Here is a 51,833-nt window from a genome sequence, read left to right on the forward strand (position 1 = left end):
CGTGGGTGATCGCCTGGCCGAGGCGCTGCGCATCGCCTCCAGGCCGCCGGCGCTGGCTAATCGTTTCGTGCTGATACGCCGACTGCGGCTGAGCGTGCCGCCGGGGGCCGGCGCGCAGACGATAGCGCTGCTGATCGAGCGCGAGTGGCAGCGTGTGCTCGGTGCGGCGGTATTCATTGATGAGGCCGGGGCTTCGGCCGAGGTGGTCTGGGCGCCAGCTCAGGGGCAGGCGCGCGTGGCGCTGCTGGCACGCTGGCTGGCCGGAGAGGACGACTCGGCCTGGTTCTGGCAACGGCTGGTGCCGGCCTCGGCGCCGGCCGGGTTGCCTGTGGCCGAACGCATCGCTGCCTTGTTGATCGAGCCGCTGGCCGAGGAGCCTGTTGCGGCGGCTCAAGCGCCTCCGCACTGGTGGCGGGAGGCCCTGCCGCTGCTGGCGCACCATGGCCGGGTGGCGGAGGCGCTGGTGCTGCTGCCGACTCAGCCGCGCGCGCGGCTGCAGCGGCTGGTCGACGAGATGGGCGTTCGCGATGTGGGGACCTGGCCGGCGGCGACCGTGGTCGAGGCACGACCCGACCCCGAGCGGCTGACGGGGCGGATGCCTGTCCAGACCGATGTCGTGAAACGGACCGTCTTGTCAGAGCCTGGCGAGAATCTCGCCGACGAGATTCCTCTCGGGAAAGTCCTGTCCGCTGCCGTGCCTGATGAAGCCGATGCCATCAAGGGCATGGATGCCGCTGGTCCGTTGCGGGCAACGCCAGTGGCTCCCGCTGCAGCTGCCGTTTTGCCAGCAGCGCTGCCGGCCGAGTCACGTTCCGCCGTGTCGCGTTCAGACGCTTCAGACGCCGTTGATCCCAGCCGTCCGTCGCCCGCGCCGCTGCTCGGCCAGTCCACGGACTGGGCCGGCCTGTGGCTGCTGGTGCCGGTGCTGCTGCGCCAGGGCTTTGCCGCCGAGCCGCTGGCGCCCGGTGATCCGCAGTCGCGGCACCAGGCCGAGGTGTTCGTCGCGCTGCTGCAGCGTTTGCAGCAGCGCTTCAGCCTCGATGCGGTGGCCGGCGACTGGATAGCTGCGCAGCCCAGTGCCGGCTCCGAAGCGGCGCGAATCGAGGCTGAGACCTGGTGGTTGAAGGCCCGACATGCCTGCGTGCGTGACGCCCGCCTGCCGCTGCTGCGCCTGCTGCGCCGGCCCGGTGAGCTGCTGCTGTCCGACCACCGGATCGACATCGTGATGCCTCTGCGAACCCTTGACATCCGCCTGCGGCGCGCCGGTTTCGACATCGATCCTGGCTATCTGCCCTGGCTCGATGTCGTGCTGCGCTTCCACTACGCCTGAGGCCGGCAGCCGTGAACCAGATGGCCATGCCCACCGCCACCGTCAGCCTGCGTTGCCGCGACATCGCGCTGGCGGCGCTGGGCAGCCTGCTGCCGCCGGGCACTGCGGCCTCCACGGACGAAGCCCGCTTTCTGCACGAGGCTTTGGCCCAGGCCGGCGGCGGGCTGTGGCCGCAGCAGCTCACTCAGGCCTTGGCGCTGCCGGCGGCGGCTGACGAAGCGCTGGCCCGCGCCACTGCGTTGCTGAATCTCTCACAGGTCGAGATCCTGGCCGTGGCCCTGACCGCCGCCGTCGAAGACGACGCGGTGACCGGCCGCATGCTGGCCTGGCTGCAGGCACCCACCGCGGGCGCCCGTCCGACCCTGGCCCTGTTGGCCCGTGCGCTGGCGCCGCTGCAGCAGCAACCGGATGATGCGCAGCAGGCAGAGGCCGACACGCTCTACGCACTGGCCTTCGGCCCGGCCGTGCGCAGCGGCCTGTTGCTGCTCGATGACGAGGGTCGGCCGCTGTGCGAGCGCAGCCTGCGTGTGGCCGCACCGATCGCCGCGGCCTTGGCTGGCGTGTCGGCCGACTGGCTCGGCAGCCGCGTCCGTGCGGTGCAGGCCGAGGCCGCTCTGGCCGAGAGCGTGCCGGCGCTGCGTGCCGCCGCCGATCGCTGGGCCGTCAGCCTGGCCGCCACGCCGCAGGCCACCCTCGCCATGCGCAGCGCCAGCGCCGCCGAGGCCCGTGGCATGGCCGCGGCCATCATTGAGCGCCTGGGTGCGCAGCCGGCCTGGTTCGACGATCAGCTGCCCGCCGGCGCCGATGTCTGGCTGATGCTGAGCGGTCGCGTGCCGGTGTTCGCGTTGCAGGCCGCGCCGGGCGAGCTGGCGGCCGTGCCTTCTCTGCCTGGATATGACGGCCCGGTGCTGGTGACGACAGGGCTCGATGGCGGCATCTGCCGCGAAGGCGCAGCGGTCGCAGATTGGCGCATTCCCGCCCCCGACCCGGCCACGCGCCGCGCGCTGTGGCGGGCGGCGCTGGGCGATACCGAGCTTGCCGCCGCGGCGGCTGCCCGCTACCGCGCCGGCGTGGCGCAGATCAGCGAACACGCCCGGCTGGCCCAGTTGCTGGCGGCAGGCCAGCCCTCGCTGCAGACGATTGCGGAGGCCGCCAGCATGACGTCGGCTGGCCGCGCGCTCGAGGCACTGGCCCAGGCCCTGCCCGAGGTCGTGCCCGATGGCGCACTGGTCGTCAACGAGACGGTGAGCGCCGAGCTGGAGCGGGCCTTGCAGCGCTGCGCCCAGCGCGAGCGCCTGCATGCGGGCCTGGGCGAGGCGGCCCGCACGCGTGCCTGCGATGGTGTGCGGATGCTGTTCACGGGTCTGTCCGGCACAGGCAAATCGCTGGCCGGGCAGTGGTTGGCGGCGCGGCTCGGGCTGCCCATCTACCGCGTCGATCTGGCGGCCATGCTCAGCAAATGGATTGGCGACACCGAGAAGAACCTGGCCGAGTTGCTGGGCCGGGCCGAGCATGCCGATGTGGTGCTCTTGTTCGACGAGGCCGACACGCTGTTCGGCAAGCGCACCGAGATCGCCACCGCCAACGACCGCTTCGCCAATGCGCAGACCAACTACCTGCTGCAGCGCATCGAGTCGCACGCCGGCATCGTCGTGCTGACCAGCAATAGCCGCAATCGCTTCGATCCGGCCTTTGTGCGCCGGCTGGACTTCATCATCGATTTCAGTGCCCCCGACGCCCAGGCCCGGCGCGCGCTGTGGCAGGCCCATCTGGGCGAGGCCAGCAGCTGCGATCAGCAGCAGCTGAACCGGCTGGCGGCGCTGGCCGATCTGGCCGGCGGCAATATCCGCAATGCGGTGCTGGCCGCCGCCGCCAGCGCCCAGGCCGGCGGGCGGCGCTTGAGCTTCGATGACATCGCGGCCGGCGTGCGCGGCGAGTACCGCAAGCTGGGACGCACGGCGCCGCCGGGGCTGTGATGCGCACGCAGGCGACGCGCTCCCGCAGCGGCAGGCCCGGCCCGCGCCGGGTCGCGCGAGCGCCGCCGCGCGCAAGCACCCAAGCGTCCAACACGGCGGCCGGCATGCCTCGCTTTCTGCAGCAGGCCCCCGCCGGCCAGCCGCTGCCAGCGGCCGTGCAGGCCGATATGGGCCGGCGCTTTGGCGAGCCGCTGTCCGGTGTGCGTGTCCATGCCGATGCCTCGGCCGCCGCGTCGGCGCGGTCTGTTGGTGCGGCGGCCTATGCCCAGGGCGAGAACCTGGTGTTCGGCGCCGGCACCTACGACCCGCATTCGCAGCAGGGCCGCGGCCTGCTGGCCCACGAGCTGACCCATGTGGTGCAGCAGCGCCGGGCCGGCACGAGCCTGCAGCGCAGCGGCGTGGCCGATGGCGGCGCGCGCGGCCGCAAGGCAGCAGACCAGGCGGCCGAGCGCGAGGCCAGCGACAACGCCCGCCGCGTCCACCAGAACCTGCCGCTGACGGCGACACAGACGCCGCAGCTGAAAGTGCAGGGCGACTGGCTGGACGATGCCGGCGATCTGGCCTCGGGCGCCGCCGATCTGGTGTCCGATGCCGGCGGTGCAGTGGCCGATGCGGGCGGGGCGCTGGTCGATGCCGCCGGCGAGGCGATAGGCGATGTAGCGATGGCCCTGGTGCGCCGCGTGGCGCCGCAGCTGGTGCCTATCATCGAGGTCGGCCCGGTGCAGTGGATACGCGACAAGGTGTCGCAGGCCTTCGATGGCGTGGCCTCGGTGCTCAATGCCTTGGACCCCAGCGGCACGCTGGCGCTGATGATGGCCGTGTTCACCGGCCTGGTGGCGCGGGCCGGTGACATCCTGGCCGCGCTGATGTCTGGCGACTGCCAGCCGCTGCTCGACGCCGTGGACCAGCTGAAAACCTTTGTCACCGAAGTGGCCGGCGAGGCCTGGGACAAGCTGACCGAGTTCCTGCGACCGATAGGCAGTTTCTTCAGCGACCTCTGGTCGGGCTACGGCGCGCCGGCCATCGAGTGGCTGCGCAACTTTGCCGGCGACGTCTGGGCCGGCATCGAGCAGTTCGGTGCCGATATCTGGGACTGGACCGAGCCGATACGCAGCGCCGTCGGCGACGCCTGGGGCTGGGTCAAGGAGCAACTGTTCGGCCCCGAGGACGCCGGCACCGGCGACAGCGCCGGCGGCATCCTCGGCTGGGTGACGGGCAAGGCCAGCGAGGCCTGGGACTGGGTCAAGGCGCAGACGCGGCCGGTCTGGGAGCCTATCTCCAGCGTCGCCACCCAGGTGGCCGAGATGCTGCCGCCGCCCTTCCTCAGCAACTTCGGGCAGCAGATGACAGAGCTCTCCGGCCAGCTGGACACCACGGCCAGCGATATCGGCGGTGGCGACGCCGTCGCCGACAACCGCGAGAGCCTGGCCGAAATCCTGCCCAGCGTCGAGCAGATCATTGCCGGCGTGCGCGGGGTGATCATCGTCGGCGGCGCCTGGATCAGCGAGAAGGTCGGTGCGCTGGGAACGATGGTTGCCGATGTGATGAGCCAGCTGCGCGCCAGCAGCATCCTGTCTGTGCTGGCCGGCGCTTTGAGCTGGCTGGAGACGGCGGCGCAGAACCTGGTCAGCTGGGCGCAGGAGCAGGTGGTCGGCCTGTTCGATCTGCTGCTGCAGGGTTTCGATGCGCTGTCGCCGTTCATTCAGGCGGCGGCTGGCGTGGTGCGGCGGCTGATCGAGGTCGTGGGTGACCTGATGCTGCTGCCGCAGCTGATCCTGAGCACCGTCTGGGAGGCGATTCCCTGCTGCCTACGCGAGCCGATCAAGAACTTCGTCCTGAACCAGATCCTCGGCCGCATCCCGGTGTTCGGCCAGTTCTTCACCGACCCCAGCCTGTGGCCGCGGGTGCAGCGCACGGCGATGCGCATCCTGCGCCAGGTCTTTGTCGATGGCGATCTGGCCGGTGCGGCCTGGAGCTTCTTCCAGGCGGTGCTGCGCGTGCTGGGCCTGCCGCCGGAGCTGGTGGTGCAGGTGCTGGCCAAGGCGGCGCAGGCGATCGGCGACATCCTGACCGACCCGGTCGGCTTCCTGATCAATCTGCTCGGCGCCGTGCGGGCCGGCTTCGGCCTGTTCTTCGAGCGCATCGGCACCCATCTGTTGAATGGCGTGACCGGCTGGCTGTTCGGCCATCTGCGCGAGGCCGGCATCACGCCGCCGGCGGACTTCTCGGTCGGCTCGGTGCTGGGCTTTGTGCTGCAGGTGCTGGGCGTGACGGTGGAGAACATCTTCGCGCGGCTGGCGCTGCGGCTCGACGCCACCGTGGTCGCAAGGCTGCGCACCATGCTCAGCGTGGCCACCGGTGTGTGGCGCTTCATCTCGATTCTGGCCACCGAGGGTGTGGCCGGCCTGTGGACCGAGATCCAGTCGCAGCTCGGCAATCTGTGGGACTCGCTGCTGCAGGGCGTGATCGGCTGGATCACCGACGCGGTGATCGGCCGCGCCACCCGCTGGCTGATGAGCCTGCTCGACGTGACCGGCATCATGCCGGTGATCAACACGCTGGTCGCCGTCTACAACGCGATCGAATCGTTCGTCCAGTACCTGCGCGAGATGCTGGAGATTGCGTCCAAGGTGCTGGACGGCGTGCTGGGCATTGCCCACGGCCAGATCGACGCGGCGGCCGGTTTCCTGGAGTCGGCACTGGGCGATGCGATGCCGGTGGCGATCGGCTTTCTGGCCAACCAGTTCGGTCTGGGGCGGATGTCCGAGCGCATACGCGAGCTGGTCGAGACGGTGCAGGGCACGGTCAATCGCGCGCTTGACTGGTTGATCGACCGCGCGATCTCCTTGGGCCAGGCGCTGATAGCCATGGCCCGGCGCGGCGCCACGGCGGTGCGCGAGACGGTGGCCAGCATCGGCGCCTGGTGGAGCAACCGCTTCGGCTTCACGGCCGCGAATGGCGAGCGGCACGAGCTGTATTTCACCGGTGAGGGCGCCACGGCACAGCTGACGATTGCTTCCGAGCCGCAATCGTTCGAATCCTTCCTCGACGATCAATCGGCGGGCGCCGATCCGGCCAAGCTGACCCGCATCGCCACCGCCCGCGCCACCCACCGCCGCCTGCTGGCCCTGCAGCGCACTGCCGCCCCGCCCAGCGCCACAGGCGCCGGCACGACGCCGGGCGAGGCCGACGCGACCGAGGTCGTGCGCCTGACCCATGAGCTGGCCGATATGGCGCGCGATCTGATGGGCGGCGACGCCGCCGGTGCCTCCACCGCACCGGCCTTCGACCCGCTGACCGGCGGCATGGGCAGCGGGGTCAGGGTGGCGCGGCTGACCGAGGTGCATCCGCCCGGTGACCAGCCCAGTGTCGCCGGCGGCCTGTGGGAGACCCTGAGCCGGCGCCGCAACGGCGGCACCACCTACTACATCAAGGGCCATCTGCTGAACCACCATCTGGGCGGCACCGGCGCCTCCTGGGCCAATCTGACACCGCTGACCGGATCGACCAACACCACCATGTCCAGCCAGTTCGAGGAGAAGGCCAAGACCCGTGTGCATGACGAGCATGTGGCGCTGTGCTTCACCGTCACAACCACCTTCGGGCGGGGAGCCCGTGCCAGCGAACAGGCCATGCTGCGCGCCACCGGCAACCCGGATGACGCGGTGATTGCCGACATCATTGCCGCCGAGCAGTTCGTTCCCCAGCAGGTCACAGCCACCGCCACCGACATTGCCCCCGGCCGGCCGGGCACGCCGGTGCCACCGTTCAACCACACCAACGCAATAGTCGAGAGCCCCGACCAGTACGACCTGTCGGGTGCGCCGCGCAGCCCGGCCTACGTCAGCGACATGAGCGATGCCGAGCTGGCCAATCTGGCCGGCCGGCCGGTGCCACCGACGCCGGGCTTCCCGAACCGCCCCTATCGCAGTGTCGAGGCGCTGGAGGCGGGCACCGGCGGCAACTGGGCGGCGATGGTCGCCGCCTCGCCGTCGCGGCTGCGCTTGTTCAGACGATAGACAAACAAGGAGAATGACTGTGAGCACCGCCATACCCACCATGCCAGCCCTGGATCCCACCACCCGCGCCATCGCCGAGCCCTACACGTTTGCCCTCGTGCAATGGCCGGCCCTGCTGGGCCTGCTGGCGCTGGACGGGGCCGAGGGCGCGCTGCTGGGTCTGCGCGTGCTCCTCGGCCTGTGGCTGGCGCTGATGGTGCTGGCCAGCTACGGGCAAGGTCGCGGTTTCGGCTTCGGCAATGCGATGACCTTGGCCGGGGCCTGCGTCGCCGGGGCCTGGTGGAGCCAGGCCACGCCCTGGGTGTTCGGCTGGCTGGCGGCGGTGCTGATGCTGCTGCTGACGGCGCAGCGGCTGCGGCTGCGCGCCTCGCGATAGGGGCCCGCCCGGGCTATCCACAGGGGAGCGGCTGAACCTACACTGCGCCCATGCTGAGCCCTGCTGCGACGGCCGACACCACCGCCCGCCACGACACCCTGGTGCGCCATCTGCGCCAGGTCTTGCTATGGCCCTTGCGGCTGATGCCGCCCGAGCGGGCCGAGGGCGACCGGCGGCCGCCCTGGCAGCTGCTGCGCGATCTGGGCGGGCGCTCGCCCTGGCGCGAGATGGTGGACGAGTACACCGGTGACAGGGAGGGCTTCCACGAGCGCCACTACAACGAGTTCGTTTCCTTTCTGCCGGTGGTGCAGCGCTTTCTGTATGGCGACGGCCGTGCGCGCCGCGGCGAGCAGGAGGGCAGCTCGGGTTCGCCGATGCGGGTGTTCCGCCGGCATGACATCAGCGGCCTGCGCGTCGTGCCCCGGCCCGGTGACGCGCCTGTGAGCTTGAGCGTCGTCCATCTGGACCTGTACTTCTTCTACGATGTCGATGTCGTGTTGCTGAATGTCGAGGTGGCCGCTGACAACCTGCCGCTGACCCAGGTGCAGGAACTGCTGTACCGCTTCGGTCGCGCCTATCCGGCCGGTTGGGACGCCCAGGGCCGGGCGCTGCACTGTCTTGAGAGCCTGGAGTGGCTGGGTGCCGACGGCCAGGTACTGGCCCGCTCGGACACCCAGCAGCGCGAGGCCTTTCTGGCCCATGTCTGCGAGCACCGCGCGCCTCGCGTGGCCACCCACTGGGCCTATGTGCTGGAGCCTCTGGTCAGCCACCATTCCGACGAGGAGGGCCTGCTGCGCTACCGGCAGATCGAGTACTACCGGATGCCGATGATGGCCTATCTGTCGCTGGACGATCCGCGCGCGCTCAAGCGCAGCGACTTCGTCCGCCTGGGTCTGGTCACCGCCGCCGCCGAGGACACCCAGCTTCCCTATGGGGATCAGCACCTGGCCGACTTCGAGCAGCGGTATTGCTATGACCGCTTCTGGTCCGGCGCTGGCGCCGCACCCAACACCCGCTATCTGTGCAACGGCCATGCCTTGGTGGTGGTGGGCGATGCCCGCTCCGAGTTCTTTGGCTGCCGCGACCGCGGCGTGCTGGCCCAGTTCCGCCATCAGCACTTCCTGCTGTTCCTGATCGCGCACTTCCAGAAGGCCGCGCTCTTGATGTTCTCGGACCGCCTGGTCGAGGCGCTGAAGGGCCTGGACATCAGCCGCCCGGCCAGCGTCAAGCGCTTCAAACGGACGATTCGCGACAGCTTCGAGGTCTTCTTGCGCTTCACCCACCGCTACTGGTTCCACGAAATCTCGGACCAGGCCCAGGTGCGGGCCCTGTTCCAGATGTGCGTCAAGCACCTGCATGTGGACGGGCTCTATGCCGAGGTCAAGGAGCGCATCGCCGACATGAACAGCTATCTTGATGCCGACAGCCTGCGCCGCCAGGCCAACACCGTGGTGCGGCTGACCGTGGTGACCATCTTCGGTCTGATCGGCACCGTCACCACCGGATTTCTGGGCATGAATTTGCTGGCCGAGGCCGATGCGCCGCTGTCGCGCCGGCTGGCCATCTTCGCCCTGGTGTTCGTCGTCACCACCGTGCTGACGGTCTACACGATGGCCAAGTCCAAGCGCCTGTCCGACTTCCTGGACGCGCTGTCGGAGGAGCGGCTCTCGGTCTGGTCCAAGTTCAAGGCGCTGGTGGCGGTGTGGCTGCCGGGGCGGGATGGCGGGGCTTGAAAATCTGTTTGTGAACTAATTTCTGTATTTGGTACGACTTTGTACCTATACTGGGCTTCATCGCCGGTCGTCGTCCGGCCGTGGAGCCGCCATGATCCACCCCTCCGAGTCCCAGCCCGATATCTATTCGGCCCCCGCCGCCCAGGCCGCGCTGCGCACCTTCTTCAGTATCGCCAAGGCCTGGGGCCTGAGCAATGAGGAGCAGCAGCGCCTGCTGGGCTGCGGCCGCACCACCTACTACGACTGGAAAGCCGGGCGCATCAGGACCGGGCTGGACGCGGCGACGCTGGAGCGCCTGTCCCATCTGTTCGGCATCTATTCGGGTCTGCAGATCCTGCTGCCCATCCCCGAGCGCGCCAATGCCTGGGTGCGCAAGCCCAATACCGCGCCGCTGTTCGGTGGCCGCCCGGCGCTGGAGCGCATGCTGGCGGGCCAGGTGTCGGACCTGTTCGTGGTGCGCCAGTACCTGGATGCACAGCGGGGCGGCTGGGCTTGAGCGCGGCAACGGCGCTGCCGCAGGTCGAGCTGGACTGGGCGGACTCCTGCCGCCTGGTGCCCAGCCGCTTTCCACCGATCTCGCTGTTCGAGGCGGTGGCCGACCCGGCCGATCTGGCCGCCGTGTTCGCCATCGAGTCGCTGGGCAATCCGCGCCTGCGCGACGAGATCGGCGAGCTCAGCCTGGTGCCGGCCGATCAGCGCGTCAGCGGCCCGGGTTGCAGCCCCATCATGGCCGCCTTCACCCACCTGAACCCGGAAGGCTCGCGCTTCAGCAATGGCAGCTACGGTGTGTACTACGCCGCCGCCGCGCTGGAGACGGCGGTGGCCGAGCTGAGTCACCACCGGGCGCGCTTTCTGGCCCGCACGGCCGAGCCGGCGATCGAGGTTGATTTGCGCTGCTACCGGGTTCGCGTCAAGGCCTTGCTGCACGATCTGCGCGGCCAACACGGTATCCAGCACCAGGCGTTCTACGACCCCGACAGCTATGCAGCCTCGCAGCGCTTCGGCCTGGGCCTGCGCGAGGCGGGTGCGGCCGGCATTGCCTATGACAGCGTGCGCCATGCTGCCGGCCAGTGCGTGGCCCTGTTCACGCCGCGGGCCACCATGCCGCCGGCGCGCCAGGCCGAGCAGGTGACGCTGCGCTGGAACGGCCAGCGCATCAGCGGCTGGTACCTGAAGTCGGACAGCCGGCTGCTGTGACGTCGGGCTGGGAGCACCGTTCAGTCCCGTGATTTGACGTTTCATCGCGCCGCTCTTGGCGGGCATCGGGGGGCCTCCCTAGCATCCGCCACCGATTTCCGAAAAGGCGAGCATGAAACACCAATTGCAAGTGAATGGCCGCGCGCACCGCGTCGAGGCCGAGGCCGGCAAACCGCTGCTCTGGGTGCTGCGCGAAGACCTGGGCCTGACCGGCACCAAGTTCGGCTGCGGTGCGGCCCAGTGCGGCGCCTGCACCGTGCATGTCGAGGGTGCGGCCACGCGCAGCTGCGTGATGCCGGTGCAGGCGGTGGCTGGCAAGCGCATCACCACCATCGAGGGCCTGTCCAACGATCGCAGCCATGCGCTGCAGCAGGCCTGGATCAAGGACCAGGTGCCGCAATGCGGCTACTGCCAGTCCGGCATGTTGATGGCGGCGGCCGCCTTGCTGGCCGAGCACCCCAAACCCACCGACGCGCAGATCGATGCAGCGATCACCAATCTGTGCCGTTGCGGCACCTATCCGCGCGTGCGTGCGGCCATCCATGCCGCCGCGGCGATCGGGGTCAGGTCATGATGCGCCGCCGTGAATGGCTGAAGTCCAGCTTCGCGCTGGGTGCCTGGACCTTGGGTGGTGTGTTGCCCGTTGCGGCGCTGGCCCAAGGCGCCGCGCCGCCCGCCCCAGCCGCCGCGCCAGGATTTGCCGTCTGGTTGCGCTTTGCCCCGGACGGCCGCCTGACCGTGCTCAGCAACGTCGTCGAGATGGGGCAAGGCACCCACACCAGCGTGGCGCAGATCGCGGCCGAAGAGCTCGACCTGCCGCTGGCCGCCATCAGCGTGGCCCAGGCCCCGGTGGAGCCCGCCTTCGCCGGGGCCACGCTGGGCAACTACGCCAGCTTCGGCAGCCTGGGCCTGCCGCTGAGCTACCGCGAGCTGGCGCCGGTCTGCGCCGCAGCGCGCCACCTGCTGATGCAAGCGGCGGCGCAGCGCTGGGGCGTCGCGCCCGAGGCCTGCCGCACGGCCGAGGCACAGGTGGTCCACCCCGATGGGCTGCAACGCTTGCCCTATGCCCAGCTGCTGGCCGAGGCCGCCGGGCTGACGCCGCCCGCCGGCATCAAGCCCAAGCCCAGAGCCGAGTGGAAGGTGATGGGCCGGAGCACACCGCGCCGCGACCTGGCGGCCAAGGTCGATGGCTCGGCGGTTTTCGGCATCGACGTCAAACGCCCCGGCATGCTGATTGCGACCCTGCTGCATGCCCCCCGCTTCGGCGCCGAGCTGCTCAGCCTGGACGAGCGCCCGGCCAGGGCGATCAAGGGGGTGCGCCAGGTGGTCAGGCTGCCCGGCGTGATCAAGGGCGCGGCCAAGGGCACGGCGGCGATTGCCGTCGTCGCCGACAGCTACTGGACGGCGCGCAAGGGCCTGCTGGCGCTCAAGCCCAGCTGGTCCGACGGGCCGCACGCCGGCACCGACTCCGAGGTGCTGCGCACCGAGCTGCTGGCCGCCGCCGCCCGCGGTCAGGGCCTGGACTTCGACAAGCGCGATGACCCGCTGATGGATCCACCAGCGGTGACTGCTGCGCTGGCCAGTGCCAGGCAGACCCTAGACATCAGCTACGACGTGCCCTATCTGGCCCATGCCACGATGGAGCCGATGAATGCGGTGGCCGAGGTGGGCAGGGACGGCGCCGCGCTGTGGCTGTCCACCCAGAGCGCGCAGGATACCCAGGCCGGCGTGGCCAAGGCACTGGGTTTGAAGCCGGCCCAGGTGACCGTGCATCCGCAGCTGATCGGCGGCGGCTTCGGACGGCGGCTGGAGCATGGCTTCGCCATCGAGGCGGCGCTGGTTGCCAAGGCCGTTGGCAAGCCGGTGCAGCTGATCTGGTCGCGCGAGACCGATATGCGGGCCGGCGGCTACCGACCGGCCGCGGCGGTGCGCGTGCGCCTGGCCCTCGGTGCCGATGGCCTGCCCACGGGCCTGCGCGTCGATGGTGCCAATCCCTCGCTGCTGGCCTATAGCGGCCTGACGAACGGCCCGCCGAATCCGGAGCTCGACTGGACCATGGGCATGGGCTGGACGCGACACGACTATGCCGTGCCGGCCCTGCACCTGAACTGGACCAACGTCGATCCCGGCGTGCCCTGCGGCTACTGGCGCTCGGTGGGTGCCTCGCAGAATGTGTTCTTCTATGAGTGCAGCCTCGACCGCGCTGCGGCCTTGGCGGGCATCGACCCGCTGGACTACCGCCTGCGCCTGCTGGCCAAGAAGCCGCAGACGCAGCAACTGCTTCGGGCGCTGGCCGAGCGGGCCGGCTGGGGTCAGCCCTTGCCGGCCGGCAGCTACCGCGGGCTGGCGATGAGCGCCGGCAATGCCGCGCGCAGCGCGCACGTGGTGCAGCTCACCGTGCTGGGCGAGGGGCGCTTCAGGATCGACAAGATCTTCGCGGCTATCGATGTCGGCGTCGTCGTCAATCCGGACGCCGTGCAGGCGCAGATGATGGGCGGCACGCTGTTCGGCCTGTCGGCCGCGCTGAACGGTGAAGTCACCCTCAAGCAGGGCGCGGTGCAGCAGGGCAATTTCGACGGTTATCCGATTGTGACGCTGGCGCAGACCCCGCCACTGGACGTGCTGGTACTGGGTAATGGCAAGGGGATGCGCGGTGCCGGCGAGGAGGGGCCGGCGTCCATAGGCCCGGCCATCGCGAATGCGCTGTTCGCCGCCACCGGCAGGCCAGTCACGCGGCTGCCGTTGAGCCGGGCGGGCTGGCAGCTGGTGAGCTAAATGACCTGCAAGGGGCTTGCACCGGCTTCGGCGCTGATCACCCGGCCGATGCAGGTGGCAGCCGCGAAGCCGTGGGCACGGAAGATCGCCAGCACTGAGTCGACGGCCGCCGGCTCGCAGCTGACCAGCAGGCCGCCGCTGGTCTGCGGATCGGTCAGCAGCGCCTGGGCGGTGGCGGCAAAGCCGGCAGGCAGGGCGATGTCGGCGCCATAGCCGGCCCAGTTGCGGCCCGAGGCGCCGGTGATGAAGCCCTGCTCGGCCAGCGTCTGCACGCCATCCAGCAGCGGCACGGCGGCCCAGTCCAGTTGCACCCGGCAGCCGGCGCCACGGGCCAGCTCCAGCGCATGGCCGGCCAGGCCGAAGCCGGTCACATCGGTCAGCGCATGGACCCCTGGCAGCTCGGCCAGTGCCGGGCCGGGGGTGTTCAGCTGGGTGGTGACGGCCAGCATCTGCGCGTAGCCGGCGGCGTCCAGCGTCTCCTTCTTCAGCGCCGCCGACAGCACGCCCACGCCCAGCGGTTTGCCCAGTATCAGCACATCGCCGGGCCGGGCATCGGCATTGCGCTTGACCCGCTTCGGGTGCACCAGGCCCAGCGCGACCAGACCGTAGATCGCCTCGACCGAATCGATCGTGTGACCGCCGGCGATCGGGATACCGGCCGCGCGGCAGACCGAGGCCCCGCCCTCCAGCACCCGGCCGATGGTGCGTGTCGAAAGCACATTGATCGGCATGCCGACCAGCGCCAGCGCGAAGATCGGCCTACCACCCATCGCGTAGACATCGCTGATCGCATTGGTTGCGGCGATACGGCCGAAGTCGAACGGGTCATCGACGATGGGCATGAAGAAGTCGGTGGTGGCGATCAGCGCCTGCTCGTCATTGAGCTGATAGACGGCGGCATCGTCGGCCGTCTCGATGCCGACCAGCAGCTCCTTCGGTATCGGCATGGCCGGCATGCTTCGCAGGATGTCGGTCAGCACACCGGGGGCGATCTTGCAGCCGCAACCGCCGCCATGGGACAGCGAGGTCAGGCGCGGCTCACCGGCGGGTTGTTGGTAGGGTTCGGTCGCAGTCATATTGGGTCTCCTAAGTGGGCACTGCATCCGGCCAGCAGGGCAAGCAGCGTCTGGCGTTCGTGATCGGGGTGGAACAGCGGCGCGCGCTGCGCACACTGAGCCATCAGCCGCGGCAGCATAGCCGCATCGTCGCGGCATTGCGCCAGCAGGGCCGCCAGGTCACGGGCATCGTCGTGGTCGAACAGCCCGGCATAGTCCTGACCCAGCAGGCCCAGATTGCCGGCGATGCGCGAGGCCAGCACCGGCGTGCCGCTGGTGATGGCCTCGATCACCACATGGGCGCCGCCCTCGATGCGGCTGGGATGGACCAGCAGATGGGCGGCCGCGATGCGGGCCCGCGTGGCCTGATGCGGCAGGCCGCCCAGCCAGCGGTAGTGCGGGCAGGCCTGCTGCAGCGCTACCGCCGCCTCGCCGAGCGCCGGGTCCAGCGCGGCACCGATGTGGTCGAACACGATGTCGCTGCGGCCGCTGAGCTGTCGCACCGCGTCGAAATAGGTCTGCGGCGATTTTTCGTCGCGCAGGTGTCCGACCATCAGCGCGCGCAGGTGGTGCCGGGTCTTGACCCGGGCGCGGCGCATCGGCACCGACTGCAGCAGCACACGGCCCTTGGGGCGCAGTGCGGCGGGCAGGCCGTCGAGGCCCAGTTCGTTGAGCACCACCAGCCGGTCGGCCAGCGCCAGCGAGGCCTGCGCGCTGGCATCGCTGGCAATGTCGCGGTAGAGATCGGTGCCGGTGAGCACCAGCACCACTGGGCGCGCCGGATGGCGGGCCTTCCAGGCGGCCACGCTGGCGGCCGAGCGGCGCGCATGCAGGGCGATCATGATGGCGTCGTCATGCTGGCCGGCGTCGGGCCAGCAGGGCGCCAGCCGCACCCGATAATCGCCGGACAGAAAGCGGGCCCAGCGCTTGGCCGTCTGCCAATTGCCGTTGTTGGCCGCAGCCAGGGCCGGCGTGACAATGACCAGTGAGGGCGCCTGCATGTCCGAGGACTATAGCGAATGAGCGTTCACCGCCCCACCGGCCAGCCCCTGCGCTGTGCCGCGCCCGAGCTGCTGGCCGAGGCGCTGCGGCAAAGCCGTGCCGACACACTGGCGCTTGCGGCGCTGTACGAGCAAGGCCCCGAGGTGCCGCGGCATCCCGGCCTGAACCCGCCGCGCTGGGAGCTGGGCCATATCGGCTGGTTCCAGGAGTTCTGGATTGCGCGCAACCCTCAGCGCCACCTTGGCCTGCAGGCCGCCCCGCAGGCGCCGCGCCTGCCCGCGCTGCGCGGCAATGCCGATGTGCTGTATGACTCCAGCCTGGTGCCCCATGCCAGCCGGTGGTCGCTGCCGCTGCCCGATGCAGCCGCCACCCGCGACGACCTGAGTCTCCAGCTGGAGGGCACGCTGGCCCTGCTGTCGCAAACGGGGCCGGCCGACGACGCGCTCTACTTCTACCGTCTGGCCCTGTTCCACGAAGACATGCACCATGAGGCGGGCCTGTACATGGCGCAGGCCCTGGGGATGGCCGTGACCGATCCGCGCTGGCAGCCGGCGCCCCTGTCCCAGCCCAGGCAGCCGCTGTGCCGGGAGGCATCGATACACCGCCTCGGCAGGCCGGGGCCGGGGTTTGCGTTCGACAACGAGCTGGCCGCCCACGACCAGCCGCTCGCGGCCTTCGAGATCGACAGCCGCGTCGTCAGCTGGGCTGAGTTCCTGCCCTTTGTCGAGGCGGGCGGCTATGGGCAGCCGCGCTGGTGGAGCGGGCCGGGCCAGCGCTGGCTGAACGAGCAGGCGGTCGCCGCACCGCGCTACCTGCGCCGTGCGGACAAGGGCTGGGAGCATCAGCTGTGGGGGCGCTGGCAATCGCTTGACCCGGACCTGCCGGCCTGCCATCTGAATGCCTACGAGGCCCAGGCCTGGTGCGCCTGGGCCGGCCGGCGCCTGCCGACCGAGGCCGAGTGGGAGCGGGCGGCACTGGCTACCTTGGGCTCGGGCGAGACCTTTGCCTGGGGTGCGGTCTGGGAGTGGACGGCCAGCGCCTTTGCACCCTTTCCCGGCTTCTGCGCCCATCCCTACCGCGACTATTCGGCGCCCTGGTTCGACGGCCGGCCGGTGCTGCGCGGCGCCTCGTTCGGCACCCAGCCGTCCATGCACCACCCGCACTACCGCAACTTCTTCACCGCCGAGCGCAACGACATCTTTGCCGGCTTTCGCAGCTGCGCGCGCTGACCGGGGCTGCTTTGCTGTCCAATGCGGGCTGAACCTTTTGATTTATCCGAGAAGCCGCCATGCCCAAATACACGCCCATCCTCAAGACCTTGATCGCCTGCACCCTGTTCACCGTGGGTGCCTTGTCGCAGGCCCAGCAGGTGCTGCGCGTCACCGCCATCCCCGACGAGTCGCCCACCGAGCTGGCGCGCAAGGCCGGGCCGCTGATCAAGTACCTCGAGGGCAAGCTGAACATGAAGGTCGAGTACACGCCGGTGACCGACTACGCCGCCGCCGTCGAGACCCTGGTCAACAAGAAGGTGGACCTGGCCTGGTTCGGTGGCTTTACCTTTGTTCAGGCGAATGTCCGCTCGGGCGGCAAGGTGATGCCGCTGGTGCAGCGCGAGGAGGACGAGCGGTTCCGCTCGGTCTTCATCACCAGCGAGCCGGCGATCCAGTCGCTGGCCGACTTGAAGGGCAAGGATGTCAGCTTCGGTTCGCAGAGCTCGACCTCGGGCCATCTGATGCCGCGCAGCTTCCTGCTGCAGGCCAAGATCGACCCGGAGAAGGACTTCAAGCGCGTGGCCTACAGCGGCGCGCATGACGCCACCATCGCCGCCGTGGCCGCCGGCAAGGTGCAGGGCGGCGCGCTGAACATCTCGGTCTGGGAGAAGTTCGTCGCCGACAAGAAGGTCGATCTGAGCAAGGTGCGCGTGATCTACACCACCCCGGCCTACTACGACTACAACTGGAGCGTGCACGCCGACATGCCGCAGGCGCTGCGCGACAAGCTGACCCAGGCCTTCCTGGCCCTGAGCCGCGACACGGCCGAGGGCAAAGAGATTCTGGAACTGCAGCGCGCCACCCGCTTCGTGCCGACCAAGGCCGACAACTACAAGGGCATAGAGGCCGCCGCGCGCAGCGCCGGCCTGCTCTGAGCGCCGGCCGTTGAAGATCGCGCTTGTTGCGGCGGCGGCGCGCCATCCGGCGGCCCGGCCCGGTGCCGCCCCCGCCTTGCAGCCGATCACGCTGCGCATCGCGCAGGGCGAGCCCGTGGCCGTGATCGGCCCTTCGGGTGCCGGCAAGACCACGCTGTTGCAGCTGCTGGCCTGCGCCTTGCCGCCGGCCGAAGGCGAGCTGCAGCTGGACGGCATCAACCCCTGGAGCCTTCCGCGCCGCGAGTTGCAGCGCCTGCGCGGGCGCCTGTTCCTGGCGCCGCAGGTGCCGCCGCTGCCGCCGCGCCAGCGCGTCGTCACGGCGGTGCTGGCCGGGCGCCTGCCGGCGATGAGCCTGTGGGCCAGTCTGCGCTCGCTGCTCCACCCGATCGACATGGCCGCCGCACAGGCCGCGCTGGCCCGCTTCGACCTGGCCGACAAACTGTTCGAACGCGTCGATCGCCTGTCTGGCGGCGAGCGCCAGCGCGTCGGCCTGGCGCGGGCGCTGCTGGCGCCGGCCGGGCTGTGGCTGATCGACGAGCCCCTGTCGGCGCTGGACCCGACCCGCGCCGCCCAGGCCTGCGCGACCCTGGTCGATGACGCGCGGGCGCGCGGCGTCACGCTCGTCGCCTCGCTGCACCAGGTCGAGATGGCGCTGGCGCAGTTTCCGCGCATCGTCGGCCTGCGGGACGGCGTGCTGGCCTTTGATCTGCCGGCCAGCGAGGTCACGCCGGCCCGGCTGGCCGCGCTGTACGCCCAGCACGAGGACGAGCTGCACGGCGCGGCACCCCCACCGCCGGTGGTCAGCGCCGACGCCGGGCGTCTGGTCAGCGCCACCTGCCGATGAGCGCTGCGGGCAGCGCGGCCCTGCGTGACCCAGCCTGGCTGGGCCGCCTGTTCTGGCTCTGCGCGGGCCTGGCACTGCTGTGGCCGCTGGGCCTGGCGACCGAGTTCCGGCCCTGGGTTTTGCTGGAGCCGGACAGCCTGCGCGTCAGCGCGCGCTTCCTGGGCGACTTCTTCCCGCCATCGCTGCAGCCGGACTTCCTGCTGCTGGTAGCGCGCGAGACCTGGCGCACCGTGGCCATGGCCACCGCCGGCATCACGCTGGCCCTGCTGCTGGCCATTCCCTTGACCCTGCTGTCCACCCGCGTGCTGTCGGTCTCGGCCTTGAGCGGGCGCATGGCGGCAGGCCCGTTCTGGCTCAGGCAACTGCTGCGCTGGCTGATGATCGGCCTGCGCAGCGTACCCGAGCTGGTGTGGGCGCTGGTGTTCGTGCGCGTTGTCGGCCTCGGCCCCACCGCCGGCGTGCTCGCGATTGCGCTGACCTATGGCGGCATGCTGGGCAAGGTCTATGGCGAGATTCTGGAAAGCAGTGACGGTCAGGTCGGCGAGGCGCTGCTGCGCAACGGCGGCTCGCGGCTGCAGACCTTCTTCTACGCCTTGCTGCCGCAGAACGCGGCCGAGCTGTGTTCCTACACCGTCTATCGTTGGGAATGCGCGATCCGCTCCTCGGTGGTGCTGGGCTTTGTCGGCGCCGGCGGGCTGGGTCAGCAGCTGGATGGCTCCATGAAGATGTTCAACGGCGCCGAGGTCTCGACGATGCTGCTGGTCTTCATGGCCCTGGTGGCCCTGGCCGACCGCACCAGTGCCTGGTTGCGCAGGGTGCTGGCATGAGCAGAAGCGGGGTCTTCCTTGCCGGCCTCGCCGTTCTGGTCTTTGCCAGCTTCTGGTCGCTGGACCTGCAATGGGCGCAGTTCTTCTCTGTTGATGCCGCGCGCAGCATGGGCCGCTTCGTGGGTGAGTTCTTTCCGCCGGATCTGAGCCCGGCCTTTGTGCGCAGGGTCGGCTGGGGCGCGCTGGAGACCCTGGCCATGTCGGCCCTGGGCACCGGGCTGGCGGCGGCGGCCGGCCTGCTGCTGGCCTGGCCGGCGAGTCGGCTGCCGGGGGACGGCCGCTCCATCGGCCGAGCGCCGCTGCGCCTGCTGCTGAATGCCCTGCGCTCGGTGCCCGAGCTGGTGTGGGCGGCGCTCCTGCTGATCTCGGCCGGTCTCGGGCCGCTGGCCGGCACCCTGGCGCTGGCCGTGCACACCACCGGCGTGCTGGGCCGGCTGTTCGCCGATGCGCTGGAGAATATCGATCCCGGCCCAAGCCTTGCGCTGCGCACGCAGGGGGTGGGCAAGGGGCGGGTGTTGCTCTATGCCGGCCTGCCCCAGGTGCTGCCGCAGCTGCTCAGCTACACGCTGTACCGCTGGGAGAACAATATCCGCGCCGCCGCCGTGCTGGGTGTGGTCGGTGCCGGCGGGCTGGGCCAGCTGCTGGCCTTTCACATGGGCCTGTTCCAGATGGGCAAGACGGCGACCGTGCTGGGCGCGATGCTGCTGCTGGTAGCCCTGGTCGATGCGCTGAGCTACTGGTGCCGCCGCAGGATGGGCTGAGCGCAGCCGGCGTTCAGCCGTCCTGGCGGGTGTGGGCGACCCAAATCAGGCGCTCCACCGCGATGCCTGCCGCCTTCGCCTGGCGCAGCAGATCCTCGCGCACGGCCGGGCTCAGCTGCTTGTCGCGGGACAGTATCCAGAGATAGTCACGGTTGGGGCCGACAACCATGGACCAGCGGTAGGCCTGCTGGTCCAGCGCCATGACGTGATAGCCGCCGTAGAAGGGGCCGAAGAAGGAGACCTTCAGCGAGCCCCGGTCAGAGGGGCCTGTGAACTGGGCCTTGCCCGTCGCCTGGCGCCATTCGCCGCTCTTGGCGTCAAAGCCTCGGTTCAGGACTTCGACACTGCCGTCGGGCTTGGCGCGGTAGCGGGCACTGACATCGCTGAGGCCGCGCTCGAAGGAGTGGTCGAGCCGGGCGATCTCGTACCAGGTGCCTTCGTAGCGTTTCAGGTCGAAGGGCGTGACCGCGCTGATGCCCTCGGGCAGGCCGGTGGAGCAGGCACCGAGCGCGAGCGCAGCCGTGAGCAGCAGTGCCCTTGCGATGAAGATGAGGGGTCGTGACATGGTGGGACCAAAGCCGTGGTGGCGCGATTGTGCGCCATCACGGCTTTGTCCTGGACAAAGCGGGTATTGCCCGGCATCGCCGGGCCCCGCCAGGCTATTGCCTCACTTGACCTTCAGCACCTGACCCTCGGCGCGCTTGGCCTTGGTGGCGGCGCGCTGATAGGTCTCCTCTGCCTTGGTACGCAGCTCCACGGCCTTGGCCAGCGCTGCGTGGTAGCGTTCCACCGTGTAGGTGTTCTCGGTACCGATATAGACGCTGCGGCGCTTGGCCGTCTCGCCAAAGCGCGGCAGGGAAACCGAGAAACTGCAGTCCCGCACCGACATGCCCTTGCGCTGGCGCACGATGGGGCCGGAGATGCCCACGGGCAGATCATTGGTCTTGTTCTCATTGGGGCTGCGTCGCAGCCGCGAGGGTGCCGGGAGCTTGGTGATGCGCCGCAGCAATTCCTTGGTCGCCTTGGCCAGGGCTTCGGCGGCCCCGGTGCCGTCCTGGCTGTGGTCAGAAAAAAGCTTGGTGCCCGCGTAACGCAGCTGCCAACCATGGGTTGCGTTGTGGTCAATGCGCTGGATGCCTTGAGGCACCTCGAATCGTTCACCGGAAAAAAGAATGACTTCTCTGAATTTCATGAGGTTCCTCAAAACAACGAGTTGAACCTCCCTGTGGGTTTGATTATGCCGTTAGCGCAGCTTTGGGCAGGTGTCCGAGTGGTCTGAAGGTAACGTTTTGTGCGATCAGCGCGCCAAGGACACGCCCAGATCGCGGGTCAGCGTCTGGCGCAGCGCCCGCTTGAAGTCGATGTCTGTCAACACCGGCCCACATCGAACAGCAGGGCTTCAACGGGCAGGTCGAAGCGGGCAGGCTCGGTCATGGCGGGGCGGTGGGGTAGTGGTGGAAGCCATCAAAGTCCTGCTTGCCCAGCGGCAGCCCCTGGCTGCGCAGCACGGCGTAGGCGCTGCCCAGATGGAAGAAGAAGTTGGGCAGTGCGTACAGCGTCAGGAACTCCGCCGGCGGCAGCGAGACGAGGGCGCTGCCCGCCTGGCTCTCCAGCCTGCGCCCGGGCGCGAGTTCGAAGTCAGCTGGCTCCAGCTCGGTCAGCAGGGCGAGCGCCTGGGCGATGCGGCCACACAGGCCTTCAAAGTCGGAGCCGAACTCGCCATAGGCGGGCACGGGCCGGCCGGCCAGCGGGAAGCAGGCACGCAGCGCGAAGTGGGTGGCCATCTGCACCTGGCCGGAGAACGGCGCCATGTCGGGGGCCAGGCGTGCACCCAACAGCTCGGCCGCTGCCAGGTTCTGACTCTGGACGTGTCGCTGGGCAATCCGCACCAGGCCGTTCAGGCGTTCCAGATAGCGTTGGAACACCGGCACCGAGGCGCTGTGCAGATCGAAACTCATTGGTGCACCCTACGCACTTCGTGCGGTCCCGCCAAGCGGTAGTTCGCCCCTTCGGACGGCCGGGCGGGGCTCATCGACTCTTGCGGGCCGTGACCTCGATCTCGATCTTCATCCTCGGGTCGGCCAGGCCGGCCGAGATCATCATCGCCGCCGGTCGCACTTCGCCGAAATACTTGCGCAGCACCGGCCAGCAGGCCGGGAACTCGGCGGCATTGGGCAGCACGTAGGTGACCCGCACGATGTCGGTGAACCCGGCACCGGCTTCACTCAGCGCGGCACCTATGTTCTTCAGACATTGCTCGGTCTGCTCCAGCAGGTCATCGGCCACCGTCATGGTCTGGTAGTCGAATCCGGTGGTGCCCGAGACGAACACCCATTCGCCATCGACGACGGCCCTGGAGTAGCCGATGTCGTGCTCGAACGTGGAGCCGGAACTGATCAATCGTCGGGACATGATGGGCCTGGGCGTTGGAGAAAGTTGCCGGATTCTGGCACGGCTGTCGCCCGTCAAGGCCCGCCCGTCCGCTTGGCCAGCAGGGCCACGATGCTCTCGCCGTCGGGCGTTGCCTGCGAGCCGAACAGGCGCTTGGCCAGCGCCAGCAGCCGGGTGCGATCGACCTCGGGATCGTCGAGCAGCAGCTGTGCATAGTGGCCGGCGACGCTGCGCACGTCCAGACCCAGGGCGCGGCGGATCGCTTCAGCAGCCTCGGCCCGCCGCCCGGCGGCGACCAGCGCGACGCCCAGGCCGCCATGGCTGTCGGCGAAGTTGCGGTCCAGGCTCAGGGCGTGGCGGAAGGTGGCCTCGGCCATCGCGAGATCGCCCTGCAGCAGCGCGGTCCATGCCAGGCCATGCCAGGTGCCGATGTGCTCCGGCATCAACCGGCAGGCCTGTTCGTAGGCCGAGCGAGCGCCAGGCAGGTCCTGATTCAACAGGCGCGCAGCGCCCAGCGTGGACAGCACACGGCCGTCGTTCTCGCGGCCGGCGGCCAGCCGCTCGCAGCGCTGCAGCGCCTCGGCCGGATCGCTCCCGGCCAATGCCAGACTGGCCCGCGCCAGGCCGGCCTCCAGCTGGGCGGGCTGTGCGGCCAGCGCCTGGTCGGCCCAGCGCAGGGAGTGGTCGAACTGGGCGGCATCCAGCGCCACCAGGCTGAGCACGCCGGCGCCTGTGGGGCTCAGCGTGCGGGCCTGTTCGCGCAACTGCCCCCACTCCAGTGCCGCATCCAGGCGACCGGCCCGGTGCAGCAGGCGCAGCCAGGCCTCCTCGACCATGGCATCCAGCAGAGCGTCGGGCGGCAGCGCCTCGATCAGCGCCTCCAGGGCGGCCAGTCCCTCGGCGACGCGGCCCTGGCGCAAATGGATCTGTGCCACGTCGGTGGCCAGCACCAGCCGGGCCGGGTCATCCAGTAGCGGGTCTTGTTGCAGCTCGCCGAGCAGCGCCAGCGCCTCGGGCCACCGCTGGCGCGCCATCGCCAGATGCGCCCGGTGCAAGGCCCATTGCCTTGGCGCGTGGCCCAGCGCCTGGGCCTGCTGCAGCAATGCCTGTGCCTGATCCCACAGCGACTCGGCGCAGGCCGCGGCAAAGGCGTCCTGAAGCAGCCCGGCGTTGCCGGGGTCTTGCTGCAGATAGCTGTTCAGGCGGGAGAATCGGCTGCTGTCGGCCATCGCGGGATTCCTTGGGTTGGCAGGATTGTGCAGCGGCCAGGGCCCTAGCCCAGTCGCTCGCGCAGGCTCAGCAGGGCGGCCCTGTGCACCTGGGAGATGCGGCCCTTGCTCAGGCCCAGCTCGGCGGCGATCTGCTCGAAGGGCTGGGCCTGCAGGTAGTGGCCGGTGATGACATGCCGGTGCTGTTCCGGCAGCTGCGCCACCGCCTCCAGCAAACACCGCCTCAGCTGGACCAGCTCGACCTCGGCGTATTGCGGCACGGGTCCGAGCTGTCCGGCAGGTTCGCCCTCGGCGATCATGCCGCTGTCTTCGAGCAGATAGCCCAGGGCCAGGCCGATGCCGATCTCGGCCAAATGGGCCAGCACCCCGCGTTCGGCGACGCTGCTGGTGTCCAGCAGTGAAGCCAGGCGGGATTGCTGGATGCGGCGCCGGGCGGCGATCTGACGGTGGCGTTCGGTCAGGGACTCCACGCCATCGAGGATGGCGCCGCGAATCCGGTAGGCGGCGAAGGTCTGAAACTTGACGCCGCGCCCGGCATCGAAGCGGTCTATGGCCTCGACCAGGGCCAGCGAGGCCAGCTGGAAGTAGTCGCCAAACTCGATGGCGTCACCGAAGCGGCCCGCATACAGGGTGGCGGCATGCATGCGGGCATAGGGCAGGTAGTGCTGGATCAGACGCTGTCGCATGGCGGGGTCGCGGTGCCGGGTGTAGAGGCCCCACATCTCGGCCTCGTTGCCGTCGTTCGGCGACGGAGGTCGGGCCGGGTCCGGATCGAGCACGGCGCGCCCACGAGCTCAATGGAATGAGCCGACGACGGCGCGCAACAGGAGCCCCCAGCCGTCGACCAGCACAAACATCAGGATCTTCAGCGGCAGGGCGATCGTCACCGGCGGCATCATCATCATGCCCAGGGCCATCAGGATGCTGGAGACCAGCAGGTCGATGAGCAGGAAGGGCAGGAAGATCACGAAGCCGATCTGGAAGGCCGCGCGCAGCTCCGACACCATGAAGGCCGCGGCCAGCTGGGGCAGGGGCACTTCGTCGAGGCTGGCGGGCGGTGGCCTCTTCGACAGCTCGACCATCAGGCCGATATCGGCCTCCTGCGTCTGGCGCAGCATGAAGCCGCGCAGCGGTTGGATGCCGAGGTCGATCGCTGCCCCTGTGTCGAGTCGGCCTTGCATCAAGGGCTGCACCGCCAGTTCGTTGATCTGCGTCCACACCGGGGCCATCGTGAAGGCCGTCAGCAGCAGCGCCATGCCGATCAGCACCACGTTCGGTGGCGTCTCGGGCAGGCCGATCGCATGCCGGAGCATGGAGAGCACGACGACGATGCGCAAGAAGGAGGTCAGACAGACCAGCAGCGCCGGCAGCATCGCAAGCAAGGTCAGACCCAGCACCATCTGTATCGGCGTGCCCCATGCCTGCTGCCTGGGTGCGAGGTCTTGAGCAAAGGCCGGCAGCAGGCAGCTGACGGTCAACGCGGCAGTGGCGATGCTGCGGGCAGGCATAGCCCTCATCGATCCGCCTCCTCGTGCTGAGGGGTTTGCGGTGCGGGCGGTGCGCGGTCCAGCAGCGTCGGCGCATGGCCCCTGCAGATCGAGATCAGGGCCTGGCGGCCGTCGGCCCACTCGATGGCATAGAGGGTTGTCATCACATCCAGCTTGAGCTGGGCCCTGAGCCGCAGCACCGATGCCACCGGCCTGCCCGTGCCCGATGGAGTCGGCCGACGGCTCCGCCGCAAGTACCAGACGCGCAGCCAGCAGGCCAGCGCCACCAGCGCCAGAACACCCAGCAGCGCCAGGCCGGGCCCGGGAATGTCGGGCCAGGACGGGCCGACCGGCAGGCTGGGGGGTTGTGGGCTCTGGGGCATGGGCGGGCTCGGCGATCAGGGGGCCTTGCGTGGGAGTTCGGTCAGCTGTATGCCGAAGTGCTCGTCCACCGCAACGAGGCGGCCGCGCGCAATCACATGGCCTTCGAGTACCAGGTCCACCAGGCTGTTCACCTCGCGATCCAGGCGCAGCACCTGGCCGGCCTGGGCCGACAGCAGTTCGCCCACCGTGAGCTGCACCTCGCCGACATGAACCTCCAGGCGAGCCGGCACGGCCCGCAGGCCTTCCAGGGAGATGAGACCGATGCCCGGCCCGGTGCTGTTGTTCGAGGCGAGCTCGGGGAATTCGATCTTGTGCAGTCCGCTGGTCATGGTGGGTTTGAGGCTATCGATCAAAGGGCCGGGGCAGGGAGTTGATCGGCGGCGGGGAGCGTATCCAGGCGAACCGCGACCTGCTTGCCAAGCTGTCCCAGGTGGGCGCCGGCCAGCGGAGCCATCGCCTTGCCTCGGCCTGCGGCCAGCGCGGCAAGGGCGGGTGCGTCCAGCGGGTGGTCCAGCCGGATGACATCGCCGACCTGCAACTCATTGACCGCGCCCAGACTCAGCTGCACCGGTGACAGCATGATGCGAAGCTGCAGGGGCCTTTCGGCCAGTGCCCGATCCACCGTCACCAAGCCGGGCTGCGGGAGTGATGTGGACGGGCAGGGCAGTTCGCCACCCGGGAGCAGGGCCAGTGCGGCCTGCTGCGGCAGCCAGATCTCGGCCGGTGGCACATGCTGCCTGCTCGGCAGTGTCAGGCCAATCCGCAGGTCGCCGAACTGCAGGAGTCGCGGCGCTGCTGCCTGATGCGGGACGGAATCGCTGGCCGGCGCGAGCCCCAGCAGCTTGCAGCAGCAATCAATGAAGCTTGTCATCGCCTCGTCCCTCACCCGCTGCTCCACGGGGGAAGGACTGCGATCCGGCCCGCCTATCACCGCAGCGATCAGCTGATGATGGCCGCAGATCCAGGCCGGCTCGCCGGCATGCGTGCCCAGGGGCTGCCAAGGCGGCGTGTCTGCCGGCGCAGGCACCGTGACCAGATGATCCACCTGCGCCTCGGCCGGGCCCATGCGCCACTCGGCACACCAGTCGGTCCAGGCGGCCTCCACCATGGACCTGATATGAGCCCGCTGTTCGTGGCGAAGCCGGGTGATAGTGCGCAGGGTGGCGGTGCTCATTTGCCCCTCATGGCGAAGAGCTGCTCGATCATTTCATTGGCGGTCGAGACGATTTGCGAGGAAGCCTGGTAGCCCCGCTGCATGATGACCAGCTCGCCGAATTCCTTGGACAGATCGACGTTGGAGAACTCGATATATCCCGGGCGCAGGGTGCCGAAGCCACCCGTTTGCGCAGGACCCAGCTGCGCCTCGGCCGAGCCGGAGGCCTGGAACTGGTTGTCTCCGGAGGCCTCCAGCGCTTCGTCCGACGCGAAGCGGGCCAGGGCCAGGCGCTTGCCCTTGGCCGTCTGTCCGTTCGAGTATTCGATGCTCAGCAGGCCGGCGGCATCGAAGGAGACCTTGCTCAGGCTGCCCGCCTGGAAGCCGTTCTGGCTGGCGAATGCGAGCGTGGACAGATTGCCGGTGGCGTAGGACGTGACCTCGGTTCCGAAGTTCAAGGTCAGCGGCATCTCGGCCTGGCCTATGGGTTTGTAGTTGATCTTGATCTCGCTGCTGCCGGCGACCGGCAAGCCGTCCTTGAAGAGAATCGTGCCGGTGCCGACCTCGGTGCTGCCGTCCAGCACCGACACCAGCCACGACCCTGGCTTGGCGGGGCTCTCGCTGGTGAGCTTCAGCGACAGGGCGTGGTTGCCGCCTGCGGCATCCAGCACATTCACGTTGGAGACCGTCTGGTCGGTGGCCGAACTGGACAGATTGCCCTTGAAGGCGACATTGCTGCTGGCCCTCGGCGCGCTGACCCTGAGCCCCGACAGGTCTATGCTGCCCAGACGGCCGTCGGCATCCAGCCCCTGCACCGCCGACTTGTCGTTGCGATTGACCAGCACCCCCTTGGCATCGAACTCGAACTGGCCGGCCCGCGTGTAGCGCGTCTCGCCGGCAAGGTTCTTGAGCACGAACAGGCCAAGGCCGTCGATCGCCAGGTCGAGGTTGGCGCCGGTCTGGCGCAGATCGCCGGCCTCGAAGTTCAGGCTGGTGGAATAGGTGTTGATGCCCGCACCGTAGCGCGAGGCATCGGCCGTCAGTGATTGCGAACCGGCGAACACCATATTGCCGAACTGCAGCCTCGCCCCCTTGAACCCCGGCGTGTTCATATTGGAGGTGTTGTTGCCTATGACCTTGATGCCCTTGGAGAAGCCCGCCAGGCCCGCCATTCCGATAGAGATGGAGTCAAGCATGGGATGTCCTCGTCTGTCAGTTGCTGGTGCGTACGGTGGCGATCTGGCTCAGCAGAATGCCTGCGGTGACCGTGCCGTCGCTGGCGCGCACGGAGATGCTGGGTTGGTCGCCGGACAGCGACAGCGCGAGCACGGTGCCGGAAAGCGTGCCGTCTGCGGTGCTGACATCGACCGATCGGCCTATCAGACCGACCGACTGCAGTGAGGCCTGGGTGGTCAGCAACGAGTCCATCTTGCTGTTCAGCTGCTGCGCCTGCTCCAGCGCCGTGAACTGGGCCATCTGCGCCATGAAGGCCTGGTTGTCCATGGGCTTCAGCGGATCCTGAAAACTCAGCTGCGTGATCAGGATCTTGAGAAAGTCCTGCAGTCCTATGCCGCTGGCCGCCGAGGCGGTTGATCCACCGGGTGATATCGCGCCTATGTCGGCCATCTTGATGCTCCTCGGTCTTGCGTCAATTGCTCGTCGTCAGGGCAGGACGGCCCGCGCGACACCGGTTTGCAGTCAATCGCGATCGGCTTGCCGTTGCAGACCAGGCCCGCCAGTCGGAGCCGGGCAGGGACGAGGGCCTCATCGACCCAGCGGCGCAGCTGCGCGTGCGACAGATTGACTCTGCCATCCTTGCCCACCCAGACATGGATCTCATCGCCATGCCACTCGGCATGCAGCCGCAGGGACTGCTGCTGCTCGACAGGCGCGCGGGCCGATGGTCGCGATGTCGCCGGCTCGGTATCGACCGCTTCGGGGTGTGTGCGGCGAACGAGCTCGGCGGGGCGGTTCATCGCCCGGGGATGCGCCTGCACGGGAGGCGTCCGTGCGCCAGCCGTGACATCGGGCGCGGCAGGCGCAGCGGACCGTGAACACGGAACGTGCGTGGCGACCTGCTTTGCTTTGCTTGCGGTCGGCGCCACTGCGGGTCTGGCCCGCGCCGCAGGCAGCTCCGGATCGAGATGTAGCGCGGACTGTGCGGTGTCGACGGGGCCAGAGGAGTGGCGCGTCATCGGGTTCTGCCTGTCTTGCTGCGGGTCGGCCGCCCGCTCGGTTCGATCCATGACCGGCACCGGCCGCGGTTCACCGGTCAGGCGCGGCGCATCGCCCCTGTGCTCGTTGCCGCCGTGCCGTGCTTCGATCGCGTGATGCACCTGGGGCCTTGGCAAGACGACGCTGTGATGGGCGTATGCGCTCATTTTCAACGGCATGTTGTTCAAGTGAGCGTGAGCATCCGGGCCCGGAAGCTGAGGCGCGCCACCAGTCCGCGACGAGGTGAGGCTGCGGCCGTCTTGTGCAGCTCCGGCAGCAGTAGCCTGCCCTTCCCGCCATGTCGGCCCTGTGAACCACATCTGCGCCTGGGCCTTCTCCATCTCTCGCAGCCAGACCGAGGCGGCCGGCTGATCGTCCGGACGTCGATCTGCGGCTTCGGATCGCGACAGCTGGCGCGTTGCAAGGGAGTGATCAACCCTCATTCGGCATGCTCCTGAATGCGCTGCCAGGCGATGCGAGCGAGCACATCTGCATCCAGCCTGTTGGCCGAGGACTGCAGGGCCTGGGCGATGAAGGCGGCCTGGGCCGCCCGCTGGACGCTCTCGAGGCCCAGCAGACGCAGCTGGCAATCCTGGCAGTGCTGCCGCGCCCGTTGGAGCTGCACCTGGGACCGGTCAAGAGACTGCCTGGCCAGGGACTCGGCATGGATGCCGCGGACGACCTGCTCCAGACGCAGCGGGTCGACGGCCGCGGCCTGGGCCGGGCGCATCGCGGCGACGCTGGCCTGAAGCTCGGCCCGCGCGGCCTGCAGCGAGGCCTGTTCCGCGTCGCGGGCCCGGGTGGCTGCCGTCCGTCTGGACTGCAGCTTGATCAGCCGCCACTCAAGCATCTGCCGGGCATCCACAACAGGAGGCGTGAATCCGCGCAGGTCGGAGCTCATCGCTCGCCGTCCTTGCCGTTGCCGACAATGGCCTGCAGGCGCCGCATGGCGGCGTCGCGCGGGAGGACCTCGCGCCCCTGGCACAGAAAGTCCCGCAACGCGGGCTCCAGACCTATGGCACGGTCGAGTCCGGCATTCGAGCCCGCGTCATAGGCGCCGATCTCTATCATCTGCCGATGTCGCGCCAGCAGGGCCAGCGTGGCCCTGGTGCGGTGGACCGTGTCGCGTTCGGCGTCCGGGATGAGTCCGTCCATGACGCGGCTGCTGCTCTTCAGTACATCGATGGCGGGGTAGTGCGCCTGGTGGGCCAGCTCGCGCGAGAGCACGATGTGGCCGTCCAAGGTGGCACGCAGGCAGTCCGAGATCGGTTCATTGAAGTCGTCACCCTCGACCAGCACGGTCAGCAGGCCGGTGATGGCGCCGCCGCCCTCCGCCGCGCCCAGCCGCTCGCACAGGGCGGGGAGTTCGGCGAACACCGACGGGGTGTAGCCCCGGGCGGTGGGGGGCTCGCCGGCCGACAGGCCGATCTCCCTGCGCGCCATGGCCAGGCGCGTGATCGAGTCCATCGTCAGCAACACGCTGGCGCCGCGATCCCTCAGCCACTCGGCCAGCGCCACTGCCGCATAGGCCGCGCGAATGCGCATCGGCGCGGCCTGGTCGGAGGTGGCCACCACCACGATGGACTTCTTCAGGCCCTCGGCGCCCAACTGCTCCTCGATGAACTCCCGGACCTCGCGCCCGCGTTCGCCGATCAGCGCGATGACGTTGAAGTCTGCGTCGGCCTGCCGGGCCATCATGCCCAGCAGCGTGCTCTTCCCCACGCCGCTGCCGGAGAAGATGCCCACGCGCTGGCCCCGCCCCAGGGTCAGCAGGGCATCGATGCAGCGCACGCCGCTTTCCAGCAGTGTGTCGATGCGAGGTCGCTGCAGCGCGGCGGGCGCTTCACGCCTGAGGGGCTGGCGGTCACCGAGTCGGGGCAGGGGCTTGCCGTCAAGCGCGGCGCCAAAGCCGTCAATGACGCGGCCCAGCAGTTCGGTCCCGACGGCGATGTCGGGCGATGGCCCCGAGGCGTGGACCAGGGCGCCCAGGGCCAGCCCACGCAGCTCCGCAAAGGGCAGCAGGGTGATGGTGTCCCCCCGCACCGCGACGACCTCGGCCAGGTTCGACCCGGGGCTGCCGGCGCAGGCTCCCAGGCTGCACAGATCTCCGATCGCGGCACGCAGGCCGACGGCCTCCACGATCAGTCCCGAGATGCGCTCGACGCGACCGACCCTGGCCGGCAACGAGGCAACCGAGGTCATCGTTTGCAGCTCGGCCAGCATCAACTTGGCTCCTCGCTGGAAGTGGGCGCGGCGGGGCATTCGGCCGACGTCGCCCACAGCTGCATGAGCCGATCCAGCTGGGTACTCATGGAGATGTCCAGCTGGAGCCGGCCGACCTGTAGCAGGCAGCAGCCGGGCTCCAGGCTGCTGTCGGCGCTGATCTCGATGTCATCGGCGGGCTGCGGCAAGCAGGTGGAGGGCGCGCCGTCTGCAATCAGCTGCCAGTCTTGTGCGTTGAGAAGAATCCTGGCCGGGGCGCCTTGTTGAAACACCTTCAGCCCCTGCGCGATCAAAGCCTTGAGATGATCCCGCCTGTGCGTCTGGTCGCCCAGCATCTTGCAAAGTGCTTCAAAGGCCAGGGCGACGCTCAGGGGTTCGATCCGGCGCAGCTCGGCGGAGCAGGCCTCCTGCTGTCGAAGCAGTGCTGCCTTGAGCGCATCGACCCCGGCTGCCAGCTGCCTGGCGCGCTGCCGGTTCTGCTCCGCGAAGTCGGCCACCAGCTCTCGTTTGAGCGTGTCGAGCTTCCGTTCCATCTCCTGGTTCGCCCGCGCCAGGCCTTCCTCATAGCCGAGGCTGAAGCCGTCGGCGCGCGTCGGCTCGGGCGCGGCGGCCACGGCAGGGATCGCCTCTGGCGCCGCAGCGGGCAGGGGCCTGATTCCGGCAATACCTGGCTCGCTCGAAGCCAGGGCGGCATCCGGTGGCAGCGGATGCCCCAGCCGGCGCGGCTGAGGAAGCAGATGCAGGCCCTTCAACACCACGGGTTCACTGTGCCTGAGGCTCATGGCCGGCCCCCCTTCTTCAGCAGATGTGCGAGCCATGCTCCGGCACGAGACCGGAACCCTGCAGCCGCAGTGCGGCGGTCCGGGCTTGTGGCCGGATACTCGTCGGCGCTCTGAAGCAGGGCCCTCAGCAGCGACTGGTCGACCCGACGTGCCGCGCGGGACCCAGCGTACTCAGCCGTCCAGTACGGTCGTTGCTCCTTGATCTCCTGCTGCTTCAACGCGGGCATCCGATGCAAAAGGTCGGCCTCCCAGGGCCACGGCGCCATGGCCAGCAGGCGGGCGATGACGTCGGCCGGCTCGCTGCGCAGCAGCCCCTCGACGCTGTCGACGGGCAGCGCCGACAGCCGACGAATCAGCGCCTGTGCGGGATCGACCGGCGCCGGGCTTGCGCCATCGGCCACGGGGAGCGCTTGGCGCAGCAGTTCCGGCTGCCTAGGGATGCCCAGTTGCTCAAGTTCGACCAGCAGTCCTCTCAGTGCGGACTGCTGCTGATCGGCCAGGCAATCGAGCAGCCAGGCCCGGTCGTCTGCGCCGACCGAGTGCAGCAAGAGAGCGCAGCGTCGCATGCCCTCGGTCTCAAACACAGCCGGCCCATGAGCAGGGCTCATGGCGAGACCTCGACATGCCGATCGGTCGATGGCCGGGGCTCGTCCATCCAGCGCCGTATCGTCAGCAGGGCCTGCTCGCGTTCGATGGTGGAGAGGGCGGCTGGCGCGTGCCTGCTTCGTGCCTGCGCGCGCAGCTGGAACACCAGCCCTCCCAGCAAGCCGAGCGTCAGCAGGCTGGCCAGGGCGATCAGAGAGGGCACCATCGGCAGTGGCTCCCGATCGGAGGCGGGCGGCGTGGTGGGCGCACCGGTGGGCGCTGGATGCTCTGTCTCCAATGGCGTGGCGGTCAGGTCCTCGGATAGCGGTGCCGATGCTCCCAGCATGTCCAGCGACTGGACGATGACCGAGTCGCCGCGCTCTGGCGAAGCGCCCACAGCGGCGCCCACCAGCGAGCGCAGCTGTTCGAGCTGGGCCGGCTGGAGACCCTGCTTGATGACGGCCAGCACCTGAAGCCGCGTGATGCCGCCGGGACGCCGGACGACCTGCTCCACCCGCCGACCCACCTGGTACTCGATGTCGCGTACCGAGCTGCCGGGTGGGGTGACGGCACCGTCTTTGCCGGCCACGCCGAGGCTTGCATCCTTGAGAGACTCGCGCTCCCGCACCACGATGCCCGCAGGCGGCTCGCCCTTTGCGTTGGCGCCGACCACATCCTCCGAGGTCACCCGCACCTGATTCATGTCCAGGGTGACATTGACGCTGGAGACATAGCGGCCCTGGCCGTAGGCCTGGGCCAGCAGGTCCGACACCTTCTGGTTCAGATGGCGCTCGACCTCCTGCTGGAACTCGATCCTCGTGCCGGCCGTACCCGTTTCCTCCTGAAGCGGGTCCGGGGTGAGGGCCACGCCCTGCTGGTCAAGCACCGTGACGTCCGTCGGCCTGATCCCGGTCACGGCGGCCGACACCAGGCGCTGGATGCCCAGCACCTGGGCCGGCTTCAGTGCCCGATGACGCTTGAGGCCCACCGTGACGGAGGCCTTGGCCTGCTGCTGATGGCGCTTGAACAGGCCTTCGTCGGCAAAGGCGATGTGCACGCGGGCGGAGGCGATCTCGGTAAGCGACAGAATGGTCCGGGTGATCTCGCCCTGCAGCGCGCGCTGATAGTTGACCTTCTGGGCGAACTCGGTCATGCCGAAGTCGTTGTTGTTGAACAGCTCGAAGCCCACCGCGCCATGCAGGGGCAACTCCTTGGACATCAGCTTGAGGCGGGTCTGGTGCACGATGCCTTTGTCGACGATCAGCGAGGCGCCGTCTTCGCCGACTCGGTAGGGCACCTTCATGCGCTCCAGCTCGGCACTCATCGCCGAAGCGTCCTGGGGCGTCAGTCCGGAGAACAGCGTCTGCTGCTCAGGGCGTAGCAGGGTCAGGGCCGCCCAGGTCAGCGCCGCAGCAATGACGAGCAGGCCGATGCCGAGGCCCAGGCGAGCGCGCCCGTTCAGTCCGGTCAGCAGTGGTCGCAGCACTGGGTGTCCCCCTCTGAGCCTCTAGATCTGCATCCGCATCAGATCCTGGTAGGACTCCACCAGGCGGTTGCGGACTTGCAGAAACAGTTGGAAGGAGGTGCGGCTTTCCTCCAGCCTGATCATCACCTCGTGCAGATTCCCGATGCCGCCTTGGGCGAGGTCGCCGAGGCCCTGCTGGGCGCGCATCCAGTCCGCGTTCACCGCCTGCAGACCGGCTGTCACAAGCTCGGTGAAGCCGGTGCCAGCCACGACGCGCATCGTGTCGTGGCTGCCTCCTGTTGCATCGATTGGCAGGGGCGGGCGGATGCCGGCCAATGGGGGCAGGAAGTCGATCGACGCGCTCATGAGCCTGATCCGATGTCGAGGGCACGCAAGGCCATCGTGCGTGAGGCGCTCAGGGCCGCCACATTTGCCTCATAGATGCGCACGGCGGTCGCGAGGGTCATCATCTCGGCGGCGATGTCGACATCCGGCTGGTAGACATGGCCTTGCGTGTCGGCCCATGGATGACCGCGATCCAGCACGCGACGCGCCTCACCGGGGCGGTTCTCGATCTGGTAGCCGGGTACGGCCAGTCCCTGGTGCACCATATTGAGAAAGGCTCCGCCCGAGCGGCTGCCCGTCCCCAGCGAAGACGCCGCCACGACCAGGCGTCTGGCCTGGTAGCCCGCCTGCTCGTGGCCCGCCACCGTACCGGCGTTGGCCAGATTGGCGGCCGCGACTTCGTAGCGAGCGCGCTCGATATTCATGCCGGCGGCGCTGATGGCGAAGGCGTTGTGATAGTCCACGTCAGCTCCTTAGCGACGGCCTTCGGTGGCGGCGCTGTGCAGGATGCTGAAATGCCGGGACAGGGCGCGCATCAAGGCCTGGTAGTGAAGGCTGTTCAGTGCCATCTCGGCGATCTCCTCGTCCAGCCGTACCGTGCGCCCCAGACCATCTGCACCGAGATCGGGGCCGACCTGGGCGGCTTCAACCCGCGGGTGGGTGGGCTCGGCGTGACGCGGCTCCCCCGTCCACCCCGGCCACTGTGCCTGCAACTGGTCGCTGAAGCTGAGCCTCTGTCGCGCATAGCCGGGGGTGCCGGCGTTGGCGATATTGGTGGCAATGACTTGCTGGCGAAGGCTCGCAAGGTCCAGCGCGGATCGCAGCAGGTCAAGATTGAGGGCTTCGATGTTCATGGGCTGAACCTGAGCTGGGGTTTACTGGATGATCAACTCGGCGTGCAAGGCGCCTGCCGCCTTGACCGCCCGCAACACGGAGATGATGTCCCGCGTGCCGATACGCATGCGTGTCAGCGCCTGCACCAGGTCGGCGACCGTGTTGCCGCCGCGGAGGAAGGTGGCGGTCTCCCCTTCGCTGACGTCAACGCGGTGGTTTCTGACGAGGGCGGTGTGTACCGCCGGGTTCGATCCGCCCAGCACCAGGGGTTGGACTGCATGGGTCTCTGACGCAATCGACACGCGCAACTCGCCGTGTGACACGGCGATGCTGGAGATGCGCACATGGCCCCCCGCCACGACGGTGCCCGTGCGCTCGTTGATGACGACCTTGGCGCGCCGGTCGGGAGTGACGGAGACGTTTTCCAGCAGGGCGAGAAATGCGACCGGATGCTCGCGGTGTGCTTCGGGAAGCTGGACCTCGACACCCGATGCATCGCGAGCTTCGGCCAGCTCGCCGCCGAGCTGCCGGTTGACGGCCTCGGCCAGTCGGGCCGCGGTCGTGTAGTCGGGTTCATGCAGGACGAAAGTCACCGAGGTCAAGGGCGTCGCCCCCTGCGGCAGCGCCGCCTCGATGGTGGCTCCGCCCGGAATAGCGCCGGCGGTCGGGTGGTTCTTCTGCACCACATTGCCGTTGGCGTCGTAGCGATACCCGCCGACGGAGAGCGCCCCCTGCGCGAGCGCGTAGATCCGGCCGTTGGGGGCCTTCAATGGAGCCAGCAGCAGTGATCCTCCGACGAGACTGCGGGCGTCGCCGATTGAGGTGATGGTCACATCAACGGCATCGCCGGGCCGGGCGAAAGGCGGAAGCTGTGCCGCAACCAGCACGGCGGCGACATTGCGGCTCTGTACCTGATCCGGCGCGACGCTCAGGTTGAACTGCGACAGGACGTTGGACAGCGCCTGCCGCGTCGCGCGGTTGCCGGGCGCATCGCCGGTGCCAGCCAGGCCGGTCACGATGCCGTAGCCCACCAGGGCGTTCTCTCGCCAACCCTGGATCTTGGCTATGTCCTTGGCGCGCATGGCCTCGCCGGCCACTGGCGCGCCCGCAGCCAGGGGGCAGAGCAGCACCGAGCAGCAGGCCAGCAGCAGCGCTCGGGCAATAGGCATGACGCGGCTCATCTACAGGCCCAACCAGTTCATGACGCGGTGCCACCAGGCCGCCCGCTGGCTCTCGGTCATGTCGCCGGCACCGACGTAATCGATCCTGGCCTCGGCCAGCCGGCTGGACAGCACGACATTGGCCTCGGAAATATCCTGCGCACGCACCTGGCCCTCGATGCGAATGCGCTGCTGCTCCCGGTTGATGACCAGCAACTGCTCGCCGGCCACGCGCATATCACCGTTGGCCAGCACGGCCACCACATGGACCGACAGCTGCGTCAGCAGGCGGCCGGTACGGGCGGTGCGGCCCCCGCCGTCGAACTCGCTGCTGGCGGCCAGGTTCAACTCCTGCTGACGTCTGCCGGCGCTGAGGTCCATTCCTGTCGCACTCTTGCGCTGCGTGCCGGAGTCCGCGCTGGCCGCGGCGGACGCATTCTCAAGCACCTGTATCGTCAGCAGGTCACCCACCCGATAGGCCTTGCGATCACCAGTCAGGGGGCGGAAGGACGATTCGTCGTACAGGCTCTGCGCCCTGCACGAGTCTGGTGGCACCAAGCAGGCCAACGCGCAGGCCAAGGCGCAGGCCCGTGAGAGGCCGCACAGTGCGGGGCCTTGTGCCTGCTGCCTCATCTTGCCTCCAGCCTTCCGCGAGCGAGCACGCGCGCCACCACCGATTGGGTCGATCCCAGCGGCCTCACGAGAAGCCAGTCCCCGGTGCTTCCGCTCTGCAGGGCCAGGGCCTTGTGGCTGGCGGTGACCGACTCCTGTTGTGCCAGCAGCGTCACGACATCGCCGGCAGCGACGTCAACTTCGGGCGCCAGCATGTCCCGACTCAGTATCTGACCCGGCTTGATCGATCTGAGTAGACGCTGCCGCTCCGGAATGACCTCGAGCCAGGGTTGGCGGGGCAGACCGGCCACATCAAGCAGCTCGGAGCGGAAGTCGCCCGGCTCAGCGGCATGGCCGACTGGCAGATGCCTGGCCGCGACCCAGACCGGCCGAGGCGCCCGAATCCTGGCGGCGAGCGGAATGACGGCGCTCAACCGGCCTTCCACCCGCACTTCCACCGTCGCCTGGACATGGGCAGGAATCAGGCCACGGGTGTCCGGCAGAGCTCGCAGCCGCAGTGTCAACGTACCTGTGGGAACGGGCACCGCCGAACGTTGCCGTGCCGACGCGAATTCGATCTGCAGGTCCGGGGTGCCGAGCCAGTCAAGGATCGCGGCGGTGGCTGCATCCTGCAGGGTCGATATGGGCAGCTCACGCCCGAGTCGCTCCGGCATGGGGCCAGCGAATAGGGCGCCTGATGCCACGGCGACCGTCCCGGCGAGCACTTTGGCGAGCATGGGCATCACTTCCTGAGGTTGTTCGCCATCGCCAGCATTTCGTCCGAGGCCTGCACCACCTTGGCGCTGGCCTCATAGGCGCGCTGGGCCAGCATCAGCCCGACGTACTCGTCCACCAGCCTGACGTTGCCGCCCTCGACATGGCCTTGCTTGATGGTGCCAAAGCCGGCCTCACCGGGCAGGCCGGAAATGGCGTCGCCGCTGGCTTCATTCGATCGGTAGAGGCCATCGGCCATGGGCTCCAGCGCCGATGCATTGCCGAAGCGAACCAGATGAAGCTGCCCCAGCTCGACACGATGGCCTTGGGCGGATGAGCGCGCCGAGATGCTGCCGTCCGCGGCTATCGTCATGGACTGGGCCCCCTGCGGAATGAAGATCGCCGGCTTGAGGGGAAATCCTCCCGGGGTCAGCAGCGCGCCGTCGGCGTCCAGCCTCAGGCTGCCGCCTCTTGAGAACGCGCGCGAGCTGTCAGGCATCGTGACCTCCAGAAAACCGTCGCCATCTATCATCAAGTCGTGAGGCCTGTCGGTCCTCTTGGGCTCGCCGGGATCGAACAGGATCTTCACCGAAGCCACGCTGACACCGACCCCGCCCGACCGATGACCCGTCAGGCCCTGTGGCAGACCGGGCGTTGATCGGTCCACCGAGCCGGCTTCGGCTCCCTGGGTGACCAGGGCCGCAAAGTCCACCCGCGAGCGCTTGAAGCCCGGCGTGCTCATATTGGCCAGGTTGTTGGAAATCGTCTCGACATGGAGTTGCTGGGCCGCCATGCCCGTGGCCGCTATCTGCAGTGCGTTCAACATGTCATAGCTCCCCGAGCTTGCGCAGCGCCGTGCCCATCATCTCGTCGTAGCCCTGCGCGACACGATGCAGGGTTTCGAAATGCCGAACCGTACGTTGCAGCTGGAGCATTTCATGGGCCGTTTCGACGTTGGACCCTTCAAGAAACCCTTGCTTGATGGCCACCTCACCGACGGCCATCAGGCGCATTGCACCCTCGGCCACGTAGAGACCTTCGCCTATGCTGGTGAGGCGGGTTGGCTCCTCGGCGACGAGCAGTCGCAGCTGCCCCCGCGCTTGTTCCTCTTGCTTCAGCGTGCCATCTGGGGTTATCACGACCGGTCCCGGATTCAGGTGCAGCTCACCGGTGTGCCCGATGATCGGCCACCCCGATGCGGTGACCAGTCGTCCTTGCGCATCGAGCTGGAACTGGCCGCGTCGCGTATAGGCCGGCCCCTGAGGCGTGGCGATTTCAAAGAAGCCCGCACCGCTGATGGCGAGATCAAGCGGCTGTGCGGTCTGCTTCAGGCTTGCCGGCCGCAGGTCAAGCAGTACCTCGGCGCCGTGAGACCTGGCGTCGTCAGTGACATGTGCTGCCGATGCGGTCAACATCGCCGGGAACCGCGGCTCGATACTGCTGAATCTGCGCCCAGCCAGGATCTCCCGCTTGTATCCGGGCGTGAGTTGGTTGGCCAGGTTGTTGGCGATCCGTTCGAGCGATGCCACGTTGCGCTGCATCGCAATCAGGGTGGAGTTCATCAGGTCCTGCATGGCGCATCGCTCCTCACCGTCGTCCCTACAGCGCCACCACGGCGAAGGACTTCAGCTCCACGTTGTTGGGCACTTCGGCCATCGAGAGCACGCGCAGATGGGGCAGAACGCGCTCGGACAGGGCGCGAATCTGCCGGCGCAACTCGGGCGAGCACAGCAGCACGGGCAGGGTGTTGCTCTTCATCATGCGGTCGGCGGCGTGGGCAAGCTTGCCCAGCATCTGCTCGGTCAGCTTGGGATCCAGGCCATGGCCGCTGCCGCCTTCCTGGCCGCGCACGGCCACCACCAACTGACCCTCGATCAAGGGGTCCAGCGTCAGCACCTGCAGGGCTTGGGCCTCGCCCATCAGTCCCTGGCAGATCGCCGGGCCTAGGCGTTGACGGACACGCTCGCTCAGCTGCCCTAGGTCCTTGCAGCTGCGAGCGCCCTCGGACAGGACCTCGAGAATGGCTTCGATATTGCGTATGCTGACCTTCTCCCTGAGCAGGGACTGCAGCACCCGTTGAATCTCGCTCACGGTCAGCAGCGTGGGGATCAATTCCTCGACCAGGGCCGATTGACTTTCTCTCACGCGGCTCAGCAGCCGGTCGGTCTCGGCACGGGTCAGCAGAGTCGCCGACTCGCGCCGCAGCACCTCCGTCAAATGGGTGAGGATGACGGTCTCTGCATCGACCAGGGTGTAGCGCGCCGCCGCTGCCAGGTCCCGATGTTGCGGGTCTATCCATACCGCGGGCAGACCATAGCTAGGGTCCCTGGTGATCTCACCGGGAACTGATCTCACGTCTCCGGCCGGGTGTATGGCCAGCAGCTTGTCCGGAGGCGCCTCGCCGCGCCCCAGCAGCACGCCATCGATATGGATCTCATAGTGATGAGCGCCTAGCCTCGTGCCGTCTTTCAGGCTGATGGGCGGCAGCACCAGGCCGTAGTCCAGCGCATGCTGCCGACGGAAGCTGGCGACCCGCTCCATGAACATGCTCCCGCCCCCATCCGTCTTGATCAGCGGTGTCCAGCCTGAGCCGACCCTGAGTTCGATCGGCGCCAGCTTCAGCTCCGCATAGGGGTCGGCGGCGGCCCGAGCGGCAGCGTGCGAATCGTCAGGCTTTGGAACTGGCGACTGCCGGGTGGCACGGGTGCCGGCTCGGGTGGAGAGCCAGGCAGCGAGCAGGGCCAGTAGGCTCAGGGCAAGGGCCTGCCACGGAGGTATGCCGGGCAACAGCAGCAGGCATGCCAGCGTTGCGGCGACCAGCACCAGCGTCTTGGGGTGGGAGCTGATCTGGCGGAACACCTCGCGACTCAGATCGCTGTCGGAAGCCGAACGCGTCACGATGATGCCGGTGCCCACGGCAATGACCAGGGCCGGCACCTGGGTCACGATGCCGTCGCCTATGGTCAGCAATGTATAGGTCTGAAGCGCCTGTGACCACGGCATGCCGAGCTGCATCGTGCCTATGACCACGCCGCCGACGATATTGATCAAGAGGATGACGATGCCGGCGATGGCATCGCCCTTGACGAATTTGCTGGCACCGTCCATCGCGCCATAGAAGCCGGCCTCCTTCTCCAGCGTCTTGCGCCGACGCTGCGCCTCGGCCTGGTCGATGAAACCCATATTGACGTCCGCATCGATGCTCATCTGCTGGCCCGGCATGCTGTCCAGCGTGAATCGGGCGGCGACCTCGGAGACACGTTGCGCACCACTGGTCACGACCACGTACTGAACCACGATCAGGATGAAGAAGACGATCAGGCCGATCACATAGTTGCCGCCCACCACATGCGCACCGATCGCCGCGATAACCTGGCCGGCACTGGCGTCCGACAGGATCAGGCGCGTTGCCGCCACATTCAAGGAAAGGCGAAACAGGGTGGCAATCAACAGCAGCGACGGGAAGGTGGAAAACTCCACCGGCTTGGGCATGTAGAAGGTCAGCAGCAGTATCAGGAAGGCGAATCCGAAGTTCGCCAGAATCAGGAAGTCAAGCAAACCGGGAGGGATGGGCGCGAACAGCACCACCATGACGCCCATCACTAGCAACACCAGGGCCACATCGCTTTGCCGGCCGAAGAATCGTTCGAGCCCGCTCATCGGATCGCTCCCTCTGGCGCAGGTGCCCGCTTGCTGGCCTCGCGCATGGCCAGCACCCACACCATCAGGCGAGCCACCGCGGCATAGTGCTGCTCGGGAATCGGTGCATCGGTGGCCACCTCCGCATACAGCGCACGGGCCAGGCTGCGGTTCTCCACCACCGGAATGCGGTGCAGCGCCGCGATCTTGCGCATCGCGTCGGCCACCAGGCCGTGGCCCTTGCCAAGCATGACCGGGGCCGCCATGGCGCCGTGCTCGTAGCGCAGGGCCACGGCGAGGTGAGTGGGATTGGTGATCAGTACATCGGCCTTGCCCGTCAGGCTCAGCATCCGGCTGCGCTTGAGCAACTCGCGGCGCAGCTCCCGGATGCGGGCGCGGATGCGTGGATCTCCCTCCCTGTGTTTGTGCTCGTCCTTGAGTTCGCGCTGGCTCATGCGCATCTTCCGGGAGAACTCGCGCAGGGTGTATGCGTGGTCAATTGCGGCGATCACCAGCATGGCCAAGGCCAGCTTCAGGCCCACAGCAGACAGGTCGTCGAGCAGCAGGCGCACAAAGCCCTGCGAGGGCATGCCGGCAATCTGGTGAAACTGCGGCATCAGCGCAGTCAGCGCGCCATAGACCACATAGCCCAGCAGCGACAGCTTCAGCAGCGTGCGCATCGTGTCGAACAGCGTTCGCGTTGAAAAGACCCGCTTGAAGCCGGTCAAGGGGCTGAGGCGGCTCCAGTCTGGCTTGATCGGGTGCGGACTGAGCAGCGGACCGGTCTGCAGCAGATTGGCTGCCACAGCTGTCAGCATAATTGACAAAAAAAGCGGAGCTGCAAGCAAGCCGGATTGTGTCAGTGCATGCCGGGTCAGGACCCAGAGCGTCCAGCCGTGCTGATCGCTTTGCCCCAGGCCCGCCAGCAGCAGGCGGTCGAGTTGAAACTGTTCGCGGACCTTGTCCCAGCCATGGACCTGCAGGAAGACGATGGCCATGCCAAAAACCAGCGCCGAGACAAGGTCGGCGCTCTTGGCCACCTGGCCCCGCTTGCGTGCCTCGGACAGCTTGTAGGGCGTGGCCGCGGCACTGCGATCAAGTTCTTGCTCGGCCATCAGCGGAGTACTCCGTTCCAGAACGAGAAGATAGACGCGTAGGCATGGCTCATGGCCGCCCCTGCGCCGCCAAGCCAGAGTGACAGGGCGGCGATGCCGGCCAGCACCTTCAACGGCAGTGCAAGCGCGAACATATTCATCTGTGGCACGTTGCGTGCCAGGACACCCAGAGCAAACTCCAAGAGCATCAGGCAGAACACCACCGGCGCCACCAGCGCAAAGCCCAGGCTGAACAGGCCACCGCCCTGCTTGGCCAATACGACAATGGCAGGCTCCAGCGGCCAGGAGGCGCCTGGTGGGAACCGCTCGAAACTCATCTGAAGCCCTAGCAGCAGGGTCGCAAAGGCGCTGCTGGAGAAAAAGCCGACCAAGGCCAGCTGACTCATGGCCCCGCTCAGTATCGGCACTTGATGTCGAGAAACGGGATCGAGCACCTGCCCCATCCCAAAGCCGATCTGGACGTCCAGCAGGCGTCCGCCCATGGAGAATGCTGCAAAAGCCATGTTCACACCAAGGGCCATCACCGCGCCCAGGCCCAGCTCTCGCAGTGCCGCCGCGGCCAATTCCCAGGTGCTGGCTGCCGCCAGCGGCGAAGTGATCTCCAACCCCAGGCCCAGGCAAGTGGACAGGGCAAGGGCCAAGGTCAGACGCACCAGCAGCGGCACCGCAGCGCCAAAGGTGGCGGACATCAGCATCAGGCTGCTCAGCCGCATGAAGACCAGAAAGAGGATCGTGGCCCGATCAGGGGCAAGCATATCTGCAGCCAGGGCGGGCGCGTTCATGGCATCGCTCAGAACATATGGGGGATGTCGAGCCAGAGCCGGGTCATGTAGCCTGCGAGGACTCGCAAGATCCATGGCCCGAACACAATCAGGGCTACGGCGGCCGTGATCAGCTTGGGCACGAAGGTCAGGGACATCTCCTGGACCTGGGTCACGACCTGCGCAATGCTGATCATCAGACCGACAAGCATCGTCGGCCCCAGGACGAGCAGGCAGATCAATAGGCCGGTCCATAGAAGGGCCGACATCATCTGCAGCGCCAAGTCAGCATGCATGGTTTCCACCTTCCCTCAAAGGCGCGGTCACGCCTGTGTCGAGTCGAAGACCTTCGGCATCCCCTGATGCGGAATGACCTCCTCAGGTCGCGGAACAGCGGGCTTGATACCCGTACACCATCTGGACTGCTGCGGCACATTCCGATTGAAGTGCCGTCGAATTTTTGTTCGCTCGCATGATTCTGCACTTGAGCGAATAACAAAACAATATCTATCAACGCAATTTCTATGAGCACTCCGGTCGCCTTCCCGCCTGGCTGCCCGAAATTGGTGTTTTCCCTAGGTCGGGCCTCTGGCGCGGGTTGGCGTCGCACTGGCTCCGTCGATCCAGAGGCGGCCGACCCAGGCTGGGCCGAATCGCGGAGAATTGAGGGCTATACCTGACAACTTAAGAGAATCGTCCCATGACCGAAGCCGAAAATCGTCCCCCCATGCCCGACCGCCTGTGCGTGGATCCTCGCAGTCCGCACCACATTGCCGCCGTGTTCGAGCATGAGATTGGTGTACGCCTGAACGACAAGGAGCGCTTTGATGTCGAGGAGTACTGCATCAGCGAGGGCTGGGTCAAGGTGCCCGCCGGCAAGACGCGTGACCGCAAGGGAAACCCGATGATGATCAAGCTGAAGGGCCGGGTCGAAGCGTTTTATCGCTGAGTCCATGTGGCATGGGTGAGCCACTTTGCTGTGTGTCGGTGGCGGCCGCCTGGTGCCTGCGAATGGCGTCTGCCAGCCAAAGGGGGCAAGAAGTCACTCAGCCGGGCCCGATGCAAGCAGATTGCCAAGGAACTCAACGATCGTCCGCGCGAAAGGCAAGGATTCAAAACACCGACCGACGTCTTCCGGCCGTGCTAGCGGTGTTGCACTTCAAGGTTGAACTCAGGCACCACGCGCTTGAATTTTCCGCCAGGCGGCGACCACCGGCAATTTGGAGGTGAGGATGAAGAATGCCTACATCACTCCGCAGACGAAGCCCGGGGCGGCTATGAGCGATCGGTAGGCGACATGACCTATCGCCAAGTCAGCGCGCGCGCCGGTAGTGCATGGCGACCGCGCCGTTGCGGAGCGGCTTCGCTGAGATCAACTCGAGCCGTCGCGTGATGGGCAACCCGCTCTCGTACAAGGTCGGCCCGCGACCGGCGATCCTGGGGTGGACGAGTAGCTTGTACTCGTCGATCAAATCCAGCCGATCCAACTCGGTCGCGAGCTTGCCGCTACCGAGGAGCACGCCGTCAGGGGTCGCGTCCTTGAGCTTCTGTACGCCCGTGCGCAGGTCGCCGGCGATGTGGTGGCTGTTGGCCCATGGAAAGTCCGATCGAGTCGAGGACACCACGTACTTCTGCTTGCCCTCAAGCTTGATCGCCCACTCCCGCATCGCCGGCGGTGCCTCCGCGTCGCCGCGGGCCACCGCTGGCCAGTAGCTCTCCATCATCTCGTAGGTGACGCGGCCCCACAGCATCGCCCCGCCGTCGTCCATGAGGCGGGTGAAGAAGGTGTGTGTCTCGTCGTCGGCGATTCCTTGCTGGTGGTCGACGCAGCCGTCCAGGGTGACGTTGATACTGAAGGTCAAGAGTCCCAAGGTCTCCTCCGTTCGAGATACGCGGCGAGGCGCCCGCTGCCTGTGACGATGGGCAGACACCCGATCGCCGGACCAGGCCGCGCGGTTCAGAGGCGACCCGGCAGCCGTTCGTGCGGACAACGGTCCGGAGTTCACCAGCTGGGCCTTCATCGCCTGGACGCAGGAGCATGGCATCAAGCATATCCTGATCGAGCCCGGGCGCCCCATGCAGAACGACATCTGGCTTGAATTAGAGCGCGCCCGCCGGACTGTGAATACGTCCTTGCTTCGCTGAGCTTCTTGCCTCTCCGCCACGGCCATGCCGGCCTCAGCCTGCTTGAGGAACCCGATGATCTGTTCCTCGGTGAATTTGCTCTTTCTCATGTCCGCGATTCTCCTGAATTGCGGACCCCTGCTCGTTTAGATTGGTACGGCAGGATGGGAGCAGGTCAATCGCGCCGAGCGCTGCGTGCTGGCGCGGCCGATGTCGCCCCAGCGCTTCTTGCTGTGGGCAGCGACGCTGCCGGCCGGCTGCGTGGTGGCCTTGGAGGGCTGCTGCCGTCGCCTGCAATGACGGGTTGGGCGTCATTGGTTCAGCCGCAGCGTTGCCCAACACCTGGAACCAACTTGGCCAACAACTGGGTTTTTGCAGAGTTCCTGGAAAGAAACTTTAGATCAGCTTGCATTTCAAAGAGCTCATCGGTTGCCCGAGTGAAAGTTACCGTTCCTGCAGTTGCGAAATCGCAGGGATAGCCGCCTACAGGACATAACCAAGCTAGCAAACCACCCGCCTCATCAGGCATGCCAATGTTCCAACGTCGTGAGTTCCTGACTATGGCAAGAGTCTCGTTAACCCGAATGTGAAGTTCTTGATTGCCCACTAGCGGGAGCGAATACACAACAGGCGAATACATCAAATTTGGATCTTTGACAGTAACCGTCGGTAGTTCGTTCCTCACCTTAAAGACAAAGTCCACGGCTGGTCCATCGGTGTTTGCGCAACCTTCGCGGGCCAGACCCGCTGATTCGACACGCACAACTACGTCTGGTGGCAGGTCTGACGTGCGAACTGTTTCCTCGATATGGTTCTTGATAGTTCTCGGGACGCTCTCCGCTTTCGAACAACCCAGAACAAGGATGGTGATTCCTGCCGCAGCGAGAAATCGAAGCAGTCTCATAAATGACGCTCAACGTTTGACATGAGGGGCAGACGATGGCGGCACCAGCTTTGGCAACCAACACGAGCCATGCTCGCCGTTGGCTGTCCCCTCGAAGGAATGGTTAGATTCCGGCGCGCTGCCACAGACTGCCACAACAGAGATAGAATGTGTACTTGGATTCAAAGGAGTACACATCGTGCGAACCAACATTGAGATTGACGACAAGTTGATGAAGGATACGCTTCGTGCGACCGGCTTGAAGACAAAGCGCGAGGCCGTGGAGCTTGGATTGCGAACCGTACTTCTCTTGCGCCAGCAGGAACGGATACGCCAACTGCGCGGCAAGTTGACTTGGGAAGGCGACTTGGATGCGATGAGGACTGACAAGTGATTCTTGTTGATTCCAGCGTCTGGATCGACTACTTCCGAGGAACCGCCACAGTGCAGACCGAGAAGCTTGACGGCCTGCTCGGGCGAGAGCCTCTTGCAATTGGCGACTTGATCCTGGCCGAGGTACTGCAAGGCTTTGCGAGCGATCGTGACTTCAGGCAAGCTCAAAAGCTCCTCGACTCGCTGGAAGTCATCGATCTTGGCGGCAGAGACATCGCAATTAAGGCCGCGAAGAACTTCCGGGCATTGCGAGCGCTTGGCATCACGGTGCGCAAAACGATTGACACGATCATCGCCACACGATGCATTGAAAGCGGATACACGCTGCTGCATTGCGACCGGGACTTCGAACCGTTTGTGGCGTATCTCGGCCTTCGCAGTGCAGTTCAAGGAATCTAACGTTTGACATGAGGGGCAGACATCGGCGGCACGGGCATTGGCAACCAGCACGAACCTTGCTCGCCGTTGGCTGGCCCCTCGATGGATTGGTTGGGCGTCTTGGCACTGGCGATGGACAACACAGCGCTCAATATGTACAATAAGGCGTACATATAAGGAGCCCCGCAATGGATGCGATTACGTACTCGGCTGCGCGCGCCAACTTGGCTAGCACCATGGATCGAGTTTGCAATGATCATGAAGCGCTCATCATTACGCGAAACGGCGACCAATCTGTGGTGATGCTTTCACTAGAAGACTTTCAAGCAATGGAAGAGACCGCGTACCTGCTGCGAAATCCAGCGAATGCCAAGCGCTTGATCTCCGCTGCGGCCCAGTTGATGGCTGGCCAAGGTACTGAGCGCGAGCTGGCCAAGTGAAGCTCATTTTTGCTGATGAAGCATGGGAGGACTATCTCTTCTGGCAAAAACAAGATCGCAAGATGGTCGAGCGAATCAACAAGCTGATTCGTGAAATACAGCGTGAGCCCTTTGAGGGTATTGGCAAGCCAGAACCGCTCAAACATGCGCTCGCCGGATTTTGGTCTCGCAGGATCACTGACGAGCATCGCGTTGTCTACAAAATCGAAGGCGACGCTCTTCTGATCGCACAGCTCCGGTATCACTACTGAGACGCCCAACGTTTGAGCTAACCGGCACGCGACGGCAGGACGCCGCAGGGCCAGAATGAAATTAGGCCCAGTGGTGGCATGCGCGACATAGCGGCCTTTGACGCCTGACGTTTGACATGAGGGGCAAACGACGGCGGCACAAGCTTGGGCAGAAAGCCCAAACCTGAACCGCCGTTGTTTGTCCCCTCGATGGAATGGTTAGGCATCACGATTTTCCAGGCGGGCGAGTGCTTGACGCGCAGGCTGATGCAAATAGCTCCATTCGTGCCGACTTAGCTCAAGCAAGGATGCTCGGTGCGGAAGGAGTAGCTCGACAGGAAGCTCAGCCAGCACGTTTGCAGCTGCCCAAGGCGCATCGCCTGCGTCGTCGCCTTCGAGCGCGATGTCGACAAGACTAGCAAGGAGCCCCGCGTCATAGTGATGTGCAGCAAAGTAGCTTTCGATCATTTGGCTCGTCGGTGTTGAAGTCGTGAAAATCAGAAGCGCTCGAAGATTACCCGCATCGTGATGACCTTTGCGAATTGCCTCGCCCGCAGCGGCAATTGCCTGATCTCGGTGATGCTCGCTACTTTGCATGAACGGCTCTTTGTGATGCCCAACGTCTGAAATGAGGGGCAAACGACGGCGACACCAGCCTGGACGGAATGCTCAAACCTGCACCGCCGTTGTTTGTCCCCTCGATGGAATGGTTGGGCATCACCCGCGCAACTCGCGCAAGACTTCGGGATGAGCAACTGCGACCTGAAGAAGCGTCTTCGCAGCACCAGTGGGTTCGCGCCGACCTTGCTCCCAGTCCTGCAGCGTACGAGCAGAAACACCCAGCAGAATGGCGAAGTCTTGCTGGGAAAGACCAACTTGTGCCCTTGCCTCGGCCGCGGCCGGAAGTTTGACCTTGGTGACGCGAGCCGCTTCGCCTCGACGCATTTGCTTCACCGACTCCAGCAAGTCTTGCTGGAACTTTTTCAGTTCAGTTGGCATCTTCGACTCCTTGTTTCAGTTCCGCTAGGAACGACGTTGGCAAGTTGTCAAACTTGCCTTTCGTGTACACGATGAGCAGCCAGATTGTTTGAGCGCTAGTGTTGAAGTAACCAGAGCAAGCCCCACCAGGGAAGAAGCATGCCGAAACCTTCACCACCCCACATGATTGAACAGAACAAAGTCAGCTGACAAAGAGCCAAACCCCCTACCAAGTGCGGAACTGAAACCCGCGGATAGAGGTTTCGAGCCACGGTGCGGGCGAGGAAATAGCTTGCGACGGGACCCCAAAGCACGAAAAAGAAGAATGCAATGTTGATGAACCGACCAACGCTCTCCATAGCTGCCTAACGTTTGACATGAGGGGCAAGCGTCGGCGGCACCAGCTTGGACAGAATGCCAGAAGCCGAACCGCCGTTGCTTGTCCCCTCGATGGAATGGTTAGCCCGCAGCGCCTTGACTTGAACCACCGGGTGGAACCATAATGGTTCCATTATGGATGGAGAGCGCCGTGCCCACAACCCTGACATTGAAGAATATCCCCGACGCCGTGTACGACCGGCTGAAGCTTGCTGCAGAAATGCACCGCCGAAGCTTAAATAGCGAGGCCATCGTGTGCCTTGAGTCGGTGTTGCTACCAACCAAGATGATGCCGAGCGAGCGGATTGCTCGGGCTCGCGAACTGCGGGCGGCTTTGCCGGACGGCAAGTTCCGTGCGCGTGACATCGATGCGGCGAAGCGCGAGGGCCGCCCATGATCGTGGTCGATTCGAATGTGCTCGCGTACTTGTACCTGCCTGGCGAGTACACAGCTGCAGCTGAGGCATTGCTTGAGCAGGATTCCGATTGGGCCTCTCCAATCCTATGGCGCAGCGAGTTTCGCAATATCTTGGCGGGATACATGCGACGCAAAGCCATTTCGTTCGAGCAAGCGAACAGCCTCCAGCGAGAGGCAGAGAGCCTACTTGAAGGTGCAGAGTTCGAGGTCGATTCCTCGGCGGTGCTGGAACTCGTTCGCGACAGCGACTGCTCCGCATACGATTGCGAGTTTGTTGCTCTCGCAATGAAGCTCGACACGAAGTTGGTCACCATGGACAAAAAGCTGCTGCGAGCATTTCCGAAGCGCACCATCGCTCTTTCTGCGGGCTAACGTCTGAGCTAACCGGCCCGCGACGGCATGACGCCGGAGGCGCGGACAACGGCGGCACAAGCTTTGGCAAGGACCGCAAACCTTGCCCGCCGTTGGCTGTCGCTTCGATGGAATGGTTAGGCATCATTGCCGGCATCAAAGCTATTTGCAATTTGTTTACTGTGAGCACTGAAGCAAATATTCGCCAGACGACGAACGCCATCTATTCGATGAGCTTCCAGATTCGCTCGCTGACAAGCATAGCCCCAACAATTGTGGCCAGTTGCAGGGCGAATGACATCCCATAAACGGTCGTGTCTTCGATCTCCGAGGTTTGAAATACGAGCTTCGGCCCCAAGTAAAGGACGATTGAGCGAACGACTTTCCCGGAGTTCTCTTCAGTGTCAACGCAGACCGACACTGCCTTGGACTCGTGATCGTGATAGAGGGCAAACGTGAAGACGGGGACCTGACGTCGCTTGACTTCTGAAATCGCGTTGGCCAGCACTTCGGAGAATAGTTTAGACGGCGACATGCTCTGGATGCCTAACGTTCGAGTTGAGCCGCAGACCGAGGCTTGCCGAGGGCTGTCGGCTCGAACGACTGGTTCGGCCTCACGCCCTGCGCGAATGACGGGCAACGTACTGTTGCAATACGCCATCCATCCGCGACTGCCAGCCCTCGCCAGTGGACTTGAAGTACGCCACCACCTCAGGGCTGTAGCGAACAGACACCAGCAACTTCTTGTTTTCAGACTTGGGACGACCACGCACCGCCTTGAGCGGAACCATGGCCTGCAATTGTTTAGGCGTCAGTGGCTGCGCATCAGGATCGGCCTTGGCCGCTGCCGTGATGGCTTTGTCTTCAGCCACGGTCGGCATGACAACCGTTGGCCGCTTAGTAACTTTGGACATAGTGCTTCACCTCGCGTCGATTGGCCTTGCGCAAGCTGATGATCCTTCGGGCATCACCGCGATCCACAAACGCCACGTAGTACAGGATCCCGGTATCGGGTGCGAGAGCGATCATGCGCATCTCGCCGTACTCGTACCGGTCATCAACCCACACCAGAGCCTCATCCCAGTCGAGCCCTGACGCCAGCGCAAGTGACAGGCCATGTTTCTCTTGATTGGAAGAATCTTTAGCTGGGTCAAATTCAATCCGCATGTTTAATTGTAGCTACATAAATTAAGCAAGGCAAATACGGAGAACTGCGGTCTTTGGTGGGGCCGAACGTCTGAGCTAACCGGCCCGCAGCGGCATGACGCCGGAGGGCCAGAATGAAATGAGGCCCGTAGGAGGCATGCCGTTGTGGGTCCGGTTGAGCGCGTGGTTGGGCAGCATGGCAGGGTTGTTTGAACAGAGGGCACGACCGAGGCCAAGCGACCAAGTGATTGGATTGTGGCCTTGCGAACTGCCTCGTGGCAACCCAAACTGAAACTCGCTACCGGCGGACTCGCGCCGCCGAGCAAGAAAGCTCCGAGCAGCCACAAGTGCTGGCACACGCTTCATGCGAATTCCCGCGCTGACCGAAGGCACTGACCGTGAGGCAGGGAAAGCCAAACCGTGCATTGCTCATCGTTCACGATGCGGCCCAACGTTTGAAATGAGGGGCGGACGACAGCTGGCAAAGCCAGATGTTGGACGTCCCCTCGATGGAAGGGTTAGGCGTCCCGCTCGTACGGTAGGCATGGAAGACCGTCCACCCACTCACCGAGCTTGAAATCTCGGCGCTCAAGTTCTTCCATGAAGGCAAGGAAGCTCGGGGCGACATCAGCGTACTCGGGGGTGGAGCGAGGCAAGAAGACAATGTTGCTACTGATTTTGGTGTACGCATATAAGTTTCCTAGATCGTCTTGCGCAAAGATCACGGCGCCTCGGAGGTGGCCTTGCCTGATTTGGCTGAACCAGTCGTACCGAAAACTCAAGGTTTCATCATCGTCGCCGTACCCTACTGATAGCAGCCAAACCTTCAAGTCTTCTGGTAGTGCAGTCCCGACTTTGCTCTCGATACGCTCAATCTCCGACGAAGCGTATCCGTCCGGCCAAGTCATCTTGACGCGGGACGACGTGCAGTTCAGACCGACGGCTTCCAACGATACGGCAGCAGTTCGGCCAGCGCTGACG

The 51,833-nt window shown here is 66.6% G+C and carries 61 protein-coding genes and 1 pseudogene (1 of these 62 only partly in view); 22 read left to right on the top strand and 40 right to left on the bottom strand.

Going from position 1 to position 51,833, the window contains the following annotated elements:
* The 9 genes from DES47_RS25915 to DES47_RS25955 form a co-directional block, all read left to right on the top strand.
* Positions 1 to 1,330, top strand: partial view of a hypothetical protein gene (locus DES47_RS25915; protein WP_133703681.1) — the 3' portion only. 68 nt of this gene lie to the left of the window's left edge; the window shows 1,330 of its 1,398 coding nt (coding positions 69-1,398); its start codon lies off the left edge, out of view; its stop codon occupies positions 1,328 to 1,330.
* 26 nt (positions 1,331 to 1,356) lie between these two features.
* Complete coding sequence (locus DES47_RS25920) at positions 1,357 to 3,306, top strand: ATP-binding protein (RefSeq protein WP_133703682.1); 1,950 nt, start codon at positions 1,357 to 1,359, stop codon at positions 3,304 to 3,306.
* A gap of 104 nt (positions 3,307 to 3,410) precedes the next feature.
* Positions 3,411 to 7,325, top strand: coding sequence for an eCIS core domain-containing protein (locus DES47_RS29065; protein ID WP_208115122.1), 3,915 nt, complete (start codon positions 3,411 to 3,413; stop codon positions 7,323 to 7,325).
* A 19-nt stretch (positions 7,326 to 7,344) separates the two neighbouring features.
* Entirely contained in the window at positions 7,345 to 7,701 is a 357-nt protein-coding gene (locus DES47_RS25930; protein WP_133703683.1) for a hypothetical protein, read from the top strand.
* 50 nt (positions 7,702 to 7,751) lie between these two features.
* Positions 7,752 to 9,434, top strand: coding sequence for a hypothetical protein (locus tag DES47_RS25935; RefSeq protein WP_133703684.1), 1,683 nt, complete (start codon positions 7,752 to 7,754; stop codon positions 9,432 to 9,434).
* A 91-nt stretch (positions 9,435 to 9,525) separates the two neighbouring features.
* The gene (locus tag DES47_RS25940; RefSeq protein ID WP_133703685.1) at positions 9,526 to 9,930 is read left to right on the top strand and encodes an MbcA/ParS/Xre antitoxin family protein; all 405 of its coding nucleotides are present in this window, start codon (positions 9,526 to 9,528) and stop codon (positions 9,928 to 9,930) included.
* Positions 9,927 to 10,631, top strand: coding sequence for an RES family NAD+ phosphorylase (locus tag DES47_RS25945; RefSeq protein ID WP_133703686.1), 705 nt, complete (start codon positions 9,927 to 9,929; stop codon positions 10,629 to 10,631). The genes DES47_RS25940 and DES47_RS25945 overlap by 4 nt, the downstream gene beginning before the upstream one ends.
* 112 nt (positions 10,632 to 10,743) lie before the next feature.
* A complete protein-coding gene (locus DES47_RS25950; RefSeq protein ID WP_133703687.1) occupies positions 10,744 to 11,205 on the top strand; it encodes a (2Fe-2S)-binding protein in 462 nt (153 codons plus the stop codon).
* Positions 11,202 to 13,406, top strand: a complete 2,205-nt coding sequence (locus tag DES47_RS25955) for a xanthine dehydrogenase family protein molybdopterin-binding subunit (protein WP_133703688.1) — start codon at positions 11,202 to 11,204, stop codon at positions 13,404 to 13,406. The genes DES47_RS25950 and DES47_RS25955 overlap by 4 nt, the downstream gene beginning before the upstream one ends.
* Here DES47_RS25955 and selD read toward each other — a convergent pair.
* Both selD and senB read right to left on the bottom strand, forming a co-directional pair.
* The gene (gene selD / locus DES47_RS25960) at positions 13,403 to 14,482 is read right to left on the bottom strand and encodes a selenide, water dikinase SelD (RefSeq protein WP_133703689.1); all 1,080 of its coding nucleotides are present in this window, start codon (positions 14,480 to 14,482) and stop codon (positions 13,403 to 13,405) included. The two genes, DES47_RS25955 and selD, sit on opposite strands and share 4 nt — an antisense overlap.
* Complete coding sequence (gene senB / locus DES47_RS25965) at positions 14,479 to 15,462, bottom strand: selenoneine biosynthesis selenosugar synthase SenB (RefSeq protein ID WP_133703690.1); 984 nt, start codon at positions 15,460 to 15,462, stop codon at positions 14,479 to 14,481. The genes selD and senB overlap by 4 nt, the downstream gene beginning before the upstream one ends.
* A gap of 18 nt (positions 15,463 to 15,480) precedes the next feature.
* On the opposite strand from senB, the gene senA reads away from it, so the two are divergent.
* From senA to phnE, 5 genes are read left to right on the top strand one after another with little or no spacing between them, the layout of a single operon-like run.
* A complete protein-coding gene (gene senA, locus DES47_RS25970) occupies positions 15,481 to 16,692 on the top strand; it encodes a selenoneine synthase SenA (RefSeq protein ID WP_133703691.1) in 1,212 nt (403 codons plus the stop codon).
* Between the two features lie 59 nt (positions 16,693 to 16,751).
* Complete coding sequence (locus DES47_RS25975; RefSeq protein ID WP_133703692.1) at positions 16,752 to 17,609, top strand: putative selenate ABC transporter substrate-binding protein; 858 nt, start codon at positions 16,752 to 16,754, stop codon at positions 17,607 to 17,609.
* A 10-nt stretch (positions 17,610 to 17,619) separates the two neighbouring features.
* Complete coding sequence (locus tag DES47_RS25980; protein ID WP_133703693.1) at positions 17,620 to 18,453, top strand: phosphonate ABC transporter ATP-binding protein; 834 nt, start codon at positions 17,620 to 17,622, stop codon at positions 18,451 to 18,453.
* Positions 18,450 to 19,280: a PhnE/PtxC family ABC transporter permease gene (locus tag DES47_RS25985; protein WP_133703694.1), complete on the top strand. Its 831-nt coding sequence runs from the start codon at positions 18,450 to 18,452 to the stop codon at positions 19,278 to 19,280. Before DES47_RS25980 ends, DES47_RS25985 begins: the two co-directional genes overlap by 4 nt.
* The gene (gene phnE, locus DES47_RS25990; protein WP_133703695.1) at positions 19,277 to 20,041 is read left to right on the top strand and encodes a phosphonate ABC transporter, permease protein PhnE; all 765 of its coding nucleotides are present in this window, start codon (positions 19,277 to 19,279) and stop codon (positions 20,039 to 20,041) included. The genes DES47_RS25985 and phnE overlap by 4 nt, the downstream gene beginning before the upstream one ends.
* 13 nt (positions 20,042 to 20,054) lie before the next feature.
* Here phnE and DES47_RS25995 read toward each other — a convergent pair whose 3' ends face one another.
* The 30 genes from DES47_RS25995 to DES47_RS26140 form a co-directional block, all read right to left on the bottom strand.
* A complete protein-coding gene (locus tag DES47_RS25995) occupies positions 20,055 to 20,606 on the bottom strand; it encodes a lipocalin family protein (RefSeq protein ID WP_133703696.1) in 552 nt (183 codons plus the stop codon).
* Between the two features lie 102 nt (positions 20,607 to 20,708).
* Positions 20,709 to 21,233: a hypothetical protein gene (locus DES47_RS26000; RefSeq protein WP_133703697.1), complete on the bottom strand. Its 525-nt coding sequence runs from the start codon at positions 21,231 to 21,233 to the stop codon at positions 20,709 to 20,711.
* Between the two features lie 238 nt (positions 21,234 to 21,471).
* The gene (locus DES47_RS26005) at positions 21,472 to 21,999 is read right to left on the bottom strand and encodes a DUF1993 domain-containing protein (protein WP_133703698.1); all 528 of its coding nucleotides are present in this window, start codon (positions 21,997 to 21,999) and stop codon (positions 21,472 to 21,474) included.
* A gap of 70 nt (positions 22,000 to 22,069) precedes the next feature.
* Positions 22,070 to 22,453 carry a RidA family protein gene (locus tag DES47_RS26010; protein ID WP_133703699.1) on the bottom strand — a complete coding sequence of 128 codons (384 nt, stop codon included), beginning with the start codon at positions 22,451 to 22,453 and terminating at the stop codon, positions 22,070 to 22,072.
* A 53-nt stretch (positions 22,454 to 22,506) separates the two neighbouring features.
* Complete coding sequence (locus DES47_RS26015) at positions 22,507 to 23,661, bottom strand: tetratricopeptide repeat protein (RefSeq protein ID WP_166652178.1); 1,155 nt, start codon at positions 23,659 to 23,661, stop codon at positions 22,507 to 22,509.
* A gap of 44 nt (positions 23,662 to 23,705) precedes the next feature.
* Complete coding sequence (locus tag DES47_RS26020) at positions 23,706 to 24,440, bottom strand: sigma-70 family RNA polymerase sigma factor (protein WP_133703701.1); 735 nt, start codon at positions 24,438 to 24,440, stop codon at positions 23,706 to 23,708.
* A 15-nt stretch (positions 24,441 to 24,455) separates the two neighbouring features.
* Positions 24,456 to 25,178, bottom strand: a complete 723-nt coding sequence (gene fliP / locus DES47_RS26025; protein WP_166652179.1) for a flagellar type III secretion system pore protein FliP — start codon at positions 25,176 to 25,178, stop codon at positions 24,456 to 24,458.
* The gene (locus DES47_RS26030) at positions 25,175 to 25,531 is read right to left on the bottom strand and encodes a hypothetical protein (protein ID WP_133703702.1); all 357 of its coding nucleotides are present in this window, start codon (positions 25,529 to 25,531) and stop codon (positions 25,175 to 25,177) included. The genes fliP and DES47_RS26030 overlap by 4 nt, the downstream gene beginning before the upstream one ends.
* 15 nt (positions 25,532 to 25,546) lie before the next feature.
* The gene (locus tag DES47_RS26035; protein WP_133703703.1) at positions 25,547 to 25,861 is read right to left on the bottom strand and encodes a FliM/FliN family flagellar motor switch protein; all 315 of its coding nucleotides are present in this window, start codon (positions 25,859 to 25,861) and stop codon (positions 25,547 to 25,549) included.
* A 20-nt stretch (positions 25,862 to 25,881) separates the two neighbouring features.
* Positions 25,882 to 26,706: a FliM/FliN family flagellar motor switch protein gene (locus DES47_RS26040; RefSeq protein ID WP_133703704.1), complete on the bottom strand. Its 825-nt coding sequence runs from the start codon at positions 26,704 to 26,706 to the stop codon at positions 25,882 to 25,884.
* Entirely contained in the window at positions 26,703 to 27,881 is a 1,179-nt protein-coding gene (locus DES47_RS26045; RefSeq protein ID WP_133703705.1) for a flagellar hook protein FlgE, read from the bottom strand. The genes DES47_RS26040 and DES47_RS26045 overlap by 4 nt, the downstream gene beginning before the upstream one ends.
* Positions 27,882 to 27,897: 16 nt before the next feature.
* Positions 27,898 to 28,311, bottom strand: a complete 414-nt coding sequence (locus tag DES47_RS26050; RefSeq protein WP_133703706.1) for a flagellar hook assembly protein FlgD — start codon at positions 28,309 to 28,311, stop codon at positions 27,898 to 27,900.
* Entirely contained in the window at positions 28,299 to 29,342 is a 1,044-nt protein-coding gene (locus DES47_RS26055) for a hypothetical protein (RefSeq protein ID WP_133703707.1), read from the bottom strand. Before DES47_RS26055 ends, DES47_RS26050 begins: the two co-directional genes overlap by 13 nt.
* Positions 29,339 to 29,800, bottom strand: coding sequence for a hypothetical protein (locus DES47_RS26060; protein WP_133703708.1), 462 nt, complete (start codon positions 29,798 to 29,800; stop codon positions 29,339 to 29,341). The genes DES47_RS26055 and DES47_RS26060 overlap by 4 nt, the downstream gene beginning before the upstream one ends.
* Positions 29,797 to 31,122 carry a FliI/YscN family ATPase gene (locus DES47_RS26065; protein ID WP_133703709.1) on the bottom strand — a complete coding sequence of 442 codons (1,326 nt, stop codon included), beginning with the start codon at positions 31,120 to 31,122 and terminating at the stop codon, positions 29,797 to 29,799. Before DES47_RS26065 ends, DES47_RS26060 begins: the two co-directional genes overlap by 4 nt.
* Positions 31,122 to 31,904: a FliH/SctL family protein gene (locus DES47_RS26070; protein ID WP_166652180.1), complete on the bottom strand. Its 783-nt coding sequence runs from the start codon at positions 31,902 to 31,904 to the stop codon at positions 31,122 to 31,124. The genes DES47_RS26065 and DES47_RS26070 overlap by 1 nt, the downstream gene beginning before the upstream one ends.
* Complete coding sequence (locus tag DES47_RS26075) at positions 31,901 to 32,488, bottom strand: hypothetical protein (protein WP_133703711.1); 588 nt, start codon at positions 32,486 to 32,488, stop codon at positions 31,901 to 31,903. Before DES47_RS26075 ends, DES47_RS26070 begins: the two co-directional genes overlap by 4 nt.
* Before the next feature lie 20 nt (positions 32,489 to 32,508).
* Entirely contained in the window at positions 32,509 to 33,975 is a 1,467-nt protein-coding gene (gene fliF, locus DES47_RS26080; RefSeq protein WP_243748471.1) for a flagellar basal-body MS-ring/collar protein FliF, read from the bottom strand.
* A 21-nt stretch (positions 33,976 to 33,996) separates the two neighbouring features.
* Positions 33,997 to 34,320: a flagellar hook-basal body complex protein FliE gene (gene fliE / locus DES47_RS26085; protein WP_133703712.1), complete on the bottom strand. Its 324-nt coding sequence runs from the start codon at positions 34,318 to 34,320 to the stop codon at positions 33,997 to 33,999.
* Positions 34,317 to 34,763, bottom strand: coding sequence for a flagellar basal body rod protein FlgC (locus DES47_RS26090; protein WP_133703713.1), 447 nt, complete (start codon positions 34,761 to 34,763; stop codon positions 34,317 to 34,319). Before DES47_RS26090 ends, fliE begins: the two co-directional genes overlap by 4 nt.
* 9 nt (positions 34,764 to 34,772) lie before the next feature.
* Positions 34,773 to 35,153 carry a flagellar basal body rod protein FlgB gene (flgB, locus tag DES47_RS26095; RefSeq protein ID WP_133703714.1) on the bottom strand — a complete coding sequence of 127 codons (381 nt, stop codon included), beginning with the start codon at positions 35,151 to 35,153 and terminating at the stop codon, positions 34,773 to 34,775.
* 21 nt (positions 35,154 to 35,174) lie between these two features.
* Positions 35,175 to 36,302 (bottom strand): flagellar basal body P-ring protein FlgI, encoded by a 1,128-nt coding sequence (locus DES47_RS26100; protein ID WP_243748472.1) that lies wholly within the window; start codon positions 36,300 to 36,302, stop codon positions 35,175 to 35,177.
* A 12-nt stretch (positions 36,303 to 36,314) separates the two neighbouring features.
* Positions 36,315 to 36,848 (bottom strand): flagellar basal body L-ring protein FlgH, encoded by a 534-nt coding sequence (locus DES47_RS26105; protein WP_243748473.1) that lies wholly within the window; start codon positions 36,846 to 36,848, stop codon positions 36,315 to 36,317.
* Positions 36,849 to 36,922: 74 nt separating this feature from the next.
* Positions 36,923 to 37,642 (bottom strand): flagellar basal body P-ring formation chaperone FlgA, encoded by a 720-nt coding sequence (flgA, locus tag DES47_RS26110; RefSeq protein WP_166652181.1) that lies wholly within the window; start codon positions 37,640 to 37,642, stop codon positions 36,923 to 36,925.
* Between the two features lie 5 nt (positions 37,643 to 37,647).
* Positions 37,648 to 38,445: a flagellar hook-basal body protein gene (locus DES47_RS26115; RefSeq protein WP_133703718.1), complete on the bottom strand. Its 798-nt coding sequence runs from the start codon at positions 38,443 to 38,445 to the stop codon at positions 37,648 to 37,650.
* 1 nt (position 38,446) lies between these two features.
* On the bottom strand, positions 38,447 to 39,193 hold the full coding sequence (locus tag DES47_RS26120) for a flagellar hook-basal body protein (RefSeq protein WP_133703719.1): 747 nt from the start codon (positions 39,191 to 39,193) through the stop codon (positions 38,447 to 38,449).
* Between the two features lie 25 nt (positions 39,194 to 39,218).
* The gene (locus DES47_RS26125) at positions 39,219 to 41,279 is read right to left on the bottom strand and encodes a flagellar biosynthesis protein FlhA (RefSeq protein ID WP_133703720.1); all 2,061 of its coding nucleotides are present in this window, start codon (positions 41,277 to 41,279) and stop codon (positions 39,219 to 39,221) included.
* A complete protein-coding gene (locus DES47_RS26130) occupies positions 41,276 to 42,373 on the bottom strand; it encodes an EscU/YscU/HrcU family type III secretion system export apparatus switch protein (protein WP_133703721.1) in 1,098 nt (365 codons plus the stop codon). Before DES47_RS26130 ends, DES47_RS26125 begins: the two co-directional genes overlap by 4 nt.
* Entirely contained in the window at positions 42,373 to 43,155 is a 783-nt protein-coding gene (locus tag DES47_RS26135) for a flagellar biosynthetic protein FliR (protein WP_243748474.1), read from the bottom strand. The genes DES47_RS26130 and DES47_RS26135 overlap by 1 nt, the downstream gene beginning before the upstream one ends.
* A gap of 8 nt (positions 43,156 to 43,163) precedes the next feature.
* Positions 43,164 to 43,430, bottom strand: a complete 267-nt coding sequence (locus DES47_RS26140) for a flagellar biosynthetic protein FliQ (protein WP_133703743.1) — start codon at positions 43,428 to 43,430, stop codon at positions 43,164 to 43,166.
* Between the two features lie 404 nt (positions 43,431 to 43,834).
* Between DES47_RS26140 and DES47_RS26145 the strand changes: the two genes are divergently transcribed.
* Positions 43,835 to 44,083, top strand: a complete 249-nt coding sequence (locus tag DES47_RS26145) for a DUF3297 family protein (RefSeq protein ID WP_133703722.1) — start codon at positions 43,835 to 43,837, stop codon at positions 44,081 to 44,083.
* 364 nt (positions 44,084 to 44,447) lie between these two features.
* Here the strand turns inward: DES47_RS26145 and DES47_RS26150 are convergent, their stop codons facing one another.
* Entirely contained in the window at positions 44,448 to 45,140 is a 693-nt protein-coding gene (locus DES47_RS26150; RefSeq protein WP_243748475.1) for a dihydrofolate reductase family protein, read from the bottom strand.
* Here DES47_RS26150 and DES47_RS26155 point away from each other — a divergent pair.
* A pseudogene (locus DES47_RS26155) lies at positions 45,076 to 45,219 on the top strand (DDE-type integrase/transposase/recombinase); the annotation flags it as partial. The gene DES47_RS26150 and the pseudogene DES47_RS26155 overlap by 65 nt on opposite strands.
* Positions 45,220 to 45,577: 358 nt before the next feature.
* Here the strand turns inward: DES47_RS26155 and DES47_RS26160 are convergent.
* Positions 45,578 to 46,162, bottom strand: a complete 585-nt coding sequence (locus tag DES47_RS26160; protein ID WP_133703723.1) for a hypothetical protein — start codon at positions 46,160 to 46,162, stop codon at positions 45,578 to 45,580.
* A gap of 178 nt (positions 46,163 to 46,340) precedes the next feature.
* Between DES47_RS26160 and DES47_RS26165 the strand changes: the two genes are divergently transcribed.
* From DES47_RS26165 to DES47_RS26180, 4 genes are all read left to right on the top strand, one after another.
* Complete coding sequence (locus tag DES47_RS26165; RefSeq protein ID WP_133703724.1) at positions 46,341 to 46,535, top strand: type II toxin-antitoxin system VapB family antitoxin; 195 nt, start codon at positions 46,341 to 46,343, stop codon at positions 46,533 to 46,535.
* Complete coding sequence (vapC, locus tag DES47_RS26170) at positions 46,532 to 46,933, top strand: type II toxin-antitoxin system VapC family toxin (protein ID WP_133703725.1); 402 nt, start codon at positions 46,532 to 46,534, stop codon at positions 46,931 to 46,933. Before DES47_RS26165 ends, vapC begins: the two co-directional genes overlap by 4 nt.
* Before the next feature lie 167 nt (positions 46,934 to 47,100).
* The gene (locus DES47_RS26175) at positions 47,101 to 47,352 is read left to right on the top strand and encodes a type II toxin-antitoxin system Phd/YefM family antitoxin (protein ID WP_133703726.1); all 252 of its coding nucleotides are present in this window, start codon (positions 47,101 to 47,103) and stop codon (positions 47,350 to 47,352) included.
* Positions 47,349 to 47,603, top strand: a complete 255-nt coding sequence (locus DES47_RS26180) for a Txe/YoeB family addiction module toxin (RefSeq protein ID WP_133703727.1) — start codon at positions 47,349 to 47,351, stop codon at positions 47,601 to 47,603. Before DES47_RS26175 ends, DES47_RS26180 begins: the two co-directional genes overlap by 4 nt.
* A 198-nt stretch (positions 47,604 to 47,801) precedes the next feature.
* Here DES47_RS26180 and DES47_RS26185 read toward each other — a convergent pair whose 3' ends face one another.
* Together DES47_RS26185 and DES47_RS26190 are read right to left on the bottom strand one after the other, a co-directional pair.
* Positions 47,802 to 48,179, bottom strand: a complete 378-nt coding sequence (locus DES47_RS26185) for a hypothetical protein (RefSeq protein ID WP_133703728.1) — start codon at positions 48,177 to 48,179, stop codon at positions 47,802 to 47,804.
* 120 nt (positions 48,180 to 48,299) lie between these two features.
* Positions 48,300 to 48,581, bottom strand: a complete 282-nt coding sequence (locus tag DES47_RS26190) for a helix-turn-helix domain-containing protein (protein ID WP_133703729.1) — start codon at positions 48,579 to 48,581, stop codon at positions 48,300 to 48,302.
* 508 nt (positions 48,582 to 49,089) lie between these two features.
* On the opposite strand from DES47_RS26190, the gene DES47_RS26200 reads away from it, so the two are divergent.
* Positions 49,090 to 49,335 carry a FitA-like ribbon-helix-helix domain-containing protein gene (locus tag DES47_RS26200; RefSeq protein WP_133703730.1) on the top strand — a complete coding sequence of 82 codons (246 nt, stop codon included), beginning with the start codon at positions 49,090 to 49,092 and terminating at the stop codon, positions 49,333 to 49,335.
* A complete protein-coding gene (locus DES47_RS26205; protein ID WP_133703731.1) occupies positions 49,332 to 49,727 on the top strand; it encodes a type II toxin-antitoxin system VapC family toxin in 396 nt (131 codons plus the stop codon). Before DES47_RS26200 ends, DES47_RS26205 begins: the two co-directional genes overlap by 4 nt.
* A 202-nt stretch (positions 49,728 to 49,929) precedes the next feature.
* On the opposite strand, the gene DES47_RS26210 is transcribed toward DES47_RS26205, so the two are convergent.
* The 4 genes from DES47_RS26210 to DES47_RS29070 form a co-directional block, all read right to left on the bottom strand.
* Positions 49,930 to 50,241 carry a hypothetical protein gene (locus DES47_RS26210; protein ID WP_133703732.1) on the bottom strand — a complete coding sequence of 104 codons (312 nt, stop codon included), beginning with the start codon at positions 50,239 to 50,241 and terminating at the stop codon, positions 49,930 to 49,932.
* A 79-nt stretch (positions 50,242 to 50,320) separates the two neighbouring features.
* Positions 50,321 to 50,620 carry a BrnA antitoxin family protein gene (locus tag DES47_RS26215; protein ID WP_133703733.1) on the bottom strand — a complete coding sequence of 100 codons (300 nt, stop codon included), beginning with the start codon at positions 50,618 to 50,620 and terminating at the stop codon, positions 50,321 to 50,323.
* Positions 50,604 to 50,873 carry a BrnT family toxin gene (locus DES47_RS26220; protein WP_133703734.1) on the bottom strand — a complete coding sequence of 90 codons (270 nt, stop codon included), beginning with the start codon at positions 50,871 to 50,873 and terminating at the stop codon, positions 50,604 to 50,606. The genes DES47_RS26215 and DES47_RS26220 overlap by 17 nt, the downstream gene beginning before the upstream one ends.
* 497 nt (positions 50,874 to 51,370) lie before the next feature.
* Positions 51,371 to 51,833, bottom strand: a 463-nt coding sequence (locus DES47_RS29070; protein ID WP_208115123.1) for an SMI1/KNR4 family protein, incomplete at its 5' end; no start/stop codon positions are given.

Source organism: Roseateles toxinivorans, from assembly GCF_004362525.1.
Taxonomy (GTDB): domain Bacteria; phylum Pseudomonadota; class Gammaproteobacteria; order Burkholderiales; family Burkholderiaceae_C; genus Paucibacter; species Paucibacter toxinivorans.

What these genes read in the sequence shown, in the direction of transcription:
- fliE (WP_133703712.1), bottom strand. Translation starts at nt 34,320, where the DNA reads ATGAGCGCGTCGATCGACTTCCTGCCCCCATTGGCCGGCATCCGCCCG.
- DES47_RS26140 (WP_133703743.1), bottom strand. Translation starts at nt 43,430, where the DNA reads ATGCATGCTGACTTGGCGCTGCAGATGATGTCGGCCCTTCTATGGACC.
- DES47_RS25950 (WP_133703687.1), top strand. Translation starts at nt 10,744, where the DNA reads ATGAAACACCAATTGCAAGTGAATGGCCGCGCGCACCGCGTCGAGGCC.
- flgB (WP_133703714.1), bottom strand. Translation starts at nt 35,153, where the DNA reads ATGAACATCGAAGCCCTCAATCTTGACCTGCTGCGATCCGCGCTGGAC.
- DES47_RS29065 (WP_208115122.1), top strand. Translation starts at nt 3,411, where the DNA reads ATGCCTCGCTTTCTGCAGCAGGCCCCCGCCGGCCAGCCGCTGCCAGCG.
- DES47_RS26185 (WP_133703728.1), bottom strand. Translation starts at nt 48,179, where the DNA reads ATGCAAAGTAGCGAGCATCACCGAGATCAGGCAATTGCCGCTGCGGGC.
- DES47_RS26060 (WP_133703708.1), bottom strand. Translation starts at nt 29,800, where the DNA reads ATGAGCTCCGACCTGCGCGGATTCACGCCTCCTGTTGTGGATGCCCGG.
- DES47_RS26190 (WP_133703729.1), bottom strand. Translation starts at nt 48,581, where the DNA reads ATGCCAACTGAACTGAAAAAGTTCCAGCAAGACTTGCTGGAGTCGGTG.
- DES47_RS25975 (WP_133703692.1), top strand. Translation starts at nt 16,752, where the DNA reads ATGCCCAAATACACGCCCATCCTCAAGACCTTGATCGCCTGCACCCTG.
- DES47_RS26210 (WP_133703732.1), bottom strand. Translation starts at nt 50,241, where the DNA reads ATGTCGCCGTCTAAACTATTCTCCGAAGTGCTGGCCAACGCGATTTCA.
- DES47_RS26050 (WP_133703706.1), bottom strand. Translation starts at nt 28,311, where the DNA reads ATGGCCGACATAGGCGCGATATCACCCGGTGGATCAACCGCCTCGGCG.
- selD (WP_133703689.1), bottom strand. Translation starts at nt 14,482, where the DNA reads ATGACTGCGACCGAACCCTACCAACAACCCGCCGGTGAGCCGCGCCTG.
- DES47_RS26005 (WP_133703698.1), bottom strand. Translation starts at nt 21,999, where the DNA reads ATGAGTTTCGATCTGCACAGCGCCTCGGTGCCGGTGTTCCAACGCTAT.
- DES47_RS25955 (WP_133703688.1), top strand. Translation starts at nt 11,202, where the DNA reads ATGATGCGCCGCCGTGAATGGCTGAAGTCCAGCTTCGCGCTGGGTGCC.
- DES47_RS26040 (WP_133703704.1), bottom strand. Translation starts at nt 26,706, where the DNA reads ATGAGCACCGCCACCCTGCGCACTATCACCCGGCTTCGCCACGAACAG.
- flgA (WP_166652181.1), bottom strand. Translation starts at nt 37,642, where the DNA reads ATGCTCGCCAAAGTGCTCGCCGGGACGGTCGCCGTGGCATCAGGCGCC.
- DES47_RS26175 (WP_133703726.1), top strand. Translation starts at nt 47,101, where the DNA reads ATGGATGCGATTACGTACTCGGCTGCGCGCGCCAACTTGGCTAGCACC.
- DES47_RS26130 (WP_133703721.1), bottom strand. Translation starts at nt 42,373, where the DNA reads ATGGCCGAGCAAGAACTTGATCGCAGTGCCGCGGCCACGCCCTACAAG.
- DES47_RS26010 (WP_133703699.1), bottom strand. Translation starts at nt 22,453, where the DNA reads ATGTCCCGACGATTGATCAGTTCCGGCTCCACGTTCGAGCACGACATC.
- DES47_RS25940 (WP_133703685.1), top strand. Translation starts at nt 9,526, where the DNA reads ATGATCCACCCCTCCGAGTCCCAGCCCGATATCTATTCGGCCCCCGCC.
- DES47_RS26015 (WP_166652178.1), bottom strand. Translation starts at nt 23,661, where the DNA reads ATGGCCGACAGCAGCCGATTCTCCCGCCTGAACAGCTATCTGCAGCAA.
- DES47_RS25935 (WP_133703684.1), top strand. Translation starts at nt 7,752, where the DNA reads ATGCTGAGCCCTGCTGCGACGGCCGACACCACCGCCCGCCACGACACC.
- DES47_RS26055 (WP_133703707.1), bottom strand. Translation starts at nt 29,342, where the DNA reads ATGAGGGTTGATCACTCCCTTGCAACGCGCCAGCTGTCGCGATCCGAA.
- DES47_RS26205 (WP_133703731.1), top strand. Translation starts at nt 49,332, where the DNA reads ATGATCGTGGTCGATTCGAATGTGCTCGCGTACTTGTACCTGCCTGGC.
- phnE (WP_133703695.1), top strand. Translation starts at nt 19,277, where the DNA reads ATGAGCAGAAGCGGGGTCTTCCTTGCCGGCCTCGCCGTTCTGGTCTTT.
- DES47_RS26125 (WP_133703720.1), bottom strand. Translation starts at nt 41,279, where the DNA reads ATGAGCGGGCTCGAACGATTCTTCGGCCGGCAAAGCGATGTGGCCCTG.
- DES47_RS26045 (WP_133703705.1), bottom strand. Translation starts at nt 27,881, where the DNA reads ATGCTTGACTCCATCTCTATCGGAATGGCGGGCCTGGCGGGCTTCTCC.
- DES47_RS26100 (WP_243748472.1), bottom strand. Translation starts at nt 36,302, where the DNA reads ATGCCTATTGCCCGAGCGCTGCTGCTGGCCTGCTGCTCGGTGCTGCTC.
- senA (WP_133703691.1), top strand. Translation starts at nt 15,481, where the DNA reads ATGAGCGTTCACCGCCCCACCGGCCAGCCCCTGCGCTGTGCCGCGCCC.
- DES47_RS26035 (WP_133703703.1), bottom strand. Translation starts at nt 25,861, where the DNA reads ATGACCAGCGGACTGCACAAGATCGAATTCCCCGAGCTCGCCTCGAAC.
- DES47_RS26070 (WP_166652180.1), bottom strand. Translation starts at nt 31,904, where the DNA reads ATGAGCCTCAGGCACAGTGAACCCGTGGTGTTGAAGGGCCTGCATCTG.
- DES47_RS26120 (WP_133703719.1), bottom strand. Translation starts at nt 39,193, where the DNA reads ATGCAGGACCTGATGAACTCCACCCTGATTGCGATGCAGCGCAACGTG.
- DES47_RS25985 (WP_133703694.1), top strand. Translation starts at nt 18,450, where the DNA reads ATGAGCGCTGCGGGCAGCGCGGCCCTGCGTGACCCAGCCTGGCTGGGC.
- DES47_RS26215 (WP_133703733.1), bottom strand. Translation starts at nt 50,620, where the DNA reads ATGTCCAAAGTTACTAAGCGGCCAACGGTTGTCATGCCGACCGTGGCT.
- DES47_RS26160 (WP_133703723.1), bottom strand. Translation starts at nt 46,162, where the DNA reads ATGAGACTGCTTCGATTTCTCGCTGCGGCAGGAATCACCATCCTTGTT.
- DES47_RS26115 (WP_133703718.1), bottom strand. Translation starts at nt 38,445, where the DNA reads ATGTTGAACGCACTGCAGATAGCGGCCACGGGCATGGCGGCCCAGCAA.
- DES47_RS26065 (WP_133703709.1), bottom strand. Translation starts at nt 31,122, where the DNA reads ATGCTGGCCGAGCTGCAAACGATGACCTCGGTTGCCTCGTTGCCGGCC.
- DES47_RS25920 (WP_133703682.1), top strand. Translation starts at nt 1,357, where the DNA reads ATGCCCACCGCCACCGTCAGCCTGCGTTGCCGCGACATCGCGCTGGCG.
- DES47_RS26000 (WP_133703697.1), bottom strand. Translation starts at nt 21,233, where the DNA reads ATGAAATTCAGAGAAGTCATTCTTTTTTCCGGTGAACGATTCGAGGTG.
- senB (WP_133703690.1), bottom strand. Translation starts at nt 15,462, where the DNA reads ATGCAGGCGCCCTCACTGGTCATTGTCACGCCGGCCCTGGCTGCGGCC.
- DES47_RS25995 (WP_133703696.1), bottom strand. Translation starts at nt 20,606, where the DNA reads ATGTCACGACCCCTCATCTTCATCGCAAGGGCACTGCTGCTCACGGCT.
- DES47_RS26145 (WP_133703722.1), top strand. Translation starts at nt 43,835, where the DNA reads ATGACCGAAGCCGAAAATCGTCCCCCCATGCCCGACCGCCTGTGCGTG.
- DES47_RS26220 (WP_133703734.1), bottom strand. Translation starts at nt 50,873, where the DNA reads ATGCGGATTGAATTTGACCCAGCTAAAGATTCTTCCAATCAAGAGAAA.
- DES47_RS26135 (WP_243748474.1), bottom strand. Translation starts at nt 43,155, where the DNA reads ATGAACGCGCCCGCCCTGGCTGCAGATATGCTTGCCCCTGATCGGGCC.
- DES47_RS26030 (WP_133703702.1), bottom strand. Translation starts at nt 25,531, where the DNA reads ATGCCCCAGAGCCCACAACCCCCCAGCCTGCCGGTCGGCCCGTCCTGG.
- fliP (WP_166652179.1), bottom strand. Translation starts at nt 25,178, where the DNA reads ATGAGGGCTATGCCTGCCCGCAGCATCGCCACTGCCGCGTTGACCGTC.